General features: G+C 34.5%; 48 protein-coding genes. 15 read left to right on the forward strand and 33 right to left on the reverse strand.

Annotated features, from left to right (window positions below; all coding sequences use genetic code 11):
* Positions 1-90: 90 nt before the first annotated feature.
* Genes FHL06_RS08610 through FHL06_RS08620 form a run of 3 tightly spaced genes read right to left on the reverse strand, consistent with a single transcriptional unit; the run spans position 91 to position 1,972 of the window.
* Positions 91-516: a PTS sugar transporter subunit IIB gene (locus FHL06_RS08610; protein ID WP_153385818.1), complete on the reverse strand. Its 426-nt coding sequence runs from the start codon at positions 514-516 to the stop codon at positions 91-93.
* Positions 517-529: 13 nt separating this feature from the next.
* Positions 530-964, reverse strand: a complete 435-nt coding sequence (locus FHL06_RS08615) for a PTS sugar transporter subunit IIA (RefSeq protein ID WP_153385819.1) — start codon at positions 962-964, stop codon at positions 530-532.
* Positions 965-982: 18 nt separating this feature from the next.
* A complete protein-coding gene (locus tag FHL06_RS08620) occupies positions 983-1,972 on the reverse strand; it encodes a sugar isomerase (RefSeq protein WP_153385820.1) in 990 nt (329 codons plus the stop codon).
* A 193-nt stretch (positions 1,973-2,165) separates the two neighbouring features.
* Here FHL06_RS08620 and FHL06_RS08625 point away from each other — a divergent pair, with 193 nt between their 5' ends.
* Positions 2,166-2,888 carry a GntR family transcriptional regulator gene (locus FHL06_RS08625; RefSeq protein ID WP_153385821.1) on the forward strand — a complete coding sequence of 241 codons (723 nt, stop codon included), beginning with the start codon at positions 2,166-2,168 and terminating at the stop codon, positions 2,886-2,888.
* A 131-nt stretch (positions 2,889-3,019) separates the two neighbouring features.
* Here FHL06_RS08625 and FHL06_RS08630 read toward each other — a convergent pair whose 3' ends face one another.
* The 11 genes from FHL06_RS08630 to licT form a co-directional block, all read right to left on the reverse strand.
* On the reverse strand, positions 3,020-5,599 hold the full coding sequence (locus FHL06_RS08630; RefSeq protein ID WP_153385822.1) for a glycoside hydrolase family 38 N-terminal domain-containing protein: 2,580 nt from the start codon (positions 5,597-5,599) through the stop codon (positions 3,020-3,022).
* Complete coding sequence (locus tag FHL06_RS08635) at positions 5,599-6,720, reverse strand: PTS fructose transporter subunit IIC (protein ID WP_153385823.1); 1,122 nt, start codon at positions 6,718-6,720, stop codon at positions 5,599-5,601. The genes FHL06_RS08630 and FHL06_RS08635 overlap by 1 nt, the downstream gene beginning before the upstream one ends.
* A 32-nt stretch (positions 6,721-6,752) precedes the next feature.
* Complete coding sequence (locus tag FHL06_RS08640; protein WP_153385860.1) at positions 6,753-7,073, reverse strand: PTS fructose transporter subunit IIB; 321 nt, start codon at positions 7,071-7,073, stop codon at positions 6,753-6,755.
* A complete protein-coding gene (locus FHL06_RS08645) occupies positions 7,073-7,537 on the reverse strand; it encodes a PTS sugar transporter subunit IIA (RefSeq protein WP_162000298.1) in 465 nt (154 codons plus the stop codon). The genes FHL06_RS08640 and FHL06_RS08645 overlap by 1 nt, the downstream gene beginning before the upstream one ends.
* A 2-nt stretch (positions 7,538-7,539) precedes the next feature.
* Positions 7,540-9,459, reverse strand: a complete 1,920-nt coding sequence (locus tag FHL06_RS08650) for a BglG family transcription antiterminator (RefSeq protein WP_153385825.1) — start codon at positions 9,457-9,459, stop codon at positions 7,540-7,542.
* A 927-nt stretch (positions 9,460-10,386) separates the two neighbouring features.
* Positions 10,387-11,751, reverse strand: a complete 1,365-nt coding sequence (locus FHL06_RS08655; RefSeq protein WP_420360963.1) for an NCS2 family permease — start codon at positions 11,749-11,751, stop codon at positions 10,387-10,389.
* A gap of 255 nt (positions 11,752-12,006) precedes the next feature.
* Positions 12,007-14,106 carry an ATP-dependent Clp protease ATP-binding subunit gene (locus FHL06_RS08660; protein WP_153385826.1) on the reverse strand — a complete coding sequence of 700 codons (2,100 nt, stop codon included), beginning with the start codon at positions 14,104-14,106 and terminating at the stop codon, positions 12,007-12,009.
* Positions 14,107-14,121: 15 nt separating this feature from the next.
* A complete protein-coding gene (locus FHL06_RS08665; RefSeq protein ID WP_153385827.1) occupies positions 14,122-14,343 on the reverse strand; it encodes a transcriptional regulator in 222 nt (73 codons plus the stop codon).
* 121 nt (positions 14,344-14,464) lie between these two features.
* Positions 14,465-15,904 (reverse strand): glycoside hydrolase family 1 protein, encoded by a 1,440-nt coding sequence (locus FHL06_RS08670; protein ID WP_153385828.1) that lies wholly within the window; start codon positions 15,902-15,904, stop codon positions 14,465-14,467.
* 18 nt (positions 15,905-15,922) lie between these two features.
* A complete protein-coding gene (locus tag FHL06_RS08675) occupies positions 15,923-17,797 on the reverse strand; it encodes a beta-glucoside-specific PTS transporter subunit IIABC (RefSeq protein WP_153385829.1) in 1,875 nt (624 codons plus the stop codon).
* Between the two features lie 105 nt (positions 17,798-17,902).
* Positions 17,903-18,739: a BglG family transcription antiterminator LicT gene (gene licT / locus FHL06_RS08680; RefSeq protein ID WP_153385830.1), complete on the reverse strand. Its 837-nt coding sequence runs from the start codon at positions 18,737-18,739 to the stop codon at positions 17,903-17,905.
* Positions 18,740-18,931: 192 nt separating this feature from the next.
* Here licT and FHL06_RS08685 point away from each other — a divergent pair, with 192 nt between their 5' ends.
* The 4 genes from FHL06_RS08685 (at position 18,932) to FHL06_RS08695 (ending at position 22,974) form a co-directional block, all read left to right on the forward strand.
* On the forward strand, positions 18,932-20,146 hold the full coding sequence (locus FHL06_RS08685; RefSeq protein WP_238333991.1) for a DUF6792 domain-containing protein: 1,215 nt from the start codon (positions 18,932-18,934) through the stop codon (positions 20,144-20,146).
* Between the two features lie 12 nt (positions 20,147-20,158).
* The gene (locus tag FHL06_RS14705; RefSeq protein ID WP_238333992.1) at positions 20,159-20,650 is read left to right on the forward strand and encodes a hypothetical protein; all 492 of its coding nucleotides are present in this window, start codon (positions 20,159-20,161) and stop codon (positions 20,648-20,650) included.
* A 438-nt stretch (positions 20,651-21,088) separates the two neighbouring features.
* The gene (gene brnQ / locus FHL06_RS08690) at positions 21,089-22,486 is read left to right on the forward strand and encodes a branched-chain amino acid transport system II carrier protein (protein ID WP_153385831.1); all 1,398 of its coding nucleotides are present in this window, start codon (positions 21,089-21,091) and stop codon (positions 22,484-22,486) included.
* Between the two features lie 2 nt (positions 22,487-22,488).
* Positions 22,489-22,974, forward strand: a complete 486-nt coding sequence (locus tag FHL06_RS08695; RefSeq protein WP_153385832.1) for a GNAT family N-acetyltransferase — start codon at positions 22,489-22,491, stop codon at positions 22,972-22,974.
* 66 nt (positions 22,975-23,040) lie between these two features.
* Here FHL06_RS08695 and FHL06_RS08700 read toward each other — a convergent pair whose 3' ends face one another.
* A complete protein-coding gene (locus FHL06_RS08700) occupies positions 23,041-24,381 on the reverse strand; it encodes a glucose-6-phosphate isomerase (RefSeq protein WP_153385833.1) in 1,341 nt (446 codons plus the stop codon).
* Positions 24,382-24,436: 55 nt separating this feature from the next.
* Positions 24,437-25,057, reverse strand: a complete 621-nt coding sequence (locus tag FHL06_RS08705) for a VanZ family protein (RefSeq protein ID WP_162000237.1) — start codon at positions 25,055-25,057, stop codon at positions 24,437-24,439.
* Between the two features lie 113 nt (positions 25,058-25,170).
* On the opposite strand from FHL06_RS08705, the gene FHL06_RS08710 reads away from it, so the two are divergent.
* Both FHL06_RS08710 and FHL06_RS08715 read left to right on the forward strand, forming a co-directional pair.
* A complete protein-coding gene (locus tag FHL06_RS08710; RefSeq protein ID WP_153385835.1) occupies positions 25,171-27,321 on the forward strand; it encodes an LTA synthase family protein in 2,151 nt (716 codons plus the stop codon).
* 108 nt (positions 27,322-27,429) lie between these two features.
* Positions 27,430-29,583, forward strand: a complete 2,154-nt coding sequence (locus tag FHL06_RS08715) for an LTA synthase family protein (RefSeq protein WP_153385836.1) — start codon at positions 27,430-27,432, stop codon at positions 29,581-29,583.
* A gap of 75 nt (positions 29,584-29,658) precedes the next feature.
* Here FHL06_RS08715 and FHL06_RS08720 read toward each other — a convergent pair whose 3' ends face one another.
* Both FHL06_RS08720 and FHL06_RS08725 read right to left on the reverse strand, forming a co-directional pair.
* Positions 29,659-31,173, reverse strand: coding sequence for a sensor histidine kinase (locus FHL06_RS08720; protein WP_153385837.1), 1,515 nt, complete (start codon positions 31,171-31,173; stop codon positions 29,659-29,661).
* Positions 31,173-31,922 (reverse strand): response regulator transcription factor, encoded by a 750-nt coding sequence (locus FHL06_RS08725; RefSeq protein ID WP_153385838.1) that lies wholly within the window; start codon positions 31,920-31,922, stop codon positions 31,173-31,175. The genes FHL06_RS08720 and FHL06_RS08725 overlap by 1 nt, the downstream gene beginning before the upstream one ends.
* A gap of 96 nt (positions 31,923-32,018) precedes the next feature.
* Between FHL06_RS08725 and FHL06_RS08730 the strand changes: the two genes are divergently transcribed.
* Positions 32,019-32,795: a Cof-type HAD-IIB family hydrolase gene (locus FHL06_RS08730; RefSeq protein ID WP_153385839.1), complete on the forward strand. Its 777-nt coding sequence runs from the start codon at positions 32,019-32,021 to the stop codon at positions 32,793-32,795.
* Between the two features lie 79 nt (positions 32,796-32,874).
* Here FHL06_RS08730 and FHL06_RS08735 read toward each other — a convergent pair whose 3' ends face one another.
* On the reverse strand, positions 32,875-33,666 hold the full coding sequence (locus tag FHL06_RS08735) for a PTS sugar transporter subunit IIA (protein ID WP_153385840.1): 792 nt from the start codon (positions 33,664-33,666) through the stop codon (positions 32,875-32,877).
* Positions 33,667-33,783: 117 nt separating this feature from the next.
* Here FHL06_RS08735 and FHL06_RS08740 point away from each other — a divergent pair, with 117 nt between their 5' ends.
* Entirely contained in the window at positions 33,784-34,629 is an 846-nt protein-coding gene (locus tag FHL06_RS08740) for a LysR family transcriptional regulator (protein ID WP_153385841.1), read from the forward strand.
* 98 nt (positions 34,630-34,727) lie between these two features.
* Here the strand turns inward: FHL06_RS08740 and FHL06_RS08745 are convergent, their stop codons facing one another.
* Both FHL06_RS08745 and FHL06_RS14710 read right to left on the reverse strand, forming a co-directional pair.
* Positions 34,728-35,720, reverse strand: coding sequence for a zinc-binding alcohol dehydrogenase family protein (locus FHL06_RS08745; RefSeq protein ID WP_153385842.1), 993 nt, complete (start codon positions 35,718-35,720; stop codon positions 34,728-34,730).
* 113 nt (positions 35,721-35,833) lie between these two features.
* Positions 35,834-36,505, reverse strand: coding sequence for a hypothetical protein (locus FHL06_RS14710; protein WP_238333993.1), 672 nt, complete (start codon positions 36,503-36,505; stop codon positions 35,834-35,836).
* Positions 36,506-36,968: 463 nt separating this feature from the next.
* On the opposite strand from FHL06_RS14710, the gene FHL06_RS08755 reads away from it, so the two are divergent.
* Complete coding sequence (locus FHL06_RS08755; RefSeq protein WP_153385843.1) at positions 36,969-37,517, forward strand: NADPH-dependent FMN reductase; 549 nt, start codon at positions 36,969-36,971, stop codon at positions 37,515-37,517.
* Between the two features lie 122 nt (positions 37,518-37,639).
* Here FHL06_RS08755 and FHL06_RS08760 read toward each other — a convergent pair whose 3' ends face one another.
* Both FHL06_RS08760 and FHL06_RS08765 read right to left on the reverse strand, forming a co-directional pair.
* Entirely contained in the window at positions 37,640-40,267 is a 2,628-nt protein-coding gene (locus tag FHL06_RS08760; RefSeq protein WP_153385844.1) for a glycoside hydrolase family 3 protein, read from the reverse strand.
* 87 nt (positions 40,268-40,354) lie between these two features.
* Positions 40,355-40,546, reverse strand: a complete 192-nt coding sequence (locus tag FHL06_RS08765; RefSeq protein WP_153385845.1) for a hypothetical protein — start codon at positions 40,544-40,546, stop codon at positions 40,355-40,357.
* A gap of 79 nt (positions 40,547-40,625) precedes the next feature.
* Between FHL06_RS08765 and coaBC the strand changes: the two genes are divergently transcribed.
* The gene (coaBC, locus tag FHL06_RS08770; protein ID WP_153385846.1) at positions 40,626-41,816 is read left to right on the forward strand and encodes a bifunctional phosphopantothenoylcysteine decarboxylase/phosphopantothenate--cysteine ligase CoaBC; all 1,191 of its coding nucleotides are present in this window, start codon (positions 40,626-40,628) and stop codon (positions 41,814-41,816) included.
* A 57-nt stretch (positions 41,817-41,873) separates the two neighbouring features.
* On the opposite strand, the gene lpdD is transcribed toward coaBC, so the two are convergent.
* The 4 genes from lpdD to FHL06_RS08790 all read right to left on the reverse strand — a co-directional run bounded on the left by lpdD (position 41,874) and on the right by FHL06_RS08790 (position 45,846).
* Positions 41,874-42,281 (reverse strand): prenylated flavin chaperone LpdD, encoded by a 408-nt coding sequence (gene lpdD / locus FHL06_RS08775; RefSeq protein WP_153385847.1) that lies wholly within the window; start codon positions 42,279-42,281, stop codon positions 41,874-41,876.
* Positions 42,282-42,854, reverse strand: a complete 573-nt coding sequence (locus FHL06_RS08780) for a UbiX family flavin prenyltransferase (protein WP_153385848.1) — start codon at positions 42,852-42,854, stop codon at positions 42,282-42,284.
* A 12-nt stretch (positions 42,855-42,866) separates the two neighbouring features.
* Complete coding sequence (locus tag FHL06_RS08785) at positions 42,867-44,342, reverse strand: UbiD family decarboxylase (RefSeq protein WP_153385849.1); 1,476 nt, start codon at positions 44,340-44,342, stop codon at positions 42,867-42,869.
* Between the two features lie 106 nt (positions 44,343-44,448).
* On the reverse strand, positions 44,449-45,846 hold the full coding sequence (locus FHL06_RS08790; protein WP_238333994.1) for a subtype B tannase: 1,398 nt from the start codon (positions 45,844-45,846) through the stop codon (positions 44,449-44,451).
* 428 nt (positions 45,847-46,274) lie between these two features.
* On the opposite strand from FHL06_RS08790, the gene FHL06_RS08795 reads away from it, so the two are divergent.
* Positions 46,275-46,454: a hypothetical protein gene (locus tag FHL06_RS08795; protein ID WP_153385850.1), complete on the forward strand. Its 180-nt coding sequence runs from the start codon at positions 46,275-46,277 to the stop codon at positions 46,452-46,454.
* Here the strand turns inward: FHL06_RS08795 and FHL06_RS08800 are convergent.
* Both FHL06_RS08800 and FHL06_RS08805 read right to left on the reverse strand, forming a co-directional pair.
* Entirely contained in the window at positions 46,444-48,783 is a 2,340-nt protein-coding gene (locus FHL06_RS08800) for a UvrD-helicase domain-containing protein (protein WP_162000236.1), read from the reverse strand. The genes FHL06_RS08795 and FHL06_RS08800 overlap by 11 nt on opposite strands.
* A gap of 16 nt (positions 48,784-48,799) precedes the next feature.
* Positions 48,800-49,651 carry a LysR family transcriptional regulator gene (locus FHL06_RS08805; RefSeq protein WP_153385852.1) on the reverse strand — a complete coding sequence of 284 codons (852 nt, stop codon included), beginning with the start codon at positions 49,649-49,651 and terminating at the stop codon, positions 48,800-48,802.
* A 114-nt stretch (positions 49,652-49,765) separates the two neighbouring features.
* On the opposite strand from FHL06_RS08805, the gene FHL06_RS08810 reads away from it, so the two are divergent.
* The 3 genes from FHL06_RS08810 to FHL06_RS08820 all read left to right on the forward strand — a co-directional run bounded on the left by FHL06_RS08810 (position 49,766) and on the right by FHL06_RS08820 (position 52,503).
* On the forward strand, positions 49,766-50,494 hold the full coding sequence (locus tag FHL06_RS08810) for a DUF554 domain-containing protein (RefSeq protein WP_153385853.1): 729 nt from the start codon (positions 49,766-49,768) through the stop codon (positions 50,492-50,494).
* 140 nt (positions 50,495-50,634) lie between these two features.
* Positions 50,635-51,432: an HAD family hydrolase gene (locus FHL06_RS08815; RefSeq protein ID WP_153385854.1), complete on the forward strand. Its 798-nt coding sequence runs from the start codon at positions 50,635-50,637 to the stop codon at positions 51,430-51,432.
* A gap of 66 nt (positions 51,433-51,498) precedes the next feature.
* Complete coding sequence (locus FHL06_RS08820) at positions 51,499-52,503, forward strand: NAD-dependent epimerase/dehydratase family protein (RefSeq protein WP_153385855.1); 1,005 nt, start codon at positions 51,499-51,501, stop codon at positions 52,501-52,503.
* 153 nt (positions 52,504-52,656) lie between these two features.
* On the opposite strand, the gene FHL06_RS08825 is transcribed toward FHL06_RS08820, so the two are convergent.
* From FHL06_RS08825 to FHL06_RS08840, 4 genes are all read right to left on the reverse strand, one after another.
* Positions 52,657-53,448, reverse strand: a complete 792-nt coding sequence (locus tag FHL06_RS08825) for a sulfite exporter TauE/SafE family protein (RefSeq protein WP_153385856.1) — start codon at positions 53,446-53,448, stop codon at positions 52,657-52,659.
* Positions 53,449-53,514: 66 nt separating this feature from the next.
* Positions 53,515-54,420, reverse strand: a complete 906-nt coding sequence (murQ, locus tag FHL06_RS08830; protein ID WP_162000235.1) for an N-acetylmuramic acid 6-phosphate etherase — start codon at positions 54,418-54,420, stop codon at positions 53,515-53,517.
* 10 nt (positions 54,421-54,430) lie between these two features.
* On the reverse strand, positions 54,431-55,270 hold the full coding sequence (locus FHL06_RS08835; protein ID WP_153385858.1) for an SIS domain-containing protein: 840 nt from the start codon (positions 55,268-55,270) through the stop codon (positions 54,431-54,433).
* Positions 55,271-55,285: 15 nt separating this feature from the next.
* Positions 55,286-55,762: a PTS sugar transporter subunit IIB gene (locus FHL06_RS08840; protein ID WP_153385859.1), complete on the reverse strand. Its 477-nt coding sequence runs from the start codon at positions 55,760-55,762 to the stop codon at positions 55,286-55,288.
* Positions 55,763-55,943: the final 181 nt, after the last annotated feature.

Raw genomic sequence — 55,943 nt, forward strand, 5'->3', positions numbered from 1 at the left:
CTTGCATCAAGACGAAAAACCTCTTTCATTGTTTGTGGAGAACTCCAATGATACCTGATTTTTTCGTCTTGGTGTTTTTATTTTGGAATTTTATTGAAAGTGGCTAACTTGATTATAAAATTCGCCTTTCAGTTTTTCTTCTTCAGAACCAGTAATATTGATATTTTTTGAAATATTTTTTGTTCCTTCTCTTGTTGTAGTTAGACCGAGATTTACTGATTTAATTTGGTTACACCCCTGAACTAATTTATATACATCATCGATACTATCTACGACAACAAACAATCTATATTTATCTGTTACACCACTATTGATAGCTTTGATTGAGTCTTCAATATTCTTTATTACAAGTTTTACTCCTTGGGGTTTAGCTAATCTCATTGCAGATTTTCTTACGGAATCTGTTGCTACTTTATCATTCGCAATAAGAATACAATTTGCACCTAACCCTGAAGTCCAGGAAACTGCCACCTGTCCGTGTAATAATCTATAGTCAACTCTAGTTGCTAATATCATAATTTTTCCTCCTTTAAAAGTCGTCTGAATCTTCTTCTACATCACCCTCCAATACTTTGGAATCATTAATAATCATTTTTGTGGATGATTCAATTGCATGTGAAATGATCTCGGGTACAGATTCATTTGAATCAATCGTTGTAATCAAACTAAGTAATAACCCTAAATTCATTCCAGATACTAGATATATATTGTCCTGCTTGTTCTTTGAAAGGTAATCAATAAACTCATTATTAACACTTCCACCAAAAACATCAGTGATTATAATTTGTTTGTCTTTTGATTTTTTATCAATTAATCTACTTTTGATCTCATCCTTCATAACAAAATTTTCTACCGTATAAGCACAAAGTATATCAATATTAGATTGTTTACCTAATATCATTTCCACCGATGACTTCATTCCTTTTGCTAAAAAGGCGTGAGATGCTAATAATATCTTTATCATATAATTACCTCTACTACTTTATTTATAGCTTTCTTTCCACATATATCTACGTGTATTGAAATCTTCATGAATCACATATGATAATTGACGCATATAGACATTATTCAAAATCGAAGAGAATATTGGGTGATTAAAGTATTCCGAAATATGAGGTTCTAAATCGTCTAGCCCAATTTCCTTACCATCTAGTACATATAACTTCTTACCACCGAACCTTTGTTCAAATTTCAAAGCTCTTTCGTCTTCCGGACGAGTACGACCTGTCGAAAGTAGTTGGAAGAAGGATTTACTCTTATCTGTCACCTCAAATGGTCCATTGAAGAATTCATAACTATGAACCGTAGGAGCATTAAGTTGCAACATTTCTTCAAGATTACAAATTGAAAAGATATATCCTGCACCAAATGTGGGTCCACTTGATAATATATAAATAGTTTTTTGATTTTTATTTAATTCAGCCCATTCTTTAGCCAATGGTGTTGTATATTCGAAAGCCTTACGATACATAGGATCCAATACGTCAAATGCTGCCATTGCGGCTTTATAGTGATCATACCCTTCTACCTCGTTAAGCAAGTTCATTGCAACACAGATACCAATACTTGCATTAACACGATCAATTCGACTCTCATCAAGAGCTAAACTATCATATTTAATAATGTAATCACATGTTTCAGTTAGCCCTGATTCATCAACATATAATCCAATTGTTGTTGACCCCATTTTTTTAGCAACCTTTGCAGAATCAATTGTTTCTGAAGTACCTCTCATCGAGCATAAAACAGCTAATGTTTTTTCGTCAATATTCTTTGGTGTTGCGTAAATAAATTCACCACTAGTAAACATGTGTGATGAAATTTTTTTCGATTCTTGTTCCATAAAGTAATTAGCACCATAAAAACCTCCAAAAGAACCTCCAGCACCGACCCAAACAACTTGGTCGATTTTATTATTCATCTTACCCAATGCTTTTTTTACTGTTTCCTTTACTTCTTCTTGAATCTTCATAAAAACCTCCAAAATATTTAATTAAGATACATGTATCTTTAACAACTTGAATAATAAACCGTTTTCATACCAAATGCAAGACTTTTTAGAAAAAATGTCATTACATGTATTCTATTTTTTTGTATTTAAATGTATACATTTAAATACATGTTATGTATAATAAACTTGAAGATGTATTATTGGAGATGTCATCATGAGAAAGCAAAATAAATCAAAATCACTATTATATGAACAATTAACAGATACAATTAATAAAAGAGTCCAGGAAAACACTTATAAGTCAGGAGAAATGATTCCCTCCGAATTAGAATTACAACGTGAATTTGGTGTGAGCCGTAGTACGGTCAGAAAGGCATTAAATATTTTATCCAAACAAAATATTTTGATGAAAATCCCTGGTAAGGGTACTTTTGTTTCTGACAAAAAATCACCTATAAAAACTAAAAGCAAGCATTTTTTAAGTTTTACAGATAATGTTAAAAGATCAGGAAAAAAGCTTACAACAAAATTAATCTATACTAAAGATGTTAATAATAATGAGAAACAACGAAATTTCTTTAATATTAGTGAATCAGATAAACTAGTAAAAATTAAGCGCCTTAGATATCTAAACGGGGAGCCATTCTGTATTGAAACAACTTGGCTGTCGGAGAAGTACTCTGACATTACAAACAACAATTTGGATGGATCACTTTACCAAATCTTGAAAAAGAAATATGATTCTGCTCCTAATAATGGTCAGAAAACTTTTAAGATAATCTTTGCCACTCAAGAAGAATCATTTTTATTAGATGTTTCTCGTGGATCTGCCTTGATGAAGATAAATGACTACGTTTATGATCAAAATGGATTTCCACTTCATATTTCTGAGCAAATACTCAAAGGCGATAAATTCACTTATGCAGTGAATCAATAGTTCTTTAATAAAATAAGGATATATATAAAAAGAGCTAGCCCTGACGAGGACTAACTCTTTTTATATATATTAGAATCACTTTTAGCAATTAGTTTAAAATAATTACTTAAAATCACTCAATCATAATAAATTTAATCATCAACCTCTATTGAACATATTCCCATTGGTGGAATTTTAAATTTATTATTTTGAACTTTTTCTATTGCATTTACTTCCTTAGAATTTTTACCAAATAATTTTTTGTCTAATTGCTTTGTAACACGACTAACGTTCTCTAATCTAACAATATAACCAGACTCATTAAAGTATGCAGGATAAATGGAGCTCACTAAATAATTATCGGGGAGATTCAACACTTCTAGCTCATTAACATCAATATGATCTATATTAGGAAATTGAATTTTGTTATCAAGACGCTTATAAAAGAGGTTTAAGTTTTGATATTGATAACATGGAATTGATAAAGCTAAGTTGTTCGAATACTTTTTCAACGTCTCTTCATCAAATTCTTTTCCAATTATTAACCCAAATTCTTCAACAATATTACTTAATACTTCTGCATCAGGTGTTTTAATCATTATATGGCCACTTTTTGTTGTATCTCCAGAGGCACGTCCTGGTCTATACCCTAAATTGGGTTTCCCAAGTTCATTGGTCGTCGCTAGTACAGTTAACCAAATAATACCATTTACTTGTTGATACTCTGAAATATCATTTGATACTAACGATACGAATTTCTCATTATTTTTCACCGTAACACTATCGTCAAATGGATAGATGCATACTGGGACTTCTGCCCATTTTGGATTCTTTTTTTCAATTGCAGTACGTTTAATAAATCCAAATGGCACGGATGCAATGTGGGACTCAGAATTAATTCGTGTTCTAAAACCAACTCTTATTCTATGATCTAAAACCTCATTATCAAATTCAAATCTAAATCTGATAGTTTCACTACTCTTTAAAAGATAGATTCTCATCCTATAATTAACAAAATGAGTTTGACCTTGGTATTGTTTCTGTACTTGAGATACCGGTAACTCTTCAGTTCCCTCCAATATCATTTCTGAGAAAGAACCAAATTTTTTAGTAGAACACTTATTGAATTCTAACATTCTTTTATGACCATTTTCTAATGGTGAAAAATCATAAGTATCACCATCATTAGGAACATCTTCAATTAACAAAGCGTCATCAATTAAACTATCTGCAGTTTGAATTTTTAATTTTCCGTCGTGGAAACTTAACATGTATTTATCATTACTTATAGATGAATCAGTTGATTCCTTTTCTTTACTATCATTATCAGTCACTTGATCAGTCACTTGGAAAACTTTAAATCCAAGAGCTGGCAAACTCACTTTAACTAAAATCTTAGAGATATAATAGCCGTTTTCCTTAATATAATGATTCCCAATTTCATTTTGCACCAGTACGTTTTCTCTTGGCTCAACATATTTTTGTGAAATGATATCACTTTTGCAATCTTTTAATCCTGGATATTTCATAGCCGTTAATAGTGTAATTTCATTGAATCTATTAGTTCTATGAGCTGTTGTATTAAATAACAAGACTTCATTCTCTTTTAACTGGATTTTTCTTGATATTAAATTTTCAATCATGTTAATAATGTCATCTGCAATTTGTTGACCTTCTTTAATCCGTTGGATTATATCACGCTCCACGGAATCTGTAACACTTCCTGCCATACTGTCATGTGCTTGACTTTCCAAAAGTTTCTTCCAAGCACGAACCACAAATTTATGACTAATATCTACTCCAATCTCATTAGAAATTACCAACATAGGCTCGACAGTCTTAATCAATTTCATTTCAAGCTTTTTGGATTCAAGTTTTATATTCATACGACTTGAACTACTTGTTCTATGAACTCTTGCAAGTACTGGATCAATAAATTCTCCAACATAATCAGGTAAATCTACTCGATTTGATATCTTGTTGATAAAAGATTGATAATCGGTAATTTCATATTCATACTTTCCCAAATCATTAATACGATTAATTTTGTTACCAAAATCTTTAATGATATCTAATTGATCATTACCCGAGGGGATAAGGATATCATTCCCCTTTTCAACTTTCCTGATAAAATCAACAGCATTATCTAGCCTTTTATCGACATATCCACGGTTATCGTCCAGTAGCATCCCTGTACTATATCCTTGGGGCATATTAACCGCTGTAACATTATTTTCTTTACCCAGTGATTTCCAATTAAAGTAATATCCACCAACTTTTTTAACATCTAGTCCGCGCCAGAAAATAAAACTGGAAATTCCAAGGTGATTTAATATCACCGGCATTTGAGAATTAAAGCCAAATGTATCAGGCAAATACCCAACATTTAAGTACTGTCCATACTTTTGAGAATCAAGGATGCCAATCATCCCATTTCTGATCAGTGATTCTCCTTTAATATGCAAAGCATCAGGTTGAGTAAACCATGGTCCAATAATTAATTGACCTCTTTTAACTAACGACTTAACACTATCAGTCATCTCAGGCCTTATTTCTAAATAATCATTAAGTATCGAAATTTGGCCGTCTAATGTAAAACTAGCATCTTGATTTTTTTCTAACTCTTCAATTGCATCAGTAAATAATTTATCACTAAGAAAAATGGAATCCTCAGATGAAAAATACCATTCTCTGTCCCAATGTGTATGATTTACAATACTAACTCTTATCATTAACTTTCCCACTCTTCCTCAGAGAAATCATTGTCTTTTGTTTCATCAATAGTTGTTTCGTTTTGTGTTTCATCAACTGTTATTGTCTTACGAACTAATAAAGTTGCAACTGTAATAAAAGCTGAGCCTACAAAAATACCTAATAAATATACAGGCCAATTATTAACTGCAAACCAACCATAAAAGCCACTGATAGGAGCCTTATTAACTGCACCCAAACCAACAGCAATAGCACTACCTAGAGCCGAGCCAATAACATTAATAGGAATAATTTTTAGTGGAGATTCAATTGCAAAAGGAATGGCACCTTCACTAACACCAATAAGTCCCATAACAAATGATGCTTTGCCAGCCTCGTTCAATTCAGGGGTAAACTTCTTCTTATTAATCATTGTTGCCAAACCTAATCCAATAGGTGGAATAATAATTGCTACCTGTGCAGCTGTATTAGGATCGTAAACCCCACTAGTTAGTAAGGCCATTGCAGTCGTTACGGCAGCTTTATTAACTGGTCCACCTAAGTCAAAACCGACCATTCCACCAACGATGGCAGCCAATAGAACTTTATTAATACCTGTCATTGACTTCAACCAACTTGCTAGCCCTTCGTTTAATGCAGCAAATGGAGTACCAATAACATACTGAATTAAAATGAGTGTAACTAAAGATCCCAAAACAGGAACCAAAAATACAGGAACCACTGAACTCATTGCTTCTGGTAAATGAATGTGATCAAACATGAATTTACTTGCATAACCTGCAATAAAGCCTGATGCTAAGGCACCTAAGAATCCAGCGTTCATATTTGCTACCAAAACGCCTGCTACCATACCAGGTGCAATCCCACCTTTATCAGCAATGGAATAAGCAATAAATCCTGAAATAATTGGAAACATTAGACCAAGGGCTAATCCTCCCCAACCATCATCAGTATGTAAAAATTGAATAATTACATTTGAATCTGTTGCCCACTTAGTATCCCAAATATCTTGAATACCAAATGCTGAAGCTCCAATTCTTGATATTGCCATCAAAACAGCTCCAGCAATAACAACTGGAATCATATAAGAAATACCAGTCATTACATGCTTTTCTATATCTTTCCAAAATGACTTGCTCATTTTAAAATCCTCCTTAACTTATAAAAAATCCCCTAATTTTTATCAGCCAATGCTAGTGCATCATTAATAACTTTCTTTGCATTCTTGATTGGATCACTAACGTTAATATCCAAAATTTTCTTTCCATCAAATCGTTCTGAATCACGAACTTTAGTGTCAGTGGCAAAAATCACAGCCTCTCCAATTTCAACATCCTTTGCGGTCAACTTATTTCCGACTCCAGTGGCACCTTGTGTTTCAACTTTAATCAGAACTCCCATTTCTTTAGCAGCCTTACGAAGAGCTTTTTCTGCCATATATGTATGAGCGATTCCTGTGGCACATGCAGTTACTGCAATCAATTTTCTTTTCATCAATCTATACTCTCCTTATTTTTAAAAATATTGATAATATCATCTTTATTTCTTGATTGCTTCAGTGATTCAATAACGTCGTCATCCATTAATCTTTGTGCTAATAGTGATAGGACTCTCAGATGTTCTTTTGATTCTGATTCATCAGGAATTGAAAGCATGAATATAATGGAAACTTTATTACCATCCAAAGCATCCCAATCAACAGGTGTTTTTAATTTTGCAAAGGCAATAGATGACGTTGTTACAACACTCGATTTTCCATGAGGTATTGCTATTCCTTCACCTACCCCAGTTGTTCCCATCTGTTCGCGCTCCATCACCGAATCTACATATTTATCAATACTAGTAATAACGCCATCATTTAAAAACATTTTTGACATTTTTTTTATGACATCTTTTTTTGACTCAGCCTCAATTTCAAATTCCATTTGATTTTTGTTTAATAAATCTAAAATCTCCATAGTCATTTTCCCTTCAATAAATTAATGATTTGTTCTTTAGTTTTGCTTGAAATAATTTCTTTAATAATTTTCCTATTACTCAAGATATCCCAAAATCTATCATAAATTTTGTCCAATTCAGATTGTGGAGTATTTTGATTGAATGCTATAAAAAACACTAGACTAACTTTTTGTTTACCCCAAGTAATTGGATTCAACAGTTTCAACACTCCAATTTGTGATTGTTTTACATACTTTGGATTAGCATGAGGCGTAGCAATATTCTTAAATGATGTATATGATAAGTGCTCTCTCGCAATTGCACTTTTAATAGAATTAGGTTTTAAAATTTGGTTTTTTTCTAATAGAATCCCCATTTTTGTAATTGCATCTTCCCAGCTACTGGCCTTTGATATTAAGATATTTTTATCAGAAATCAGGCTATTAAATAAATTATCATTGTTATTGGCATCAATATCATTATTTTCAATTGCAATGTTGATTTTATTTTTTAATTCATCAGTTGAAACAACAGGACTAGCATAAACAACAGGCTTTGTTGGTGCGGAGAGTTCAATCGTACTTACAATTAAGTCAACATCCTCAATATCAAAATCTAAATATTCGTCATATGATAAAATTCGTATTATCTTGAGATTAGAAAACTCCCTTTTTAATCTTGCAGCTAATAATTGTGAAGTTCCTAAACCTGTACTACAAACAATGATGGTATTTACTATACCGTTTTTTGCTCGCTTTCTTTCTAAAAAAGCTTCAAAATGTAACGCCAGATATGCAGTCTCGTCATCGTTTATTGTTATGTTATATTTATTTTCATACAATTCCTTTAAATGAATTGCATTTTCAAATGCATAATTATACTTTCGTATTATTTCATCTTTATAAGGATTAGTTATTGATACTCCTAATTTCCAACGGTTTAATGATGAATTGATATGTAATAACAATCCTTCATACAGTTGATTATCAAAACCGATTTTCTTCAAGTATTCCAGTAATAAATTATTAGCATTAAGATTTGCCTTTACTTTACTTGCATGTTTCTTTCCTGCTGCTAATAGATGTAATTGAACATAATATATTTCTTGACTCGGAAATTTAATAGATAACTCATCTTCTATACTTCTTACCAAAACTTCGGCTTCTTTTAAAAAAGTTTCTGACTTTCCCCAATAAACACGATCAATAAATTTTCCTAACTTTATTCTTTCTACTGCTATTAATAGATGAACAAATAAAGATTGATATTCGTAATCGTTAAGAACCATATGTTCATTAATTATGAAATTGCTTAATACCTTATCTACTTTTGTTATTAATGATTTGGGTATTGAAAGATTATTATCACTAACTATTTTTAATTCATGTTCATTAATAATCGACGATGAATTAAACAATTGTCGAGAAATTACTTTCGTCAAAATCTTTCTTCTTTGCTCTTCATTTAAATTGAGTTTGAAACCTTTTCCTGATTTTCTTATCAAACTTACTCCAATTGATTCCAAACGCAATTCGATATTATCGATATCATCAAGGATAATCTGGCGATTCACAAAATATTTATCAGATAAATATTGAGTAGTTATATATACATCTGTATTAAGTAATTGACTAAAAACTAGTTCTCTTCTTGTACTTCTATCTAAATACCTATTTTTCTTGTTAAATTCAATTTCTGTTAAAATCTTTAATAACTTTTTATCACTACCTTTAATATAAATTCCAATTCTTGGTTTTTTTACTAATTCAACATCATAATTTTTTACATACACACCTATGACTTGCAAATCTTTATAAATAGTTTTGGTAGAAACATTAATTCTCTGAGATAAGTCTTTCGCACTTAGCGCCTGGTGGTCAGATTCCTTTTTATTTTCAACTAGTATCAAAATTAATTGAATTTGACGTTTTGTTAAGTCCATATCCTTACCTCCAATTCAAATATATCATCATTGTATCCGTTTACATATATGACCAACTTCCACATTAATGTGGAAGTTATTATCTTGTTCATAAAACACATTTATAGTAGTTATCTCTAAATTATTTAAATACTCCTTTTTATAAGTCAGAATACATTAAATAACTGAACATAAGAAATACTTTTTCATACTTCAATGACAGTGTTTCAGATCCAGATTCTTAATGGTCGACTGTTTATTAATTGTATTAACTAAATGATTTCGTCATCTGTAATAAATCAAAGTTGGCTTCCTTCAAAAGTAAATAACTTAACACATGATTGAAATATTCATTGGAACTACTTTCCAAAGAAAAACAAAAATTATAGAAATAAATTGATATATCATTAATGTTATCTTGGCTGTTGATTGATTTAATCAATACTCTTAAATATTCTCATAAACATGAGAAAAACATATTTTTTTGAGGGGAAACTGTATTTGATAATAATAGCCAAAGTAAATTTTCTCTGTCGTTATATAAACGTTACCAAATAGCTTTTAGACTGCTCTCTAAATGAATGAACATTTTCAACAACTTCTCCCCTTTGGTAAATTCTATCGTTCATTTCACTGCGGTATTTTTCAATGATTTCTTATATTTTGAAGACATCGGTTTCTCTTGCATGATTTCTTCTTCGAAATTTATCTGATAATAACTTTGGATTACAGTTATCTGAAATATTTTTAATCGGATGTTCAAATTAATTTTACAGTTTGTAAACGCAAAAAAGGATATCGCTAAAATTCATAATGCGATATCCCTAAAAATTAGATCTGTATTTTATCAAAGAAAATAATAGCAAATTCGAATTAATTAAATGTACTGCATATCATTAAAGTAAAATAATCAATTTATATAAAAATAGTTATCTGACATTTTTTGATTTATGCCAAACTAGCTTTTGGCAAAATATTGATAATATAAAGCAAGATTACAAAGACAACGAACAATCCATACATAATTGGATTGATTTCTTTTCTCTTACCTGCAGCGAGCATCGTGATTGGATAAACTAAGAATCCAAAAGCAATACCATAAGAAATGTTATAAGTTAATGGCATACCGACAATCGTTAAGAAAGCTGGCAGCGCAATTTCAAATCTATCCCATTGAATTTGTTTCATTGATTGGGCCATTAATGTACCAACGATAATCAGTACTGGTGCCGTTACGTTTCCTGTAACGACTGACAATAATGGCGAGAAAAACATTGATAGAGCAAACAAAACACCGACAGTGACTGATGTTAAACCGGTCCTGCCACCCACAGCAATTCCGGCTGATGATTCAACATAAGCAGTTGGAGGAGTTGTTCCAAATATTGATCCACTGACCATTGAAATTGAATCAGCCATTAGGGCATGTCCAATTCTTGGCATCTTGCCATTCTCATCTTTCATGACATCAACTTGTTCGGCCAAGCCAATCAATGTACCAGCGGTATCGAAGAATGCTACTAATAAGAAGATAATCACAACTGCCCAAAGTTGCGGTTGTTTAATATCAGTAATGTGTGCAACGCCGACACCAAAAGTTGGCTTCAAACTAGGAATTGCCGAAACAATATGAGCAGGTGCTGAAATTAATTTTGTCACTAAACCAACAATTGTTGTGAAGACCATTCCAATAAAAATAGCACCTGGAATCTTACGAGCCATCAAAATGGCTGTAACCAAAAGTCCGGTGATAGTTAACCAAGTCGTGGGAACCGCAAATGAACCAATAGCAACAAGCGATGACTTACTAGCTGTAATTAATCCACCGTCTTGCAGGCCGACAAAGGCAATGAATATACCAAGCCCTGAAGCAACTGCCAATTTCAAATCTTTTGGAATTGCATTAATTACGATTTCGCGCAACTTCATCAATGAAATTACCAAGAAAATCAAACTAGCAACGAAAACCCCAGCCATAGCGGTTTGCCAAGGAATTCCCATCGCTATAACGACTGAATAACTGAAAAAGGCATTATCGCCTAACCCTGGTGCAATCGCAATCGGATAATTAGCCAAGATTCCCATTAAAACTGAACCAACAACTGCAGTCAAAGCTGTTGCTGTAAAGAGTGAGCCTTTGTTCATCCCTGAGTCTCCCAAAACTTGAGGATTAACAAATAAAATATAAGCCATTGAAACAAAAGTTGTCAGACCAGCTAAAATTTCTCGTCTAACATTTGTTTTGGCTTCTTCGAGATGGAATAAACGTTCCAAAAAACTTAAATTCCGTCCATCTTGTAATGAATTCACGATAAAACGCCCCTTAGAAATAATTACTATTTTTCGAACTTTTCTAGTATTGCAGATTATTCGTGTTTTGACAAGAGAAATAGAAACATTTATATACTTTTTATTAAAATTGTTCGTATTTAACTATTATTTTATTAATAATAATCAGTTTTTACTTAAATCTATGGTTATGCGTAACGCTATTGTTCGTGTTTTGCTTAAATTAGGTCAAAAAAAATAAGACTTAAACATCGAATGTTCAAGTCTTATTTTTAGGCATTAATTAGTTACTGGAGATTTTTCAGTGATTTTAATCGTACCATCGACTAAATCAGCTTGTAAATTCTTAACATCCAAGTTATCAAGGTAGAATTCAGCTACCTTATCTCTAATCTGTTGTTCGATAACTCGGCGTAATGGTCTTGCACCCATTGCTTCATCGTAACCTTCATCGATCAACCACTCTTTAGCTTCAGGCGTTACCTCTAAGGTAAGCTGCTTCTTGGCTAAATTAGTCTTAACATCGTCTAACATTAAATCAACGATTTGATTCAAATCAGTCTTAGAAAGATGAGTAAATTCAACAATACCGTTAAATCTATTCAAGAATTCCGGTTTGAAGTATGGTGCTAACAAATCCTTCAACTTTTCATCTTGAGGATGTTCATTACCGAAGCCAGCATTTGATGTTGCAATCACAATCGTATTCTTAAAGTCGACTACGTTACCTTGTCCATCAGTTAAACGTCCATCATCCATTACTTGTAATAACAGAGTTAAAACTTGTGGATTGGCCTTTTCAATTTCATCCAACAAGACGATTGAATAAGGATTACGACGAACTTTTTCAGTTAACGTATTGCCGTTATCCTCGTAACCTACGTAACCAGCTGAAGTACCAATCAATTTAGAAACGGCTGTTAAATCTGAATATTCACTCATATCCAAACGCACGATTGCGTCCTTGCTGCCAAACATATCCTTAGCCAATTGTTTAACTAATTCTGTTTTACCAACACCAGTTGGACCGACAAATAAGAAACTACCGATTGGACGATTGCTATCATCAAAACCAGCGCGGTTTCGACGAATAGCTGAAACGACCATATCAACTGCTTCATCTTGTCCAATGACCTTACTCTTCAAACGTTTGCCCATATCTTTTAAGTGCTCAATATCGCTAGCACCCATTTGTGATACTGGAACACCGGTCAATCTTTGAACCGATTCTGCAATATCATTAACTTTGGCTATAGGTTCTTGAGCTTGATGATCGTCTTGATTCAATTTAGTTTGAATCTCTTCAATATGTTTCTTCAAACTAGCAGCTTTTTCGTAATCTTCTTTTTCAGCTGCTGCAGTTTTATCTTTTTGAGCTTGCTTCAAATCTTTTTCCAAGCTGACTTTATCAGTTACAGGATTTTTAGCAGCTAAGTGAGCCGCAGTCATATCGATCAAGTCGATTGCCTTATCAGGTAACGACCTTTGAGGAATATATTGAACTGAATAGTCAACGGCTGCCTTTAAAACTTCATCAGGTAATTTGACGTGATGATGGTTTTCATAAGCGCTGCGTAAGCCCTTCAAAATAGCTAAAGTAGCTTCTTTACTAGGCTCATTAATCGTTATATCGTTGAATCTTCTAGCCAAAGCAGTATCTTTCATAATCGTATTCCGATACTCATCTTGAGTAGTTGCACCAATGACTGAAATCTCGCCACGACTTAAAGCTGGCTTAATAATATCCGCTAAACCTTTACTACCTGAATCTGAACCAGCTGAACCGGCACCAATTATTTGATGGATTTCATCAAAGAACAATACCACATTTCCAGCTTTTTTGACTTCTTTTAACAAGTTTTGAATATTTTCTTCAAAGGAACCACGGTATTGTGTCCCTGCTTCAAGTGAAGACAAATCGATTGAAATAATTTGTTTGTCCTTGATTGCTTCAGGAACGTTGCCTTTGACGATTGCTTGGGCTAAACCTTCAACAACCGCTGTCTTACCAACACCAGCATCACCAACTAAAATTGGATTGTTTTTTGTTCTCCGACTTAAAACTTCAGCTGTCTCTTGAATTTCTTTGTCACGGCCAATAACAGGATCAAGCAAGCCTTGTTTAGCCTCTTGAGTCAAATTACGGCCTAACTTTTCTAACATTGTGCCATTTTTTGACTTACCGTTACCTTCATTAATGGGAATATTCTTTCCCGCTTGTCGTGCCTCTTGAAATTTTGCTAATTCATCAGGAGTCAATTCTTGACCATTCACATAATACTTAGCTTGTGAGTTGCCATTTTGTTGACTCATCAATCGTTTAAAAATCTCGTCCATATTGTCGCTAAAAGGATCTTCATCCCAAAATGATCTTGCCATATATAAAAAGCCTCCTCATTTAAGATAATGCAACTCCAATTCGCGCAGAACTTTCCACATTTCCGTATCCTGCGCCTTGGCAATTGCCTCTATATCGCGCAAATTTAAAGATGTGGCAGAGGTTTGTTTTTTATTAAATGATTTATGCAAAGTCGTATAACCATACCCACTTCGTTTTGAAATCACATATATTGTTAAGTCGTTGTCTTCTAAGTATGATTTAATATCTATCCACATATTTCCAACCTCCACAAGTATATTATAGCACATTTGTGATATATTACAAATGTGAAGTATCACAAATGTGACATAAAAAAAAGAAAGATTCTCACTAATAGAGAATCTTCCTCTTTGAAAATTATTCCAAATCAGAACCATTATTATCAATAATCTTCTTATACCAATAGTAGGAATCTTTCCTTAAACGCTTAAATGAACCGGTTCCATCATCTTGCTTATCTATATAAATCAATCCATAACGTTTACTCATCTCACCAGTTGAAGCACTAACTAAATCGATAAAACTCCAATTAGTATATCCTATCAAATCAACTCCATCGTCAATAGAATCTCTCATGGCTTTAATATGGGAACGCAAATAGTCAATACGATAATCATCATGTATCTTTTCATTAGCTTCAAGTTTATCTACTGCCCCTAAACCATTTTCGACAACCATAATTGGTATTTGATATCTTGCGTAAATTTGATTGAGTGAATATCTCAAGCCATCAGGATCTAATTGCCATCCCCATTCGCTAGATTTTAAATATGGATTCTTCATTCCGTCAATAAAATTACCCGCCGATTTAGCAACTTTTTTTTGAAGTCCAGCACACATACTCATGTAATAACTTAATGAATAAAAATCAACTGTTCCTTGTTTTAAAATATCTTCATCACCCGGTAAAATATCGATTTTCACATCATTATCTGACCAATACTTTTTAGCAAAATATGGATATAATCCTCGAACTTGAACATCAGAAACGTACCAATCCAAAATATTCATTTGATTATTTGCTGCTAAGATATCCTCTGGTGCAGAAGTATATGGATAATAAGGAATAAATGCGACCATATTTCCCATTTTAAATTGAGGATATTTATCATGCGCAAGTTTAACGGCTTTAGCACTTGCCAATAATTGATGGTGTAAAGCTTGTAATCTAGTTTGTATATCACATGAATAGTCAAAGACAGTTCCTCTATAGTCCTTAGTTAATCCCAAAGAAATCAATGGACCTGACACTGTCGTACTATTGTTGATTTCATTAAAAGTCAACCAATATTTAACTTTATGTTGATATCTTTTAAAAATGATTTGACAGTAATTCATGAAGTAATCAATTGTTTTTCGACTGCTCCAGCCATTTAATTTATCTACTAACCCATATGGCATCTCGAAATGAGAAATGGTTACAATGGGTTCAATATTGAATCTGTTCAATTCATCTAAAACCGAATCATAAAATTTCAATCCTAATTCATTCGGGCTATCTTCTATTCCAGTTGGAAAAATTCTGGTCCAATTAATAGAAAATCTAAATGCTTTCAAACCTAATTCAGAGGCCATTTTGATATCTTCTTTATAATGATGATAAAAATCGACCCCATCATGGCTGGGATAATATTTATTATTTTCAATACTTTTTGTAAATATGCGTGGATTTTTTTGAGACCCACTAGTAAACATATCAGCAGTTGAGGGACCTTTACCATCAACATTCCAAGCTCCTTCAACTTGATTAGCAGCTATTGCACTACCCCATAAAAAATCTTTTTTAAATCCAGACATGTAAGACTCTCCTTTTGATTAAGCGTTCGCTATCATAACCGTAGTTTCATCATCGACTTCTTTTAAATCTTTATTTACTTCAATATCTTTAATTTCGTTCATATTAGTAATAACTACTGGAGAAATCATATTGTACCCAGCAGCTTTAATTTTATCTAAATCAAAAGTTATCAAAACTTGGCCTTTTTTAACAACATCATCCTGTTTTACATGTGCTTCAAAATATTTACCTTTCAAATTAACAGTTTCAAGTCCTAAATGAATTAATAATTCAATTCCATCGTTACTCTTTAAACCAATTGCGTGACCTGTTGGGAATAATGATTCTACAACTCCATCAAAGGGGGCAACTACTTTGCCTTCTGTCGGCTCGATAGCTATTCCATCTCCAATTAATTTCTTTGAAAAAGTAACATCAGGAACATCTTCAAGATTTTCAAATTTACCAACTAATGGACTTGCGATGGTTTCAGAAATGCCTTTGACTGTGATTTGATCTTCATCTGTCATGTTTTTAGTAGAGATATCCTTGGCTACTACGTTTTCTTCTTTCCAAAATGGCAATGTAAAAACAAATGATAAAATCAATGCGATAATCGTTGATATTATGGCAATGATAAAGTTAGCAAAACCTTTACCGCCAATAAACATTCCTAATGATAGAACACCTGGAGAAACTACAACATAAGATTTTAATTTAAAAATCCCAATGAATATTCCAGTAATACCAGCCGATAACATGGCTGAATATAATGGCTTCTTTAATCTCAAATTAACGCCGAACAATGCAGGCTCAGTTACACCACCAAAAATTGCTGAAATTCCTGCACCTAAAGCTGTTGCTTTTAATTTAGGATTTTTAGTTTTAAGAGCCACTGCTAAGGCAGCTCCACCCTGAGAAATATTACTTGCTAAACAAGCTGCCATCATAAATGGATCAAATCCCATAGTTGCAATATTTTGTAAGATGATTGGAGCAAATCCTTGATGCAGACCAGTTAAAACTATTAATGCATAAAATCCAGCAAATAAAACTACGGCAACAATACCTACTTTATCATAAACAAATTGAATTCCTGAAGTTAACCAAACACTTAAAATGTTTCCAATAGGACCTAAAATAATAATTGCTAAGGGAGCCATAATTATTAATTCAACTAATGGTTCCAAAAATGCCTTTGTCATTTTAGGAATCACCTTATCAACCAATGGTTCAATATATGACATTACAAAAATAATCAATATACTAGGAATAATTGATGAAGAATAAGTAGAACTATATACTGGAATACCAAATAAATGAACATTTCCTTTAGCTAATAAGCTAACAAAATCTGGATAAAGCAATACACCTACTATTCCAACAGCTAATGGAACATTAACTTTAAAATGTCTAGCACAATAAAATGCGACTAGAATAGGTAAAAAATAAAATGGAGCATCACCTATCGCATTGATAATTCGATAATTAACTGTATTGGTAGTAACTAATCCGGTTAAGTTCAAAATTGAAAGTAGAACCTTTACTAGACCACCAGCAATAATTGCTGGAATTACTGGAAGTATTGCTGAAGTAATCAGTTTGACAAATCTATCCCAAAGATTACCCTTATTTTGATTAGCATCAGCATCATCTGATGTACCAGTTTGACTTAATTTTGGCTCTAACTTCTTAAAATAATCTGCAACATCATTACCAATAATGATCTGATATTGACCAGAAGCACGATTAACTCCCATGACACCATCTATATTTTCTATTTTTTTATCATCAGGTATGGAATCATCTTTTAGAGTAAAACGTAATCTGGTATAGCAATGTACTAAACTATTAACATTTTTAGGACCACCAACGCCCTTTAAAATTTCGTTAACTGACTTATCTATACTCATAATTTCACCTTATTTCAAATTTTAAGGAATAAAAAAACCTAGATTAAAGTCCACCATAAAGTGAAGTTCAATCTAGGTTTTGCCTACTTAAAGTTACAATCCTATTTAGATACTATCTTGCAAAATTCTGTTTATGTGCATCATCAAATACATTCTTTCATCATCATGAACCCGATATTCATAATTACTTTTGAGCATATTTACAATTTTATCAACGCACTTTTTTGTATTTGGATACTTTTTTTCTAATATTGGCAACATCTCATCGGCCGAATCATCTTCTGTTGTTTCTGTTTGCATGCGATAACAAAAAAATTTCAGATGAGTTAAAAATCGACTATAACTAATGCTATCCTCATCAAAGATAATTCCAAAATGAAATTTTACAATATTTAAAATACCATCAATGATCTCCGTCATATTCTGAACATCATTGACATCGTCACCTAATTCAGCATTAACAAAATGTAATGCAATAAAGGCTGATTCATCTGGCAAAAATGGAAGGTCAAATTCTGTTTCAAGCTTTTTTACCGCCATCTGACCAATTTTATATTCTCGAGGATAGATTCGTTTAATATCAAATAATAATTTATTCTTTAACTTAATGCCTTTTTTATATCTAGTAACAGCACCAAATAAATGGTCTGGTAAAGTTATGTAAACAACATCACTAAAATCCTTATTTAAAGTCCTTTTAGCATAACTAATAATCCGTTCCGAAATTTCAATATAAATAATTGGTATATTAGAAACTACCTCTTGAAATTTATTATTTAAAAATCTATTAGATAGAGTATAAACGCTGACCTTATCTGATTTTTCTATTTGATCTCCAGGCTTTTTACCAAAAGCGATGCCCCTTCCAGTAACTACAAAACTCTCGTCTTGCTCCGTCTTACAAACGGCAGCGTTATTGTTAAGAACTTTGTATATTTTCATAATTAGATTCTCCAAATACGCTAATTAATGATTTTTGCCTCAATCAAAGTTAAGTAACAACATCATTCGTATTTCAGTATAGTAAACGCTTTCTAAAATGTCAAATTGATTTTCTGAAAACATTTTAAGAATGTTACTAATTCCTTATATATCAACAATTTGTTAAACTAGAAGTAATACCGAGGTGATTTAATGAAGGCCTTACTGAGTACTTTAAATAGATTAAATCATGTTTACGAACAACTAGACTTACTCAACTTTCGAGCTCACAAAAACCTTCCTTTGACATTCAACAAAGAGGACAGTAAAAAATTATTACCACAAAATAAACGTCTTTATTTCAGCTACTCATATCTAAATAAAGAAAAAGACCGTCTAACCAATCTCTTGCTCAACCAGGTCATTGATTTACGTGTCCCTGCGTTTATCAAAAATGAAAAAATTCATCCCCAAATGATCGATAAGGCTTTAAAACTAAAAAATATCAACCAAGCTCCTAGCAAGCAACGTTTCAAACGGACTTCACGTAATCGAAAAATCAATAAATTGAAACAACTGATTACTAAAATCAACAATGAAAATCTCAATCTTTGTCATGGTTACTTGAATCAGATTTATTTGATTCTCTTGATTCATAATCTCTTACCCTTACATTTAAGAGATAAAACCTATCAACCTGAAGAACTCTTGAAAGATAGTGTTTTTCGGACTAAATTATTGCAATTCGACTATGATAGATATCTCTATCAAGAGTTCAAGCCAGAAAATTATTTGAGATTATTAGCTTACAACCGGATACATCGCATGCCAACTCACATTACATCTTATGACGCCCGCGACATTTTTCCAGAAGCACGCGAATGTGGATTCTCTGCCACTGCGTATGTGATTTCCATTGATGATGTTAACGAATGCTATATAACCTTTCGCGGGACTGAGGCTGGTTCAGACGATAAAATCAAATCTAAAAGTAAGCGTTTTGAGCAATCTATTCTTGAAACTTATAAAGATTGGGACTATAACATTAATTCAATTTTGATTGGTAGCGATAAAAATTTTAGTCAATTAACAGTTGCAAGAGAATTCGTTCAATATATTAAAAATCTTGTTGATCCCAATACTCACATGTACGGTTTAGGACATTCTTTAGGTGGTCATTTCGTTCAGACTTTGCAATTGATTGATGACTGTTTTGATGCAGGTTATACTCTAAATTCTGCTCCAGTCAATTTAAAATTGATTCAACAAGTCAAACCTGAATTGCTTGATAAAATGACTTGGGATAAATTATTTGCTTTGACTGATGACACTAACAATCAAAAATTACTGACGCCCCAAATCAGAAAAGACATCAATCGTCTTTTGCCACATGATTATTCAGAAATCCTCAATGAAAGTTTTGAATAGGATATCACCCAAATGTTTTACGAGTTGCCATACACTATTTGGATTGGCAAAAAATGGGAATACAATCTAAGTAATTGGACTTACCCATTCAAAAAACATCCTAGAGCTTATCTCAGTAGCGATGAAATCCACTCATATCAACATTTCTTCGAACAATTGATTGCCTTTTTATCTGAATCGAACAGCAGTACTCAAGTCGCTCGTAATACGATGAGTTTTATCAGACTAAGAACTCGCCTGTTACATGAAACCATCAACAATCCTAAAACTGCTCAATTTTTCTATGATTATTCTAATTTTTTGTATAGCTCTGGTATCTTTACTGATAAGCCACAACAAATCAGCAAAGAATTCATCGAACAAAATAATTCCGTTCTCAGAGGATCTCTGCGTGAATGGCCGTTTCTAAGAAGTGTCAACCGCGACATGTTAAGTTTAGCGACTTATTTTCATGTCATCGACGGGGCAAAGCATTTCTTGAATCGAACCCCCACTAAATTATAAATATTATAATTTTATTAAAATAATACTTGAATTTTAATTTTTCAGTGACTATAATACGAAGCAACAAAACGTTGAAGAAAAAAGTAGAAATCTCAAGTATGCCTAGTGAGTCACGTCGAGTGAAAAGTGATCATCAAGAGACGTTCGAAAATCATTTCTGAGTTCGGTGCCGATATGTAGGTTACCGTGGCAGCCACCATTATCAGGCTAGCGGATAGATTTTTTGTCCGTTAATTGAGTGGGTATTTTTGAATACTCAAAAAAGGTGGTACCGTTCTCATGGAGCCCTTTTCCTTAACTGGAAGAGGGCTCTTTTTGTTTCCCAGAAATGATTCACGTTTTCTAATTTCAAAAAGAGGTGGTAAAAAATGGACTCTGATATTAGTGGCATTAATGATATAGCACAGATTAGACAAAACATTTTTTGGAGGATTACTTATGAAAGAGGATTACGATTTATCAGGAGAAAAGAAACGCAATAAAAGACTTTTGCATTTACTAGTCGTCAGTTCATTAATTTTTGGGATGTTCTTTGGGTCTGGGAACTTAATTTTCCCGGTTCATCTAGGACAATTATCTGGTAACAACTGGCTATCAGCCGCATTTGGCTTCGCAATTTCAGGTTCGTTGTTTCCACTGCTAGCCATTCTCGCGGTCGTTGTTACGAAGAGTGATGGCTTATATGATTTGGCTCGTCCAGTTGGCAAATTTTATGCCGCATTATTTTTAGTATTGGTCCACTTGACTATCGGGCCTTTCTTTGGAACACCAAGAACCGCTGCGACGGCGTTTCAAATGGCTGTTCAACCCTTCTTGCCTAAAAAGTTTGACACCGTCTCGATGCTGCTTTTTACCGCTCTATTCTTTGGACTGGCCTATGTTTTAAGTGTTCATCAGAACCGTTTGCTGAAATATGTCGGCAAATATCTCAACACAATTTTCCTTGTCTTATTGGCCGTTGTTTTCTTGGTCGCTTTCTTGAAACCAATGGGCGGCGTCAATCACATGCCTACTCAAGCCTATCAAACTGGTTCTACTATCAGCGGCTTGCTTGAAGGCTACAACACGATCGATGCTGTCGCTTTGTTAGCTTTAAGTGTTACTTTCGTCCATGCTGTAAAAGGCCTTGGATACAAGGATAAAGAATTGACTGGACTAACTGCTAAAGCTGGTTCTTTAAGTATCGCCCTTGAAGTTTTAGTTTACTTCGGATTAGTTTTACTAGGTGCTTTTAGTTTAAGCAAATTGACACTTTCTGCTAATGGAGGCGTTGCCCTTTCACAAATCGTTAATTATTATTTCGGCAATTTTGGAGCAGCTTTCTTAGGAGTCTTGGTAACTTTAGGAGTCTTCACTACCGCCATGGGCTTAGTTGCTTCATTTGCCCAAGATTTCCACAAGTTATTCCCTAAAGTCAGCTACTTAGCATGGTTAAGAACAACTACCATCATGTCCTTTGTCGTTGCTAATGCTGGACTTGATAACATCATCGCTTGGTCATTGCCAGTCTTAATGTTGCTTTACCCATTATCACTTGCTTTGATTCTCGTTTCTTTAACTATTCATGCAAAACCATATGCAAGCGTCGTTTATAAGATGACGATTGCTTTCACCGTTTTGCCAGCTGTCTTTGATATGTTGAACGCCTCGCCAGCTGCTGTTACTAATTTAACTTTTGTTAAAACAGCGCTTAATTTCTATCATCAATATGTACCCTTTGCCAGTTTAGGATTAGGTTGGGTCACATTGACCTTTGCTGGATTCGTCCTCGGACTTGTCTTTGGTAAGTTAGGTGTCTTCGCCAGTGCAACCAATTCAGTCGAAAGTCGAAACTAACCATGACTTTTAAAATCATCAAAACTGGTAAATACTTCGACTTTCAAAAAATCAGTCAGTTGTATTATCAAACTTTTATCTACTCTTACGTCGGATTGGTACCACAAAAATATCTCAATGAAATCACACCTAAAACGTGGCACCCAAAAACCTACTGGAACAACACTTTGATAGCTTTAGATGGGGATAAAGTTGCAGGCGTCTGTTCTTACGGACCAGCTAGACGAAGTAATTATCAAAATTTTGGCGAAATTTATACGCTTTATGTTTTGCCAAAGTATCAACATCAAGGTATTGGGCAAAAATTATTTCAAAAAGCCTTGAATATCCTGCATTCAGAGTTTTCAGAACTGTACTTAATCGTGTTAAAAAATAATTTAATTGCCCGAGCATTTTACGAAATGTTTGGCTTTGAAGAAACTCTGGATTTAATTGTTAAACGAACTAATTATGGTTTGATTCGGGAAATAGTTTATATTGAAAATTAAAATTGAATAGTCAAAAAAATACTCCCTACATCATCAAATGATGTAAGGAGTATTTGTATTTTTAAATTAAAGTCTCTTATTTAATTCTTCACCAAGTTCTTCATACCCAGGACGACCTAGCAATCCGAACATGTTCTTCTTATAAGCTTCAACACCTGGTTGGTTGAATGGGTTGATACCATTCAAGTAACCTGAAATACCAACAGCAATTTCGAAGAAGTACATCAAGTATCCTAAGCTAAATGCGTTTTGTTCTGGGATGTGTACTGTCATAACAGGAACACCACCGTCAGTATGTGCAAGTACAACACCTTCGTAAGCTTTCTTGTTTACAAAGTCCATTGACTTGTTTTCCAAGTATTCCAAACCATCAAGGTTACCCTTTTCGGCAGGAATCTTAACGTCATGTCTTGGCTTGTCGATTAGGACAACTGTTTCCATCAAGTTACGACGTCCTTCTTGGATATATTGACCTAATGAGTGCAAATCAGTTGAGAAGTTAGCTGATGATGGGTAGATACCTTTTTGATCTTTACCTTCAGATTCACCCATCAATTGCTTCCACCATTCGCCAAAGTATTGAACGTTTGGTTCGTAGTTTTCAAGCAATTCTGTTGTGTAACCTTTGCGGTATAAGATATTTCTCAATGCAGCATACTTGTATGCGTCATTCTTTGTAAGGTCAGCTGAACTGTAATCTTCACGAGATTGTGCAGCACCTTCCATCAATTTGTCGATATCGATACCGGCAACAGCGATTGGCAATAGACCAACAGCAGTGAGAACTGAGAAACGACCACCAATGTCATCAGGAACAACGAATTCTTCGTAACCTTCGGCATCGGCTTCACTCTTCAAAGCACCCTTAGCACGGTCAGTAGTAGCGTAAATACGTTCCTTTGCGCCTTCTGCACCATACTTTTCAATCAACTTAGCCTTCAAAATTCTGAAAGCAATTGAAGGTTCTGTTGTTGTACCAGATTTTGAAATAACGTTAATACTGAAGTCACGATCACCGATAACTTCAATAAGGTCGGCTAAGTAATTTGGAGAAATTGAGTTACCACAGAAGTAAACTTCTGGAACATCCTTATCATTCTTAACGTTGTAGAATGATGAGCTCAAGAAGTCAATTGCAGCACGTGCACCCAAGTATGAACCACCGATACCAATTCCGACAAAGACTTCTGAGTCAGATTGGATCTTTTTAGCAGCTTTCTTGATACGGCCGAATTCATCTTTGTCGTAATCAACAGGCAAGTCGATGAAACCACGGAAATCAGCACCGGCACCAGTACCCTTACGTAGTTCTTCGTCAGCAGCAGTAACTAGTGCTTGCATTTCGCCAACTTCGTTTTCATGAACGAACTTGCTTAACTTTGAATCATCAAATTTAATTTGTGTCATTTTCTCTCCTCCATATACATCATCAAAACTAGATTAATCATTTTCACAGAAAATTTCAAATTTTTATCGACTTTTTTATCCATTTTCCAATAAAAAACAACAAATATCCTACCATTGCGCCAATTGTATTAAATATAACGTCATCAATATCGGTGACTCCAGTATTCAAAACAAATTGCATCGTTTCAATAGAAATCGAAATCAAAGCACCGATTACGACTACATCAAAGAATTTCAGATGTTTTTTGCTTAATGCTGGAATAAAGAAGCCCATTGGTACGAACCACATAATATTACCATACAAATTATAAATAAAGTCGACCAATGATTTAGCATCGGCTAATTTAAATGTTTCTATCAGCGGAACGATATTTATTTCAGACAGTGGACGATGCCAATAAAACTTGAACTGCCAAATGAAATAGCCTTCTCGAAAGACTGTCAAAGCAAAAAGTAGGAAAACGTAGAATACAAACAAATCTAGCCAAAATTCATACCAAAAAGTTGTATCCTTCTTTTTCATTTTAATCCATATAAACCTTAAAACAATGAAGAATAAGGTATACAGTATTGCTTTATCCACAGCGTAAAAAGAAAGCCGAATCAATGGAAAATGATTAATCCTCATCGCATACATTTTATAAATGTAATCATAAAGCGGTCCTAAAAATATCATTTTACTCATTCTTTCCCACTTTTTACCTATAACGTATTATACTAACTATTAAGTAATTTATTTAGCCTTTAAATAGATTTATTTAAATAATTTTTACAAGCAAGGAATTCTCAATGAATAAATTAAAACATCTTCTGAGCAAGCGATTGGGCTTTATGAGCTTTTTAATCGCTTTACTCTGGGTCAAAACCGTCATTGCCTACTATGTAGACTTTTCATTAGGCGCTTCGGACCCGTTACAACATCTAATTCTAATTATCAATCCAATTGCAACTACACTTATTTTGTTGAGTATAGCGTTATACATCAACCGTCCCAAACTCTCATATATCATTATGGGAATAATCTATGTACTTGAGTCAGCATTGTTATACGGCAATATTCTTTATTATCGTGAATTCAGTGATTTTCTCTCTTTCAACACGATTGCTGGTGCTTCTAAAGTTTCTAAAGGCCTTGGTAACAGTGCGGCAAATCTTATCCAAACACACGATTTTATTTATGGATTGGATTTCATTATTATCGCAATATTGTTACTAACCCATTATATCAAACTTGACCAAAGACCAATGAAGAAATTGACCGCAATTGCAACAACTTTTTTAGGAATTTTTCTTTTCTCATTTAATTTAATGATTGCTGAAGGTAACCGCCCTCAATTATTGGGTCGGACCTTTGATCGTGCCTACATCGTTAAGTATTTAGGACTGAATACTTTTTTGGCTTATGATTCAATCAAGACTGTTCAAAATAACCAAGTTCGTTCTGAAGCGGTCGGAACAGATATGGATGATGTCCTCGCCTATCTCAATCAAAATTATGCTAAACCAAATCCGAAGTATTTTGGTAAAGCTAAGGGCAAAAACATTATCATCATCCATTTGGAAAGTTTCCAACAATTCCTAATCAACGATAAGGTCAACGGCCAAGAGGTTACGCCCTTTTTAAATAGCTTATACAACGACAAAAACACAATGTCCTTTGATAATTTCTATCATGAAGTCGGCCAAGGTAAAACTAGTGATGCCGAGAATATGCTAGAAACTGGACTTTTTGGTTTACCTGAAGGATCTTTCTTCTCAAAACTAGGTAGCGACAATACTTTCCAAGCTGCTCCTGCTATTTTAGGTCAAAAAGAAGGCTACACTAGTGCTGTCTTCCATGGAAACGTCGGTAGTTTCTGGAACCGTGACAACGTTTATAAGAACATGGGTTATGACTACTTTTTCGATTCGAAATACTTTAATAAGACGAGTGATTCCAGTCTTGAATATGGTATGAAAGATAAATTGATGCTTTCAGAAAGTGCCAAGTATTTGGAACAATTGCAGCAACCGTTCTATGCTAAATTTATCACTGTCACAAATCACTATCCTTTCCAATTGCCGGATGAAGATAATGATGGTTTCGTGCCACCAAACACTGATAACAGCGCCGTTAACAATTATTTCTTAACGGCTCACTACTTGGATAACGCCTTAAAAGAATTCTTCAATTACCTTAAATCAAGTGGAATCTATGATAATTCCATGATTGTCCTTTATGGTGACCATTACGGATTATCTGACAGTCAAAACACTGATTTGGCACCAGTTCTAGGCGTTAATGACAATGACTGGACTGATTTCAATGATTCTCAAATGCAAAAGGTGCCTTTCATGATTCATATGAAAGGACTAAAGGGTGGCATCAACCACGAATATGGTGGAGAAATCGATGTTTTGCCAACAATTTTACATTTAGCTGGTATCAATACGAAACAATATGTTCAATTAGGAACTGATCTCTTATCAAAGCAGCATAAACAACTTGTTGCCTTTAGAAATAAAAACTTCATTACGCCAAATTACACTGTCTTAAAAGATAGCGATGGCAATCCAGAAGTTTACAAGAATAAGACTGGCGAATTGGTAGATCTTGACAAAAATCCAACTTTGAAGAAGAAAGTTGCTAAATGGCAGAATAAGGTCGATAAGGAATTGAACTTATCTGACACCATCAACAATAAGAATCTCTTGCGTTTCTATACGCCAACTGGTTTTACGCCAATTGATCCAAAAGATTATGGTTATCAAAATGAAATTCAAAAATTAGTTCGAGAAAGAAACAGTCTCGGTTTGAAGTCAACTAGCGTCTACTCGCAAAATAACAATAAAACAACCACTAACCTCTATAATACTGATGCCCCTGAATTAAATGGCGACAGAACTTATATTGATAGCTGGTCCAGTATTTTAAAAGATGACAATGACAATACTAAATAGACTGTTCAAAATTCAATAAGATGCAAGAAGTCGGTTTAAGCCGACTTTTTTTATTTTATTAAATAACGTATTATTAGGCTATGAACTAATCTAGTTATGAGGAATACAATGAAAAAAATTCAATCAATCTTAAACAAACGATTAGGATTTATGACCTTCCTAATCGTTTGTTTATGGCTCAAAAGTCTTATCGCTTATTACCTTGATTTTTCATTAGGAATTGAGAATCTACTGCAACATTTCCTATTGATAGTTAATCCTTTTGCGACAACAGTCTTTTTAATGAGCTTTGCACTCTATTTCAATAAGTCAGTTATTTCATATTGGGTGATGGGAATCATTCATTTAGCTGACTCTCTTTTTATTTATGGAAACATCCTTTATTACCGCGCCTTCTCAGACTTCATTTCATTTAATTCAATTACTGGAGTTGGCAAAGTAGCAAATGGTTTATTGACGACAACGCTTGGTGTAGTAAAGGTCCGCGATGCGATTTATCTGGTGGATTTTTTAATCATCATTTTATTATTCGCAACTCATTTTATTAAAATTGACAGAACTCCCTTTAGAAAACTGAATGCCTTTGCTACTACCTTTTTAGGCTTAGCATTATTTTCAGCCGATTTAGCTGGTTCTGAGGGTAATCGCCCGCAATTGTTAGGACGTACCTTTGATCACTCTTATATCGTGAAATATTTAGGTATCAATTCCTTTTTGCCTTATGATTCTATTCGTGCATTAAAAAACGATCAGGTCCGTTCGAATGCAACTGAAACCGAAATCGACAATATTTTAGATTATACGAAAAATAATTACGCTGCTCCTAATGCAGAATATTTTGGCAAAGCTAATGGTAAGAATATTATTATTTTGCATCTAGAAAGTTTTGAACAATTCTTAATTGGGATGAAGATCAATGGCGTTGAAGTGACGCCGTTTCTAAACAGTCTTTACAACGATAAAAATACTCTATCTTATGATAATTTCTTCAATGAGGTTGGTTCTGGTCGCACTAGCGATGCCGAAACGATGCTGGAATCAGGATTATTTGGATTGCCAACTGGAACTTCATTCTTTACTAAACTGGGAACATCGAATACTTTCCAAGCTGCTCCCGCCATTCTTTCCCAAAAGAAAGGCTATACCAGTGCTGTCTTCCACGGAAATGTCGGGAGTTTTTGGAGTCGTGACTCTGTTTACAAGAATATGGGCTATAACTATTTCTTTGATCAAAGCTATTATGATACTAAAGACCCTGATACCCAGTCCGACAACACTTATGGCATTAAAGATAAACTACTCTTCTCTGAAGGAGTCAAGTATCTAGAACAAATGCAACAACCGTTTTATGCTAAATTTTTAACGGTCACCAACCATGTCAGTTACCAATTTTCCGATGAAGATAATGGCAACTTCCAAACTACCGATTTGTCTGATGACGAAATCAATCGTTACTTTGAAACGGCCCACTACCTTGACAAGTCAATTGAAGAATTCTTCAACTATCTATCAGCTACTGGACTCGATAAAAATACGATGGTCGTCTTATATGGAGACCACTATGGGTTAAATGCCACTCAACATAAGGAACTAGCTACCCAATTACTGGGAAAAGATGCTAACACGTGGAGTAAATTCAACGAAACCCAAATGCAACGAGTACCCTTCATGATTCACATGGATGGTCTTAAAGGTGGCGTAAAGCACACTTACGGTGGAGAAATCGATGTTTTGCCAACGATTCTTCATCTAGCTGGTGTTAATACGAAACAGTATATTCAATTAGGGACTGATTTACTCTCCAAACAGCACGATTCGAAAGTCACCTTTAGAAATCACAGTTTGATAACGCCCAAGTACACCGTCTATCCTTCTGACAAAGGTATGCCAACAGTTTACTCGAATGCAACTGGAGAAGAGATTGACCTGCATGACAATCCCGACCTAGCAACCAAAGCCGAAAAATGGGTTAAGGAAGCAGCTCTCAAGTTAAAAGTTTCAGACGATGTCAACAACAAGAATCTGTTGCGCTTTTACACGCCGTTTGGTTTCACGCCTGTCAATCCAACGAATTACTCCTATCAAGATCAAGTTCAACAAATGGAGAAAATCCGTAATGACCTTGGCAAAAAATCAACTAGTCTTTATTCTCAAAACGGAAATAAGACGACAACTAATCTCTATAATACTGACGCTTTACAGCTCCAAAATGATCGAACGCCAATCGATAGTTGGTCGTATCTCAAAGATAACAATAAATAACTATAAAAAAGACGAAACGAGACATATCTGAAAATGACATGTTTCGTTTCGCCTTTTATTTCTTAATAATACTTTTTAACTCTCTTTATTCTGTGGTTCCTTTTTATCTTCGTCAGGTTTATGTTCATAACCTTCATCAAATAATGTCACTGTGAAAGTAGTTCCTTCATTTAGCTTACTTTTGACTTCAATTTCTCCACCGTGATTTTCGACCAACTGGTGAACAATTGAAAGTCCTAAACCAGATTCACCATATTTTCGATTCTTCCGGGATGGATCAGCTTTATAGTACCGATCCCAAATATTTTTAACTTGATCTTCTGACATCCCGATACCAGTATCTGAAATGGTGAAAATTGAAGCGTGACGCTCATCATCACGGCCTCCACTGATAAAAATTTTTCCCTTATTAGTGAACTGAATCGCATTTTGCATGATATTAAAAATCACTTGTACGAAGCGATCATAATCAGCATAAGTCTTCAATTCGCCTTCATAAGGTTTGAGAATCAATTCATCACCAGAGCTGTCAGCTTTTTTCTTCAATTGCGAAGTAATGTCTTTTAATGGCTTATTCGCATCAAAGACACGTTTAGCCATCGTAATCTGATTAGTCCGAATCTTCTCGTAATCCAAATTTTCATTGACTAGTCGAATCAAACGTTTTGTTTCATTTCTCATCAATTGAATACTTTGATCCTTTGATTCTTCGGGAATAGCATTATAAGCCAATCCCTCCAAAAGACCGTTGATAGTCGTCAAAGGCGTTCTCATTTCGTGAGATGCATCAGCCATAAACTCTTTACGACGTTGTTCTTGGCGCTTGATTTCTTTGTCAGATGCTTCAAGCGACTTGACCATTTGGTTGAAATCGTCAGCCAAATCATCCAGCTCATCTCGACCTCTACTCTCAATTTGAACAGAGAAATCATTATTGGCAACTTTCTTAGTTGCACCACGTAAACGGTTGATTCGGTTGACTTGGTATCTTGACAAGAGGAAGCTCAAAATAATCGCTGCTAGAAGTGAAATCAAGAGTGCAAAATAAAGCCGTCGATTGATTTCACCGATATTAGTTTGCAACTCCGAAACATCTGAACCTGCCCAAACAGCCGCAATCAATTTACCATTTTGGAACCATGGCGTTAAAACATAGACATAACTGCGGTCATCATCTTTACGAAGTCGAGGATTGCCTGCGGTATTTTGCGGTTTTTGAATATTTCGAATTGTTTTGCCTTGCTTTAGCTTCTTCCAATACGATTGCTTCAAGTGCAATTTCACATTAGTTGGTGGCGTTGGGCAAACTTGATTATTCTTGTAATCGAAGATGGCAAATTGAACGTTTCTCTCTGAAAGAACTTGTTCAACCGTTCGAATATTATCGCCTGTTATATTATGAATTTGCCCAGTCTTTGGATCGTTTTTCAAAGCGATTTTTTCTAAGTTACCAGCATAGCTCTCCAAACTCTTATAAGTTCGGTTGTACTCCCAATTAGTTGAGGCACTAGTAACAGAATACAAAATAATACCTAAAGTCGTTAAGATAACGATTAAAAAACTCAGCATATTTTGATAAATTAATTTCATTATGCCTTAGCTTTTGCTCCTGTATCATCAAATTTGTAGCCAACGCCCCAAACAGTTTCAATAACTTGAGGTCCGACCTTTTCAATTTTTTGACGAAGCTTCTTAATGTGGGCATCGACCGTTCTCTCTTCACCGAAGTAGTCGTAATCCCAAACTTGTTCCAACAATTGTTCACGTGAAAAGACTTGTTTAGGTTTACTTGCCAAAGTCTTCAATAAATCAAATTCTTTAGGTGTCAAATCAGGAATTTCCTGACCATTTAAATAGGCTTCACGCGTGTTAGAATTCAATTTGAAAAAGCCAGTGTTGATGTCAAAACCATCATCTGCTTCTTCCACCGTTGCATCAACTGGAGAACTTTCAGCAATTTTTTCAGCCATATTCTCATCACGTCTGTGAATAGCTTTCATTCTGGCAATCAACGTAATTGGGCTAAATGGTTTAGTAACATAGTCGTCAGCTCCAAATTCCAATCCGAGAACTTGGTCGCTTTCAGTATCACGAGCGGTCAACATAATTATCGGAACGGTTTTTGAAACTTTCCGGATTTCCTTGGCTACTTCCATACCATCTTTGCCAGGTAAATTTAAGTCAAGGGTAATCATATCCCATTTGTCAGGATCAGCATTGAACATGTCCATAGCTTGATTGCCATCGTAGGCAAAATCAGCTTCCCATTTTTCTTTTTGAAAGAACATCCCCATCATTTCGGAGACGGACTTATTATCCTCTATCATTAAAATCTTCATAAATATCACTCCATATTTAAAATTAGGCTATCTCATTACAATAAAAATTGTTAACATGTCATTAGTATACAAAAATAAATTTAAGTTGGTGATCTTTTGAATAACAATTATCAAGGAACTGTCTTCTTCGATCTTGACGGGACCCTGTTAAACAATGACTCACAAGTTGATGACTCTGTTGCAAAGGCAGTCCATCAATTGAAAGCAAATAATTACTTACCAGTTATCAGTACCGGACGCTCACCGATCGAAATCGATGCAGCAACCAAAACAACAGGTATTGATACTTATATTACTTTAAATGGTGCATTTGTCCAATCGCAAGGCAACGTCATCTATCAAAATAATATCAAACCTACCTTAATAAAAGCTGTAATCAATCAAGCTAAAGAATTTGGTGACAGCATTAGTATGCACTCGCCGACAGAATCATTTTTAAGCGAAGCATCCGATTTTGTCAAAGACTTTTATCAAGCTGTTAATATCGAATTACCAAAAGTCGATCCAACATTCTATCAAAAAAAGGATGTACAAATGGTCGTTGTCGTTTCAAGTGGCGATGCAAAAAGATACCAAGAGAAATTTCCAGAATTGAAATTTTACAAAACTGGTCCTTATTCAATTGATACGATTGATAAGGGTGTCTCTAAAATGAATGGTATCAAACACCTCATCAAAGGTTTGCACCTTGAAGATAAGCCAGTTTACGCTTTTGGCGATGGTCCAAACGACTTGCCAATGATTGAATCAGCTGACTATAGTATTGCAATGGGCAACGGAATTGAATCCGTCAAGAACGCTGCAACTTATGTTACCACTGAAAACGTTAACGGTGGAATTGTTAAGGGTCTAAAACATTTCAATTTAATATAAATAAAAACACAAATAATTATATATAAAAATAATAGGGATGATAATCTTTTTTGATTACCATCCCTATTTTATTATGAAGCTATTTTTGAAGTAAAATTAAACGTTCTAACAAGTTCTTAATCAAATGGCTTTGCGTTTTTATATCAGTTGCCATATTTCCGCGAGCTAGTTTTTTATTGGGTTTGAAAAAAATTATTTTATCATTACTAGACATTCCAACTGGCAATTCCAAAATTTCATTTTCCAAATCAATTTTTTCAAGTCTAATCTGTCTTACCTGTAAAATACTCCCATTCAAGATATATGCTTCTACTCGCAATAAACTATTCGTATCTCCGTAAGTTATGTAAATATTTCTTAACTCTTGAAAGATATTAAGAATATCGCCCCTTTTAGAAGATTGGATTTGAAAATTTATCGATTCAAAGAATTCATTTAACTTTGACAAAGCCCTCTGATCTTTCTTAGCATTATTCAACTGACTGGCATTTTGTCTGATTACTTGTGAAACTAAGCTATTTAATAACGTAAACTGATTATTGGAAAAACCATTTGGCAATATTGCAATAACTATATAATCCACCATCTGTTCATCATTCCCCCACGCAACAGCGTTATCAAGCGAAAATAAAAATATTTGTGGCATTTTGATTTCATCATTTACAGCAAAACAAAATGCGACTCGATGGGAAAAAATCGTGCTACCTTGCAACTCATTATCTAAAATTTCATTATATATAGTTAATTTATTCAAACTATCAAGGGATGCAACCTGATAAGCGATTTTTCTGAGAATACCCAATTTGTCATCATTATCCAGTTTCAAATAAAAAGCATAATTATTGCTCGTGGTATTAAGCAATTTGTTCACTCCTTCAGCTCATTTCATAATTCAATTGCAAATTACATTATAAAATTCATTTGTCATATAATAATATACGAGTATTTGAATGATAGATATTAACAAATAATATATCAGGAGTTGCAAATGAATATTGATACTTTAAAAATGATTATTACAATTGCTCGAACCGGGACCATCTCTGCAGCTGCCACTCAATTAGGCTATGCTCAATCGAACATTTCCAGTCGACTCCGTCAATTAGAAAATAAACTGGGAACTACTATTTTTTATCGAACCAATCGAGGCGTAATTTTAACAGAAGATGGTAAACAATTTTATCAACGAGCTATTCAAATCGTGAATTTAACAGAGGACACCGTTAATCAGTTGCGTCGTCCAAGAGATATTGAAGGAGATTTGCATATCGGTACCTTACAAACTGCTTCAACGACTTACTTGCCTGCTATCTTAACTAAATATCATCAAACTTTTCCAAAAGTTAATTTGGCAATTGAAGCTCATCATCGAATCAAAAATATTCAACAAGTTTTAAATCATGAATTAGATGGAGCCGTCGTTGGTGAAATAAATCAAGCTGACAAGTTAACTACGATTCCACTTTCAAAAGAAAAACTTTGTCTCATATCAAATTCTGATAAGATGCCTGATTTTAAAACAACGCCCTTCTTAACTTTTCCCATCGGCTGCGTTTATCGGGAAGTTGCTGACAAATGGTTTGCTTCTAAATCAATGAAAGCTCCGCAATTGATTCAATTTAATTATCTAGATGCCATTTTAGCCAGTGTCTGTTCAGGTTTAGGAGCCAGTATCGTTCCAAAAAAAACTGCTCAACCTTACGTTTTTGAAGGATTAATCAATACTTTTCCTTTGCCAGCAGAATTTTCTACGATTCAGTTAGATTTTATTTATCGTGACGATTACATAGTTAATAAACCCTTTGAAAAATTTATTGATATTTTGACAAATTAAACACTATTAATATAGTAGATTCTCAAATTTAGACGTGTATAAAAAAGGTTGTACCAACTTGGATATTTCCAGTTGATACAACCTTTTTTATCATAATATTATGCTTTCACAACAACCTTACCCATCATATGACCAGCTTCAACTAACTTCGTAGCACGTTTCAAATTATCCAAATTGAAGCCATGGAAAACTTTAGTAACGGTCGAATCAATTGTTCCCTTATCTAGCCCATCAGCTAATTTTTCCAAGTATTCACCTTGAGTGGACATAGCGGCTAATTTGAACTTAGCTTTGGTAAACATCCATTCCCAAGCAAAATCAACTGATTTTTGTTTCAAATCTGCAACTTGGGATTCACGCAAATTGGTGATTGTCGCAAATATTCCTAAAGGTTTGATCAATTCAACGATTTCTTGCCAATGTGGATCGTTATCGCTCAATCCAATAATATAATCGACATTTTCTATTCCTAAATCGTGAACTTGCTTAATTAAATCTTGATGATGGTTGACCACTAAATCGGCTCCTAAATCTTTGACCCACTTAACCTTTTCATCCGTCGAAGCAGTGGCAATAACTTTTAATCCAGCCAAATGAGCCAACTGAATGGCGATTGAGCCAACGCCTCCAGCACCATTGATAATTAAAATAGTTTTATCACGATTATCCATTGCTGGATTGATGTGTAATTTTTCATACAACAACTCGCTAGCTGTCAGTGTAACTAGTGGCATTGCTACGCTTTTTTCAACAGAAGTTTCTTTAGGGGCGCGGGCGACGATACGTTCATCAATTATTTCATATTCTTGGTATGAACCGTCACGTGTGTAGTCACCAGCAAAGAAAACTTTTTCCCCAACGTCAAATTTACTTGCTTCTGGGCCAAGCGCTTCAACGATTCCATAGCCATCATAGCCTAAAATCTTGGGTTCTTTTGTTTCCTGAACCTTTTTACGAGTGGCTATATCAACTGGATTGATAGAAACACCAAGGATTTTAACCAAAATATCACGACCTTGCGGCGTTTCCATTTGTTTGTCAAATTCAATCATGCTATCTAAATTACTATTAGTTACTCCATATGCTTTCATCTTATCCAACCTCTTTTATAATTATTATTTTACAACAAAAGTAGAATAGATAAAAAAATCCGAGTAGAGTTAGTAATCTCTACCCGAATATTTTCCCAATTACATATTTATTTTTATCCCAAAATCTCAACAGTGGCACTAGTAATTCCATAAGAAGGAATCATGCTATTTGGCATTGCCATATCGATTTGGTGTGGATTGTCATAGGCAAATGTTCCAGTATCGTTAACTGTTCGATAATAGACATCCCCTTGAGCTGTGGTGATTTTAAGGCGTGATCCACGTGGAATAACACTTAGATTCGTTGCAACGCCTGAATAACCCATGTCTGACCCTAAAACGGCTGGATCATAAAAACTAATTTTAAATGTTCCAACGTTTTTAGATGTTGGTTGCATTTGAACTGGTGCTTGCGCAGCTGACTGCGTAATTGCTTGTTGTGATTCTGCAATTTGTTCTGGTTGTGAAGTTTGGACTGGTGCATGGTCAACATCTTGACTTGGTTGGTCCGATGTCACATCACTCATATTTGGATCCTTTTCACTGTCTTGAATACCAGGCATAAATTCTTTATTGTCTGATAATGATATTTTCTTATTTAGTTTATCAGCATCTTCATCGACCTTTTCTTTTGTTTCCAAATTAGTCAATGTTCTTCTAAAATCCGTTACATTACTTGTTTGATCCGTTGATGAATCTGCAGCGTAGGCTACTGAATAACCCATACCCCCTGTAACAATCAAACTAATGAAAAGTAGTGCTTCTAATTTAATTTGCTTTAACAACTAATCGCTCCCCGGTTTTTTGTTTACCAGAGGACACTATACAAGATAAATATGTCAGAGATATTACAGGCATAATAAAAAAATTCGGTCAGCTAAACTTTTTGTAATGTATTTGTAATGAGTGTCATATAATTTTAATTAATTTTTAAAATTTTAAATTTTTGACCACTTTATAAAAGTTTGTGATATTTTTTTCAAAATTATTGTAACCGATTACTCAAAAAGGAAAATTTATTTTAATATTTATTTATACCGTTTACATTATAAAATCATCATAAATCTCTCTTTTCTAATTGACATTTTTGAATTCGGTTTCAATTTACTCTTCATATCTCTAAAATTGGCTTCAAATCAGTTCAAAATAGCTTTTAAAATCTTTTTTTCTTGTAAGCGAGAACAAATATTTGTTGAAACAATTTTTTTATGCTAATTTAGATTTATCGAAGGATTTGGAGGAATTTATATGTCAAAGAAAATTGCTGTTTTAGTTGGTAGTTTGCGTAAGGGATCATTCTCAAGACAAATTGCTAATAATCTTGTAAAGTTGTTCCCTAGCGATTACGAACCAGAATTTGTTGAAATTGGTAATCTACCACTTTACAACGAAGATATCGATACACCTGAAAATGTACCTGCTGAATACACAGAATTCAGAAACAAAATGAAGGAAGTTTCCGGCGTACTCTTCGTCACACCTGAATACAACCGTTCAATTCCTGGTGGTTTAAAGAATGCTATTGACGTTGGCTCACGTCCTTATGGTCAAAGTATCTGGGATAAAAAGCCAGCTGCCGTAGTCAGCGTATCTCCTGGTGCTATCAGTGGTTTTGGTGCTAACCATGCCCTACGTCAATCATTAGTCTTCTTAAATATGCCTACTTTGCAACAGCCAGAAGCATACATCGGAAACGTTACTAAGATTCTCGATGATGATGGCAACGTTGCTGAAGGAACTATTGGTTTCTTGCAAAGTATCGTTGATGCATTTGTTGGTCTATTAAATAAGTATTAAAATAGATTCAGTACCTGAATAAGATTCAAAATAATTGCTACATAACTGTTTTATTGCTCGCAGTTCAAAAAGAGTCTGATATGAATTTAACCAATTCGATATCAGACTCTTTTTATTTTCTATTAAAATTTCAATTTCAAAACAGTTCTCAAAACATTTATTGCCGACTTCTGTAAATCACCTAAATACATATCATTGTTATCTTTCCATTTACCGCTTAATAAGATATGATTGCCATCAACAATTTGTGCCTCGCTGTTATAAATCCATTTTTTAACTCGTTCTTTCAGAGCAGAATCGTCATCGACACGGACTTTAACGAATACGTCACCATCTGGATCAATAATAAAGTCGTTCCACATCTCCGTCTTGGTGACTTGCTTCTTCAACAAATCGTAACCTTGCTTGATTTTAATTTTACCGGACTCGTCAAATTCAGGGCCAAAATCACTCACGGCACTGAGCAAGTCGGATTTTGAATCCCCAGGCATAATCAGGTCATTACCAGCGTGCATGCTCTCTTTAGGGTCTGCTGAACTGAACCAGTCAGTCATGACCATACCCTTAAAATGCCATTCATCACGCAAAATACTTGTTAGAGACGCAAAATTAGCTCCTGAGAAGGTGCCATTTACTCGATTATAAGATGACATCACAGCCATTGGCTGACCTTGTTCAATTGCTATCTCAAAATTACGTAAATAGATTTCACGCAAGGCTTGTTCGCCGATGATGCTATTTCCATAGTTACGATGGCTTTCTTGATTGTTGCCTAAAAAATGCTTCAAAGTGACACCAATTTTAGGATGAGATTGAACGCCCTTAGTTTCAAAGGCAGCCATGGTTCCGGATAAATATGGATCTTCAGAGAAGTACTCAAAATTTCTTCCCCCAAGTGGATCACGATGAATATTCATCCCTGGAGCCAACCACAAATCAATGCCAAACTCCTTCATCTCAGTTCCAATAGCAAAACCAACTTTTTCAATCAACTCTTTGTTCCAAGTTTGTGCTAGAGCAGTTCCAATAGGCCAAGCAGTCGCATAATGAGTTACAGTTTGATCATTTCTCTTAAAGACAGGCTTTACTCGAACACCTGCTGGTCCATCAGCCATAACGATTGAAGGAATCTTTTTATCAACTAAAGTTCCTGTTTGTCCGGCTGCTCCAGGAACGATATCTGAAAAAATGCCCACGACAGAATTGTTTCCAGAAGACATTGTGCCTTCAACGATTTCAACTAATTCTTCTTCGGAGAGACTGGCAATGAATTCAGCCATTCCAACGTCGCCATTGTTAACATCAGCGAGAGTTTTGCCAGAGGCATTGCGAACATGTTCAATAATCTGTTCGTAGCCTTTCCCCGGCAAGTCCTCTCGTTTTTCAACAAAAGTTGTTACAGCTGATTTATCTTGATAAGTGACAAATTCAGGCTCTGCAAAATTTTCGGCTTTTAAAATAAAGTGAGGTACACCACTGACATGTTTTAGTTCCACCTTATTTTTTGATAAAGCTGTGGGGTCGATTCGAGGTTCCAGTGCTTTATTGACCTTCTTCAAAACTACTTTTTTATCTAGCTTGAAATTGGCTACCACTGAAGTATTGCGCGAACTGTTTCCGACTCTAATCAAATAAGTTCCCGGCAATAGAACATAAGCTCTGATATCGTTATCGAAGACGCTCAAATCAGTCGTTGGAATTTCAAATTCTAAAGTTTGCTTAGCCTTAGGACGTAGAACGGTCGTCTTTTGATAATCGACTAAATCTTGGTAAGGCGTTGGAATATCGGTTTGAGGCTTAGAAACATAGATTTGAACGGTTTCTTGACCAGCAAAATCTTCACCCGTATTTTCCACATCAACTTTTAATCGTAGATCATCTTCATTAACTTTCACGCTTTGAGTATCGATGAAGAATTTTGTATAGCTCAAACCATAGCCAAATTCAAAACGTGGCTTAATATCAAAACTGTCGAAATAGCGATAGCCCACATAAATTCCTTCGACATATTCAGGATTCGACATGCCAAAGTTCTTTGAACTAGGGTAATCGGAATATGAAAAGCCCCAAGTATCGCTCAATTTACCAGATGGAGTTTTAGTTCCGTCTAAGATTTCAGCGATAGCATCGCCACCGACCATTCCTAATTGAGAGACTAAAACGACGCTATCGAGCAACGGACATTCATCGATAAAACTAGTGTCCATCACGCCACCAACGTTTAACAATACGATGCTGTTAGTGTAATATTCGCTCATTCTTTGAATATTAGCCAACTCATTGTCGGTCAATTTAAAATCGCCCTTGTGATCGCGACGGTCATAATTTTCACCAGAACTCCGTGAAATTACATAAATCCCCGTTGTGGCATCGTTGAATTCACCTATTTCTGGATCTTTGAAACTAAAAGCTGGTGCTAATAAACTCATCGGATCATCTTTTAATTTATCTTGATAAGCCTGTTCTTCTTTTTGATAGTATCGTTGCAACCTAGCTAGCCATGGTTTTGAAGTGACTGTGAAATGGTCATTTTCAAGGCCCTCTAAAATGCTGACGACACTGCGTTGATTGACATCCCCTGAACCAGTACCGCCCTTTACAGTGGCAAAAGCTCCATGGCCGTACAAGGCAACTGTCTTATTTTTTAATGGTAAAGTGTTATTTTTATTTTGTAAGAGAACGATTGCTTCACTAGCAACGTCCTTAGCTAATTCCTGATTTTCAATTTCTCGTTGTGAAATATTTTCCATCTAAAATTATCTCCTTTGGTGGAAACTAGACTCAAGTTAATTTTACACTTTTCGCATAAAAAAGTGATGACCACACCGGTCAATCACTTATTTTTTAAAGATATATTTTCGTAAAATAAATTTATGAATCAAAATGAGTAGAATAATCAAAATTATTCCAATCACGACTTCACTAAAAATCAAATTCCATCCTAAGGCTTGAAAGATATTTAGTAACGGATTATTAAAAATAGAAATCAATAAGAGCAGTAAAATTATATCAGCTGTAAAAATATTCATTATAATCCTCCAATACCAAAATCATATCATATTTGAAAACATGTATAATATAGTAAGAAAAAATTTTTGAGGTGAAAAAATGCTCAATGATAAGCACATTGCTGTTTACGTAACTGGTGGAATTGCCGCCTATAAAAGTTTAAACGTCGTTCGAGAATTAATTAAAAATAAGGCTCAAGTCCAAGTCATCATGACTGAGGCTGCTCAAAAATTCGTCACTCCCCTAACCTTTGCGACCTTAAGTCAAAGACCAGTTATCACTGACAATTTTCAGGCTCAAACTCAAATCGATGACTTCATCCCTCATATCAAATTAGCTTTATGGACTGATTTAGCCGTTGTCATTCCAGCAACTGCCAATATCATCGCTAAAATGGCTAACGGTTTAGCTGACGACATTGTTTCAACTAGCTTGGTAGCTACTAAAGCTCCCAAATTAGTCTTTCCTGCGATGAATACTGATATGTACGAAAATCTGGCCGTCCAAAATAATTTAAAAATTTTGAAACAAATGAACGTCCAAATAGTTGAACCAGCCACCGGCTTTTTAGCTGAAAGCATGACTGGAAAAGGCCGTCTGCCAGAATTATCGGAAATCATGGCGGCTATCAAAAGTAATTTTATTGAAAAAAAGTTAGCTGGCAAAAAAGTAATTGTCACTGCTGGCGGGACTAAAGAAGCTATCGACCCCGTTCGTTATATTGGCAACCGCTCCTCTGGAAAAATGGGCTTTGCCATGGCTAAAGTGGCTCGTGACCTCGGTGCTGACGTAACTTTAATTACCACTGTTGATATTAACTTTAATAATATGAATATTATTAAAGTTCAAACCGCTAGTGAGATGATGAAACAGTTGCAAGAAATTTTTCAAGATACCGATGTCTTAATCATGGCCGCCGCCGTAGCAGACTTCAAACCAGTCCATGTCAGTGATCAAAAAATCAAAAAAAATAACGATGAAGATATTTTCAACGTTAAATTAACTAAAAATCCTGATATTTTAAAAACTATCGCTGCTACTAAAACTAATCAATTCGTAGTTGGCTTCGCCGCAGAGACCCAAAATCTTCTCTCTAATGCTGAAAAGAAATTAGCTAGTAAAAATGCTGATGTCATTTTAGCCAACAATGTCAGTCAAAAAGGCGCCGGTTTTGGTGTCGACACTAACCAAATAACCTTGCTTGAAAAGGGACATGAACCAGTCAAATGGGATTTGATGTCAAAAACAGATGTTGCTAAAAAGTTTTGGGATTTCTACTTAAATAAATAAGTACAAAAATAACCTATCAACTAAAAATCAGTTGATAGGTTATTTTGTCTATTCAGTTTACTGTGGGTTTTCATTATCACTGTAATAAATTGGTTCTGGCGCATCAAAATCAGTCTTTTGCAACCAAGTTTTGATTTGTTCGCCAAGATTTTGCGACATTTGACCAGAAACCATAATCTGCTTTTTGGAAATATGATTGACGTGGACTCCAGCTGTTATCGTACAGCTGCCAGGCAACTCATTTTGAATCACTTGACCAATACGTCTTGCTAACACGTCATCTTTATGCAAACGCCCGTCATGACTAGGATATCGGATTGTTTGCATTTCTGTTTCTTTAGTCAAAGTAGTAACTGTCCCAATATGAGGCGTATCGCCACCTGTGACTTCAATAAACAAATCTTTTCCGACAACTTCAACTTGAGCATCCATCGTGTAATTTTCTTGAGTTACTGAGAATTTCATTTAAACTCCCTCCCAACGCCGATCAATTTCGTTAGCAATCCCCAAAGCATCCAATTCTTTCATCGTTTGATGATCAACTAGGTCTTGAATAGTTTGGGGATGATTATAGAAGGCAGGAATTGGTGGTATCATTTGAACGCCCATTTTTGACAGTTTTGTCATGTTTTCCAGGTGAATGGTATTCAATGGTGTTTCTCGTGGTACGACAATCAATTTCCGCTGTTCTTTCAGTGTTACATCTGCCGCACGCGAGATTAAATTGTCACCGATACCGACTGAAATACTGGCAACAGTTTTCATACTAGCAGGCACGATTACCATTCCATCTGTCAAAAACGAACCACTGGCGATAGTTGCACCTAAATCGCTGTCACTGTAAAAATAATCTGCTAAATCTTTTATTTCTGAAAGTGACATATCAGTTTCTAGTTGCAAATTTTTCTTGGCCCAGGCACTGAAAACAACATGTGTTTCTACATTTTCAATTGACTTTAATTTTTTCATCAAGTCGATTGCATAAATTGTCCCTGAGGCACCAGTTACGCCGATAACAATTTTTCTGACGCGTGACATCTCAACACTTCCTTAGTCTAAATATTTTTTCCAATCTTTAACTTCTTTAAATTGAGCACGAACGAATTGGTCCTTCATGTCAAATGGTACTGTTCCATCGATAATTGTCTTAGAACTCATGCCACGGACACGGATTGACTTAGGATCATATTCTGGTCTTTCTGATGGATCAAGTGGGTGATTACGCATTCCAGGCAAGACCATAATGTCTTTATCGCCTTGGAAACGTGTATTCATCGTCCAAACGACATCATTCATATCAAAGATATCGACATCTTCATCTACTAAGAAGACTGTCTTCAATTCCTTGAAGGCTGACAAAGCTAAAATAGCAGCTTGTCTTTGAATACCTTCATCAGCTTCATTATCTTTGTGAATTTGCATGATAGTCATCAACTTACCGCCACCTGCTGGTGGATTATAAACGTTAACAACTTTTCCAGGAATAGCCTTATCAACTAATTCAAGAATACTTGCTTCTGTTGGAATACCAGCCATTGAAACGTGTTCTTCACTAGGTCCAATAGTTGTTTGCATAATTGGGTTATCTTTTCTGTGCGTGATAGCCTTAACTTTAACAACATTAACAGCTGGATTAGCATCCCCATTATAACCAGGGAATTCAGGCATAGCCTTACCAGTATGAGTGTTGATATCTTCTTGCATTGTTTGGTTAGGCATGATTTCTGCTTCAACGACAAATTCAGAACGAGCAATCGCCTTTTCATCAATTGTCTTAGCATCAACTAATTGAACGGCTTGGTTACGCAAAGCACCAGCAATGTTCAATTCATCATAGCCAAGTGGAGTTGTAGGTGGCTCGAAAGTAGCACCAATGGTAATAGCTGGATCCAAACCAATGTTAATTGTGATAGGCATAGGTTTGTTCAACTTTTCAAATTGCTTTTGGAAGTGTCCAATGTGACGGCCACCAGGCATGATGTACATACCGATAGTATCTTTATCTTCAAGAACCATACGGTGAATTGTAACATCAGTCATAGTCTTGTCTGGATCTGAACCCAAAACAAGTCCCATAGTGATATAAGGACCAGCATCGTATTCAGTATTTGTTGGAGCTGGCAAAATTTTTCTAATATCAAAATCTTTATCAGTTGCTTTGTGAACAACTTCTTGTGCAGGAGCTTCACTTGAATCGACCATTACTGGAGCAACTGGGTGTTCAACAGAATCTTTGAGCAAGCGTCCCAAAGTTTTGTAGTCGTGATTTAAAATTAACCCATCACGCTTGCGACTGGCCATAGCACCAATAAAGACACGTGAACCTGGGAATCCTTTCACATTGTTGAACATCATAGCAGGTCCCTCTTGAGTAGGACGCTTAACGGTACCACCAGCACCGATATAGCGATAAACTCCAGAAAGTTCTGCATCAGGATCAACTTCAACGTCTGTTTCGTGATATTGACCTGGTTGTTTCTTTAATTCGTCAATAACTCTTCTTAAATCATAAGGTTTATCTGACATGTAAATGCCTCCTCGTTTTCTTAACAATGCTTATTATAAAAGGAACAAATACTCGGAACAATTCAAGAAATCGGTATAGATATTCCAAATTGGAATGTTTTCTGATTTAACAAATCTTATCAATCCAAGTGAAGAGATCTCTTAAATCATAATCGCCGCTGTGTGGAGTACCCCAAGGCATAGCGAAGTCAACTTGATAACCAGCATTCCTTAACAATGTTGTTAAAATTACTGGAATAGCAAACGAAGTATCTCGATCGCTACCACCATGACGAATCCGCCAATACTTAGCAGTTTGTGAGGTTTTATCATTGATATAAGTCAATGGATTGATTCCCTTAATAATCGTTTGGTCGGCTAGATTGGAAACGACATGACTCTTGTCTTGAGAAAAATTTGTGAAGTGTTTACTGTCTTCATTCCCATCACCGAACAAATTAGGTTCAGGATTTTTCATATCCAAATCATCAAAAGCCGGTACGCTCTTCATACGAGTAATGAAATTTAAATATTTTTCCCAATCGATATCTTTAACAACGTTATCAGAATCAACTTTAATACCCTGGTCAGCAGTTACTTTTTTACCACTATCGAGTGCTTTTTGAGCTGACTCCTTAATGAATTTTTCAACGTAATTTAAAAATGAGCCACTGCCATCATCATTTAAACTCAATTTATTTCCAGTTTCATCAGTTAAATTCAAATTATTAAGATACGAACTAAAGTTTTGCTTTAATAATTTTGAATTAGCTTGTTCTTCACTAGTCAATTGACCGCTGATATTTTTAAAAATTGGCATTCCTGATGAATCTTTTTCTCCTGTCATCGTGGTTCTAGTCCAATCATTGATTCCATTGAATTCCCATTCATAAGCACTGTCAGCATTTTCAAGATTGTGAATGGGACAATAGCAACTAGCCGCAAAAATTGCATCTGACTCATCAGCTGCACCTATTTGTTGTAAATATTTTTCAAAAAATGAAGCATTGCCGGATGTCCCTGTAGCAGCAGAGGTAGCACCTCCAGCACTAGTACCGTTAGTAATAATCCTGTCAGTGTTTCCAGGAATCAAGTGACGATTATGACGAACGTACCTGATAGCAGCTTTCATATCGACTAAAAATGCTGGGGCTTTGCCAACAAATTTACCGTTACCATCTTTAATAGTCCGACCTCTTAAACCAGCAGAAACTACAACATAGCCATGTTCAAGCGCCTTAACAATCGTTTGTGCATTACTTGGAAAGGCCTTGTTACCAGGAAAATCACGTGGTCCAGGCATATAGCCGCCAACCGTATTGGGCATAAAAATTGGTGCTGTATCTTTGTTATAACCATTAACTATCCCATCATGATAATAAGCTAGTGGAACAAAGATATTCAATTTTTGAATCTCTGAGACAGGTTTTTCGACATAAGTCACATCCCTAAATTCACGATAGGAAATCCCCTCATCGCCCGGTAAAGTTTGATCATCATATTGATTAACATTTAGTTTTAACATTTCGTTTACCTCCAAAAACTAGATTTATTGTAAACGATTTAATGAATTATTCATAACATTTCAAATAACACAAAAATACCCTCACAATCAATTAATAACTGTGCGGGCCCAATTTTGTTAGTGTAATATGCCGTCCTCCATAGCAAAGCAAATTTGGCTGGAACGATGTGGGCACGACTTTAAGCCTTTGCCAAGTTCAGGCAAAGTCTTAAAGCTCGGCCTTATTCTAAGCAATAAATTGCTAAGAATAATTTCACATCTGAGCCAATTTGCTTTGCTATTCCGGACTGGATAGTAGTTTTATTTTTAATATCTTAGAGCAAAAAGCACCTATCTAGATAGACGTTCTAGATAGACGTTTTTTGATTTAGAATTGTTTGAAATAAATAATAAATAACGTTATCCAGTCGGGAGTGGCAGCTTTGTGGATGCTCAGTACTGAAATTCTACTTAGTGATTTATCGCTTAGTAGAAGACCAATCTTTAAGACAATTCCCGGTCTTGGAATTGGCTTAAAGTTGCGTCCAGTACGTTCCAGCATCCACAAAGCAGAACGGACGACGACATCCTACACGAACTTAAGAAAGAACCTGAATTTTACTTTTTAGTTTGTTTCTTTTTCTTAGGTAAATTCAATTCAAAAACTAAAGGATTAGAATCGGGAGCAATCCGAATATTCAACTCTTGCTGAGCTCGTGTCACACCAACATAAAGCAGTCTTCGTTCTTCTTCAACAATTGCTGAAAAATTCTCAATTTCTTGGTACAAATTATGAAATATCTTGAACTCTTTATCCTTATTCAAGGTCTTATCCAAATTGATAGGATTAAAAGCATTATTGTTCGTGATATCTCGATAATCGTTGATATGGGCTGCCTTTAAAGCTTCTTCTAAAAACTTATAATGCTCCTTATAAACTAACTTCCATTTTTTAATATATTTATCCATTGCCATTTCTGGTGGAAACCACATGTTTAAGGCTAAACTATGGCGGTCGACTTCTTTATCAGTCAAACCATAAAGATAAACATATTTGAATTCCAAACCTTTAGCTTGATGCAAGGATAAAAATTGAATCCGATGTTCTTGTTTTCCTTGTTTCATTCGATCAGACAGAATTTCTTTTTTATGCTCTTCATCGAAGAAAAAGTCATCAATATTTTTATATTGACCTAATTCTTCTTCCAAATATTTTTTAATGTCATTGACTTCATTCTTAGACATGAAATTTTTTTCTTCCATGTAATCAAAATATCTATCCGTCAACTTCGTAGCTGCTTTATATAAATCCTTAATCATCGTCTTTGACAACTTAGCAGCTTTTTGTTCATCATCTGTTTCCGAAATCTTAGTTTTAAAACGCTGAATACTATTGAAGTAAACTTTCACTCGTTCATCATGACGTTTATAAGGCGTATTAGTCGAAGCATTATAATCGTCGGCTGCTTTTAAATACTTGCTCAATTTATTGAACTTATCGTCAGCACTGCTTTCAACTTTTTCAGTATGATTCTTATACGATCTAAAGCCGATTCGGTTAGCTTGATTTGAAAAATACTTGTATTTATCCTGCCACATAGCTTTCATCAACTCAGTTATAATTCGATAAACGATATTATTTTGAAGAATCGCACTGGCATTATTGATATCAGCGTAAATCTCTTGATTAGCCAACCAATCAGCCAAGAGCATTCTAGATGAATTATAGCGAACTAAAATAGCAATATCGTTATTATTGATTTTAGGATCGTTGATTTGCTTAACTAAATGACGCAACATCTTTGAATCGCCACTGAAACCAGATTTTTTCGTACTATAAAGAATGAACTTACCTTTATCTTTTTTAGCGGCCAACAAGTTTTTCTCAAGACGAACATGATTCTTCTTAATTAGAGGAATAACCTTTTGCAGAATCTTTTCACCCGTTCGATAGTTAGTTGAGAGATTATGTTTTTGAGCATTAGGCAAAAGTCGTTTGTAGTTGAGAATGTACTTGGGATTGCTGCCTCGAAACGAATAAATACTCTGGTCATCATCGCCAATAACGATTAGATGTGCCAGCGTTTCTGGACTGAGCAATTTGGAAATTATCTCCCATTGCAAATTATCGATATCTTGAAACTCATCAATCACAGCAATCTTAAAACGGGACATGATTCGTTGATAGTATTGCAAATACTCCGGCGTCTGCATACTTTCCAATAACAATAATTTCATATCGTTAAAATCGATATAACTGTTCTGACGTTTTAAATCTTGATATTTATTGAGTACATCGACGTAATCTGAATAGAATTCATCGCCGTGACTTTGTCTGGAATACTTTGCCATCAATTTGATAGCTGTACTTAAATTACCATCGGCGCTATCAGGCAAAACGCCATCGCTAGTCAATCCTTGGTTAATCAAATAATCGTTCAAATCAAACATTTCAGCTAACATTTCATCTTTGGTGATGATGTTACTAGGATGCTTGATTTGATCAGCTAAATCTCTGACAAAAAAACGATACGACGATAAAACTTTTGAGCTGCGATACTCGGGATTTTGCAGCAATAATTGATAAAACAGAGCGTGAAAAGTTGTAAATTTAGGCTTTCCGTTAGAAAAATTTAATCCTATGTCACTTAATTCTGAAACAAATTTAGCATATCTTTCACCCATATCAAGTTTTGACTTGTGAGAAAAAGTGATGCCTAAAATCTCATTTGGTTCAGCGTTGCCTTTGGCAATGGCAATTAAAGCCATCAAAATAAAAATCGTCGTCTTACCTGAACCAGCACAGGCGTTAACAAGTAATGGTTTAGTAAAGTCATTATTTAAAATGGCAATCTGTTCTGCGGAGAACTTCATATTAAGACCTGACTCCATCAGGTCGATTATTTTATTTGTTGATAATTCTTGGATATGTTTATCCCCCAATACTACTTTTGACATTATCTTGAACATATTTTCAGAACATGTTGTTAGCACTGGAATGTTGTCCTTTTAAGCGAATGAAACACAAACTATTGGCAATGTTAGTTGTCAATGGTACAAACGAGAACTCGTCACTATTAAAATTTCTCGCTGTCTTTGCCATCATTACCGAAATACCCATATTATTTTGGACCATTTGCATGATTAAATCTACCCGCGTGCCTTCATAAGTGATTTGTGGCTTGAAGCCGGCGTTTCGGCAAAGTTTTAACACTGGTTCATAAAGATTGGTCGTTGGACCAAGAATCAAAAAACGGTCATTTTTTAACTTCTGCAAGTCGATTTTTTCAGCTCCAGCATAAGGATGATTCTTTGGCAAAACGGCCACGAAGTCATCATCTTCCATTACGATTCGTTCCAAACTTTCGTCGTCAAAATCAAATGTCCGCGCAAAAATAATTTCACACTTACCGGCTTTTAAAGAGGTCAACAAGTTATAACTCTCCTCTTCTCGCAGTTGCATGTGAACTTCAGGATGTTTTTGCAAAAATTGCGTTATCATATTAAAACTTTTATAACTGGGCATGGTTGGAATAGTGTGCATTTCAATCGTCAGGTTCTTTGCATCTTGAAAATCATTCAAATTGACTAATAAATCGCTGTAATCTTGAATAACTTTTTTTGCGTAAGGCAAAACGATTTCACCTTGTTGCGTCAATTCAATTTTTCGATGAGCACGCTTGAATAATGATACGCCTAATTCTTTTTCCATGGCGAGGATTTGTTTAGAAATGTTACCTTGAGTCGTGAACAAATTTTCCGCTGTATCGGTGTAATTGAGCGTGTGCGACAAATCAACGAAAATTTTTAGATTGTGTAAATCCATGCGTAATACTTCCTATTCCATTTTAGAATACTATATCATATTTTTTGAATTGTTAAATCGGTCTACACAAATTAAAGTGGTATTTAGTTCTTATTTGAAAGGGGTATTACGATTATGCCAACCGGCGTTATTATTAATGCAGCTTCCGTCTTATTCGGAGGTCTGCTCGGTGGCTTTATGGGTGACAAGCTTAGCGAACAATTCAAAAATGATATCACATTGATATTTGGTGTTTGTTCAATGGGTATGGGGATTTATTCCATCGCTCCTATGAAATACATGCCAGCCGTTATTTTTTCACTTGTTATTGGTACCGGAATTGGTCTTTGGATGCACTTAGGAAACTTGATCAACAAGGGTGCTGAAGAGATGCAAAAGCCAATCTCAAAACTTTTCCCACATTCTGAATCAGGAATGACTCACGAAGATTTCGTTAACACTTTAGTCACAGTTATCGTGCTCTTTTGTGCCAGTGGTACAGGTATTTACGGTACTTTGGATAATGGTATGACTGGGGATGCTTCAATTTTGATTTCTAAAACGATTTTAGACTTCTTCACTGCCGCTATCTTTGCTTGCAACTTGGGTTATGTTGTTTCCGTAATTGCTATTCCACAATTTATTTTCTTCTTTATCTTATTCTTATTAGCGCAATTCATTTTCCCACTAACAACGCCTAATATGATTCTTGACTTCAAAGCCTGCGGTGGTTTCTTAATGCTTGCAACCGGCTTTAGAATGGTCAAGCTCAAGATGTTCCCGATAGCCGATATGATACCAGCCATGATTTTGGTCATGCCACTAAGCTGGGTCTGGGCTAATTGGATTCTGCCATTACTATAATAGTAATAATTATTAAGAATACTCGACAATTATGTCAGTATTCTTTTTTTATTTGCTTTATGTAACCGTTTAATTGCTGATTTATTTGATAACAGGTAAGATTTAATTTGAGGGCACAAATTATTTGAGGAGGCAACCTTTTGAAAAAAATTAAATTAATTGCGACTGATATTGATGGAACATTATTTGATTCTAAACACCATTATGATAAAAAACGTTTAAATAATTATTTAGATAAATTGCATCAGCAAAATGTTAAATTTGCCGTTGCTAGTGGCAATAACCGTGACCACTTGGAAAAAATTTTTACCGATTCACCAAAAATCGACCTCTTCATTGCAGAAAATGGTTCACAAATTTATTCAAAAGAAAAAACGCTTTATGAAAAAACTATGCCTAAAGAAATTATTAACAGTTTAATCACAAGCTTACCTAAAAATCTTGATTTAAAGGCAATTTCTCTTTCTGGTAAAAAAGCCAGCTATGCAGAAACTAGTGTGGGACTTCCTTTGTACCATATTAATAATCTAGTTTGCGTCGATGATTTATCTAAAGTTCAAGACGATATTTTCAAAATTAATATTCAGCTAAATCATACTGATCTCGATGACGCAACTAAATTCTTGAACGACCATTATCAAGATACTATTTATGCTGCCGTCAGTGGTTTTGGTACGATTGATATCATGAGTCCACATATCAATAAAGCTATCGGTCTGAAACATCTTTGTGAGTTAGAAAATATTTCTTTAGACAATGTATTAGCTTTTGGCGATAATACTAATGATTTAGAAATGATTAAAGAATCAGGAATTGGTGTGGCTATGAAAAATGCCAAAGACTCTGTTAAAGAAGCCGCTGACAGAATCTCTCATGATGACAATGAGCATGATGGAGTCCTCAGTGAAATTGCTGAAATCTTTGATTTTGCTGATTAATTCTTGACTTGAAGTTAACTTTAGGGATTAAGCTTAAGATAAAATTTGATTGGAAAGGATTATTTTATGAATAAGGAAAATAAAATCGTTGTCCTTGGAATCACAGGATATATGGGCAGTTGGTTAGCTAAAGACTTATCTGATGCCGGCTACAAGAACATTTTTGGTAGTTTTACCAACTCTAAAAAAGCTGCTGCCTTAAAAGATGTTTTACCTGATTTAAATTTAGTTGATATCGATGTCCTCAGTGATAATGATAAACTAACGGAAATTATGCAAGATGCTAAATGGGTCTTTAACGATACCGCCGCATTCACAGGTAAGGAAAAAACAACTACTGACTATATCGTCACTAAAACAATGATGGCAAATAATGTCATGCAAACTATCAAACAAGCTGGAACAGTTGAAAAAATCGTTCATCTTGGTTCAGTTGGCGCGATTGGCAGCGGTCATATGAATCCGGAAATCACTGAATATGATGAAAGTGATTATTCTGCTATCGATCCGGATAATATTTGGGGCGTAATGAAATTGGCTGAAGAGAGAACTGTTACTCAATGGTGTGAAAACCTGGGAATTAATTACGTTATCGTCCACCCTACCAATGTTATCGGGCCATCATTTTTAGCTTGGAACCATGATATGATTCCCGCTTATTTGAAAAACGGCAATCCGATGATTGACTCACAAATGGACAGTGTCGATGTTCGCGATATCGCAAAACTGGAGTTAACTTTAATGGGAAATCCTGATATTAATAATATTAGAATTCTCGGCAAAGGATTTACGATGATGCTCAGCCAATTGGTCCAAATTGTTAAAGAACATTTAGATGACCAACAAATCAAAGCACTTTTTGGCAAGATGACACCAATCATTGATGCTCAAACTGCCCTTGATGTTTTAGATAATGCTAAAGATAGCAATTACTATAAGGAAAATGTTAACAAAATCAACAATACTCTTGATATGCATACAAAATATCCCGATGCTTATCAGTATCAATACACTGATGCTAAGGAAACTGTCATTGCTGCTTTGGATAAGATGCTAAATGATTTGAAGTAATATTTAACCTATAAAAAAAATCACATTTAATTCTTATAATTAAATGTGATTTTTTAAGAAATACTATATGTAAGCAGATTCTTCAATAAAAAAATTTTCAATAGGATTAAATTTTTGAATTTCTAATTAATTTAATTTTTATCTAAAGTTTATCTAAAGTTTATTTAAAATTGTAACTCCATTATAAAAATTCAATCCTATGACAAATATAACTACAATTTTGTATAAAATTAGGACAAATTTATTTGAGACTTTGTTACTAATAGTTGATCCTAAATATCCTCCCAATACCGCAGCAATTAAAATAAACGGTAATAGTTTTAAATCAATTGGAAGCTTTGTTAAAGATGTAGTAAGCGATACTAATTTCATAAATTGTGAGAAAAAAATAGATGCGATGGAATAAATTGCTGCTCTTTTTGCGCCAAAATTAAATATGAAAATTAATAGAGCAACATTAATTGGCCCCCCACCTATTCCTAAAAAAGTTGATGATGTACCTAAAAAAACACCACTTAATAAAAATAATACATTCTTCTTTTTATTCGAAAATTTCCAGCCACTACTTTTTGTATAAATTAGAGCTAAAATCAAGCTAATAATCACTATAATTATTTGTACTAAATTCAATATATTATCACTTTTCAAAAGTGTTTTTAAATACATAAAAATCCAATCACCAAATTTACCTCCAATCAAAGACCCCATTGATAAATATAATATTTCCCACCAATTTATTTCAATGTCTTTTTTTGCATTCTTAAATGTTGATACAATTGACATAATAAAAACAGCAAAACTAGAATAAAAATTGATTGCAATTAAAGGATCACCACTAAATGCATCCAATACTGGTTTTATAATCACTCCACCACCCATTCCAGATATAGCACCGATGGTATTGGAAAATACAATTATTAATATATATAAAACTGTTTTATTCATATCATCACTCCAAAAAAAATACGCCCACACCGTAATTAGGGTAAGAGCGCTTTTTTATTTATCAAATCATTTTATCCCTACAATTCTGTGAATATTTCGCTTATTTTTAATAAACTTTTTTTGGGCATCATCATATGAAAGGCCTAATTTCTTCATAATAAGACCAATGGCAATATTGCCATGTGAATCTTCAAAAATCTGCTTTGCTTCTTTACTTGTTACCTTTAAGATTTGTTCAATTATTCCGATAGACCTTGAAACTAACTTTTCATTTGTTGGTTGTACATTAATCATCAAATTTTCATATACATATCCACTTTTTATCATGATTCCTGTGGAAAGAATATTAAGTATCATTTTTTGTGCCGATCCTGATTTCATTCTCGTAGAGCCAGTGATGACCTCGGGGCCAACTAAAGGTGCAATAGCTATGTCACTTTCTTTTGACATTGGACTTTCTGAATTGCAAATAACTGCTATTGTTAAAGATCCAACACGTTCACCATATTTAATTGCTGCAAGCGCATACGGAGTACGTCCACTTGCAGAAAGACTAATCAAAACATCATTTTTAGATAGTCCAACATTACTCAAATCTTCAATTGCTAATTTTTCTGAATCTTCTGCACCTTCTACAGCTTCAAACATCGCCTTCTTACCACCAGCAAGAATTCCAAAAGCTCTAGTAGGTGGAACACCATAAGTTGGTGTTAATTCAATTGCATCTAATGCACCTAATCTGCCTGATGTTCCAGCACCAATATAAATTAACCTTCCACCCTTGCTAAATTTATCTGAGGCTTCTTCAATGGCCTTGCCTATTGAATCTGTTACTTTACTTATGGATTCAGCTACATTAAAATCTTCAGAGTTAATAAGTTTAGCTACTTCATAACCATCCATACTACCAATATTTATTGTATTAGAATTTCGCGATTCAGTCTTTAACTTTGAAACACTTTCTAAATCCATATTTATTCTCCTAATCATCTTTCAATTTACTTATCAAATGATTCGTTCGTATTGCCGATTCTTTCATTTTGCCATATCTCTTTTGCATAACGCTGATAAAAAGTAGATCCGTTACATACATGGTAGAAAGCTTAGATGCTATGGCTGCTACACGAACTGTTCTTTCATTATCAGGTACAAGTAAACATACATTGCTGTATTTAATAAGCGGTGTTTCTTCATCTCTAGTAATAGATATTACTGGAATATTATGTTTTTTTGCGTACTCAGCACCAACATTAACTTCTTTTGTCTTACCAGAATATGATATTGCTAAAACTACATCATTTTCATTAGCATTTGTCAGAAATTCTAAGCTCATATGTGCATCAGTTTCATAATAGGTGGAGATACCGTAGCGATTAAATTTATGATAAAGATCATAAGCAATTAACCCAGAAGTACCAACTCCTAAAATGTGAATATTGTTTGCTTTATTGAGTAAGTTGACTGCGCTATCTAAATATTTATCTTTAACTAATGCATATGATTTCTGAACAGTTGACGCGTAAACCTGTTCCAATTTTTCCGACATTATTTTTGTTGTATCATTTTTCTCAATAACAGTTTCAACAGGAGCCTTTCCAGAAGATAGTTGACTGGCTATTTTAATCTTTAATTCTGAAAAGCTTTCTAATCCTAATTGTTGTGCAAAGCGAACTGCTGTTGCAGAAGAAACACCGCTTTTCTTTGCTAACTCTTTTGAAGTCAGATTAATAACACTTTTGGGATTTTTAAGAATAAAATCTGCAACTAACTTTTGTTGTTTACTTAATAATCTATATCTTTCTTCTATCGTTTCTAGTATCACATAAACCACCGCCTATTATTTTAAAAACGTTGCAATAGAGGCATCGCTTTCACCTGGAACCATTTGAGCTGTTATTTTAATTCCTTCACCAATTAATTCATTAATTGCATCCACATCATCCTGTGTTAGAGCAACTGAATTTTTTATAGATTTAGAACCCGGCTTAGAAGAAATATTTCCCACATTAAATTGAGTTAATCCTATCCCACCATCTATCAAGTTTTTCATATCTTGAATATTACGAGTAATCAAAAAGGCCTTATCGTCATCATACTTACCATTTTTTATATTTTCTATTCCCTTATTGATTGATAATATTGACAATTTGACTCCTGTTGGACGTGCTAATTTTAAAGCATTGATTTGCATTTTGTCATGAACCACTTTATCGTTTACAACAATAATGCGATTAGCCCCCAATAAGTTAGTCCAAACTGTTGCAACTTGTCCATGAATTAATCGTTCGTCTACTCTTGCATGTATTATTGACATTGTTTATTATCCTCCAAAAATAATTTAATTAATTAAATTTAATTAATTATTTACATCGAAAATTACAAGAACAAGTTAGCCACTTGTCCAAAAATAAATACGAAATATATCAGTACCAGAAAAGTACATTTCTAAACTCCACAGAAACTAGTGAATAGTTCCCGTGGAGTTTTGTAGTTTA

The organism is Companilactobacillus halodurans (assembly GCF_009600985.1).
GTDB lineage: Bacteria > Bacillota > Bacilli > Lactobacillales > Lactobacillaceae > Companilactobacillus > Companilactobacillus halodurans.

Bases quoted from the DNA above. Each gene is read 5' to 3' on its own strand.
- FHL06_RS08610 (WP_153385818.1), bottom strand. From the start codon at position 516: ATGATATTAGCAACTAGAGTTGACTATAGATTATTACACGGACAGGTG.
- FHL06_RS08615 (WP_153385819.1), bottom strand. From the start codon at position 964: ATGATAAAGATATTATTAGCATCTCACGCCTTTTTAGCAAAAGGAATG.
- FHL06_RS08620 (WP_153385820.1), bottom strand. From the start codon at position 1,972: ATGAAGATTCAAGAAGAAGTAAAGGAAACAGTAAAAAAAGCATTGGGT.
- FHL06_RS08625 (WP_153385821.1), top strand. From the start codon at position 2,166: ATGAGAAAGCAAAATAAATCAAAATCACTATTATATGAACAATTAACA.
- FHL06_RS08630 (WP_153385822.1), bottom strand. From the start codon at position 5,599: ATGATAAGAGTTAGTATTGTAAATCATACACATTGGGACAGAGAATGG.
- FHL06_RS08635 (WP_153385823.1), bottom strand. From the start codon at position 6,720: ATGAGCAAGTCATTTTGGAAAGATATAGAAAAGCATGTAATGACTGGT.
- FHL06_RS08640 (WP_153385860.1), bottom strand. From the start codon at position 7,073: ATGAAAAGAAAATTGATTGCAGTAACTGCATGTGCCACAGGAATCGCT.
- FHL06_RS08645 (WP_162000298.1), bottom strand. From the start codon at position 7,537: ATGGAGATTTTAGATTTATTAAACAAAAATCAAATGGAATTTGAAATT.
- FHL06_RS08650 (WP_153385825.1), bottom strand. From the start codon at position 9,459: ATGGACTTAACAAAACGTCAAATTCAATTAATTTTGATACTAGTTGAA.
- FHL06_RS08660 (WP_153385826.1), bottom strand. From the start codon at position 14,106: ATGGCAAGATCATTTTGGGATGAAGATCCTTTTAGCGACAATATGGAC.
- FHL06_RS08665 (WP_153385827.1), bottom strand. From the start codon at position 14,343: ATGTGGATAGATATTAAATCATACTTAGAAGACAACGACTTAACAATA.
- FHL06_RS08670 (WP_153385828.1), bottom strand. From the start codon at position 15,904: ATGTCTGGATTTAAAAAAGATTTTTTATGGGGTAGTGCAATAGCTGCT.
- FHL06_RS08675 (WP_153385829.1), bottom strand. From the start codon at position 17,797: ATGAGTATAGATAAGTCAGTTAACGAAATTTTAAAGGGCGTTGGTGGT.
- licT (WP_153385830.1), bottom strand. From the start codon at position 18,739: ATGAAAATATACAAAGTTCTTAACAATAACGCTGCCGTTTGTAAGACG.
- FHL06_RS08685 (WP_238333991.1), top strand. From the start codon at position 18,932: ATGAAGGCCTTACTGAGTACTTTAAATAGATTAAATCATGTTTACGAA.
- FHL06_RS14705 (WP_238333992.1), top strand. From the start codon at position 20,159: ATGTTTTACGAGTTGCCATACACTATTTGGATTGGCAAAAAATGGGAA.
- brnQ (WP_153385831.1), top strand. From the start codon at position 21,089: ATGAAAGAGGATTACGATTTATCAGGAGAAAAGAAACGCAATAAAAGA.
- FHL06_RS08695 (WP_153385832.1), top strand. From the start codon at position 22,489: ATGACTTTTAAAATCATCAAAACTGGTAAATACTTCGACTTTCAAAAA.
- FHL06_RS08700 (WP_153385833.1), bottom strand. From the start codon at position 24,381: ATGACACAAATTAAATTTGATGATTCAAAGTTAAGCAAGTTCGTTCAT.
- FHL06_RS08705 (WP_162000237.1), bottom strand. From the start codon at position 25,057: ATGATATTTTTAGGACCGCTTTATGATTACATTTATAAAATGTATGCG.
- FHL06_RS08710 (WP_153385835.1), top strand. From the start codon at position 25,171: ATGAATAAATTAAAACATCTTCTGAGCAAGCGATTGGGCTTTATGAGC.
- FHL06_RS08715 (WP_153385836.1), top strand. From the start codon at position 27,430: ATGAAAAAAATTCAATCAATCTTAAACAAACGATTAGGATTTATGACC.
- FHL06_RS08720 (WP_153385837.1), bottom strand. From the start codon at position 31,173: ATGAAATTAATTTATCAAAATATGCTGAGTTTTTTAATCGTTATCTTA.
- FHL06_RS08725 (WP_153385838.1), bottom strand. From the start codon at position 31,922: ATGAAGATTTTAATGATAGAGGATAATAAGTCCGTCTCCGAAATGATG.
- FHL06_RS08740 (WP_153385841.1), top strand. From the start codon at position 33,784: ATGAATATTGATACTTTAAAAATGATTATTACAATTGCTCGAACCGGG.
- FHL06_RS08745 (WP_153385842.1), bottom strand. From the start codon at position 35,720: ATGAAAGCATATGGAGTAACTAATAGTAATTTAGATAGCATGATTGAA.
- FHL06_RS08755 (WP_153385843.1), top strand. From the start codon at position 36,969: ATGTCAAAGAAAATTGCTGTTTTAGTTGGTAGTTTGCGTAAGGGATCA.
- FHL06_RS08760 (WP_153385844.1), bottom strand. From the start codon at position 40,267: ATGGAAAATATTTCACAACGAGAAATTGAAAATCAGGAATTAGCTAAG.
- FHL06_RS08765 (WP_153385845.1), bottom strand. From the start codon at position 40,546: ATGAATATTTTTACAGCTGATATAATTTTACTGCTCTTATTGATTTCT.
- coaBC (WP_153385846.1), top strand. From the start codon at position 40,626: ATGCTCAATGATAAGCACATTGCTGTTTACGTAACTGGTGGAATTGCC.
- lpdD (WP_153385847.1), bottom strand. From the start codon at position 42,281: ATGAAATTCTCAGTAACTCAAGAAAATTACACGATGGATGCTCAAGTT.
- FHL06_RS08780 (WP_153385848.1), bottom strand. From the start codon at position 42,854: ATGTCACGCGTCAGAAAAATTGTTATCGGCGTAACTGGTGCCTCAGGG.
- FHL06_RS08785 (WP_153385849.1), bottom strand. From the start codon at position 44,342: ATGTCAGATAAACCTTATGATTTAAGAAGAGTTATTGACGAATTAAAG.
- FHL06_RS08790 (WP_238333994.1), bottom strand. From the start codon at position 45,846: ATGTTAAAACTAAATGTTAATCAATATGATGATCAAACTTTACCGGGC.
- FHL06_RS08795 (WP_153385850.1), top strand. From the start codon at position 46,275: ATGCTCAGTACTGAAATTCTACTTAGTGATTTATCGCTTAGTAGAAGA.
- FHL06_RS08800 (WP_162000236.1), bottom strand. From the start codon at position 48,783: ATGTCAAAAGTAGTATTGGGGGATAAACATATCCAAGAATTATCAACA.
- FHL06_RS08805 (WP_153385852.1), bottom strand. From the start codon at position 49,651: ATGGATTTACACAATCTAAAAATTTTCGTTGATTTGTCGCACACGCTC.
- FHL06_RS08810 (WP_153385853.1), top strand. From the start codon at position 49,766: ATGCCAACCGGCGTTATTATTAATGCAGCTTCCGTCTTATTCGGAGGT.
- FHL06_RS08820 (WP_153385855.1), top strand. From the start codon at position 51,499: ATGAATAAGGAAAATAAAATCGTTGTCCTTGGAATCACAGGATATATG.
- FHL06_RS08825 (WP_153385856.1), bottom strand. From the start codon at position 53,448: ATGAATAAAACAGTTTTATATATATTAATAATTGTATTTTCCAATACC.
- murQ (WP_162000235.1), bottom strand. From the start codon at position 54,420: ATGGATTTAGAAAGTGTTTCAAAGTTAAAGACTGAATCGCGAAATTCT.
- FHL06_RS08840 (WP_153385859.1), bottom strand. From the start codon at position 55,762: ATGTCAATAATACATGCAAGAGTAGACGAACGATTAATTCATGGACAA.